Below are 56,788 nucleotides of genomic sequence, written 5' to 3'. Positions count from 1 at the left end.
GATTGGCGATGTCGGCCGGCGTCAGATCGGTCAGCAGGTTCTTGTCCTTGTCCAGCACGCCCGGCACATCGGTCAGCAGGAACAGGCGCGCCGCGCCCAAAGCGGCGGCAATGCTGCCCGCCATGGTGTCGGCGTTGATGTTATAGGTCTCGCCATCCGGGCCGACGGCGATGGGGGCGATCACCGGAATCAGCCCCGCCTGCGACAAAGTATCCAGCACGCTGGTGTCGATCACGTCCGGCTCACCCACGTAACCCAGATCGACGATCAGCGCCTCGCCGTCCTCGTCGGCAATCGCCTTGCCCACCTTTTGCGCGGCGACCTTGCGCGCGGTGACCATGGCGCCATCCTTGCCCGAAATGCCCACGGCCTTGCCGCCGGCCTTGCTGATCCAGCTGACCAGCTCCTTGTTGATGGCGCCCGACAGCACCATCTCGGCGACATCGGCGGTGGCCTTGTCGGTCACGCGCAGGCCGTTGACGAATTGCGATTCGATGCCCAGCGCCTTGAGCATGCGGCCGATCTGCGGGCCGCCGCCATGCACCACCACCGGGTTGATCCCCACCGCCTTCAGTAAAACGATGTCTTCGGCAAAATCCTGCGCCAATGCGGGGTCGCCCATGGCGTGGCCGCCATATTTGACGACAAAGGTGCGGCCCTCATATCGCTTGAGATAGGGCAGCGCCTCGATCAGCGTTTCGGCCTTCGCCAGCAGTTCGACGTTCGACGGGACGGGGGGAAGTGCGTTTGCCATACTTGCGCGCTTTACTAGGCTGGGCCGCGATGTGAAGAGGTTTTGTCACCGGGCGGTGTGCCCGGATGGCGCAGCGCCGCAAGTTCGGCACAGGTGAGAAAGGGGATATGGGGTGATCAAGACAATCTGCCGCATGGGTCTGGGACTGGGGCTGACGCTGGCGGCGGTGCCGGCGATGGCAGGCGGGGACGCGGCCGCTGGCGCGCGCAGCTTTTCCATGAAATGTGGCGTGTGCCACACGACCAACGGCGACAAACTCAAGATCGGCCCCACCATGGCGGGCATCATGGGCCGCAAGGCTGGCACAGTCGCTGCCACCACCACCCTGTCTGACGCATTGTTAAATGGGGGCATTACGTGGGATCAAGACATCATGCGTCGTTTCCTGGCCAACCCGCGACAGGCGCTGCCCGGCAACAAGATGGCCTTCACCGGCATCAAGGACCCGCAGGAGCTGGACAATCTGGTCGCCTATCTGATGACGCTGAAGTGATCTGAGGGCGCCCCCCTGTGCCGGGCGTGCCCCTTTACCGGGGCGCGTCCAGCCGGCGGCCCAGCGCCACAAAGACATAGATCAGCGGCGGCACCATGATGGTGGACAGCACCAGCTTGGCTATGATCTGCCCTTCCATCATGCTGCCCAGCGGATAGGCCTGACCCGAGGCGGCATCGACCACGCCGTAAAAGCTGATCGAGATGAACAGAATCGTGTCAACGATCTGTGACGCCATGCTGGCCACCCACGCGCGCAGCCACAACATCCGCCCGCCGTCCGCCCCCGCCGCCATGCGCGAAAACACCGCGACATTCAGCGTTTGCGACGTGCCATAGGAAATCAGCCCCGCCAATTGCATCCGCGCGCCCTGTCCCAGCAGGCGGGCAAAGGCCTCCTGATCGCCCCAGAAGGGCGCGGGCGGGACGACATGGATGACGCTGACCAGCAGCACCATCGAGACGATCAGCGGCACAAAGCCAAAGCGCACCAGCCGGTTGGCGGTGTCGCGCCCGTGCAGTTCGGCCACCGCGCTGGACAGCACCACCAGCAGCAGAAAGGCGAAGATCCCGCTTTCCACCGCCAGCCCGCCCAGCACCGGCCATGTGCCCAGACTGGCGATCTTGGTCCCCAGCACGCCCGCCAGCACGCATAGCCCGCCATACAACAGCGCGCAGGCAAAGAGCGAGAGCGGGATCTGGCGGGCGGTGGTGTCGGATGCGGTCATGGCGCAACCCTAACCCGCGCCACGCAGGACGCAAGGCGGGGCGATGGCCGCGACTGACAAAAATGTTCATGGCGGCCGATCACAGGCGCGCGGGCCGGCAATGTGTCAGGGGGCCTGTAAGCCGGGTTCTGTGAAGGCGCCTCGTATCGTTACCGACGCGGGCGCCAGCGGCAGCCATTCCTCTTGGCGGCGTGTTGCCACGCGCGCTCCAGCAACCAACCCGGGCGATCTCGGTCGAAACAACCTAGCTCTTGCGAGCGCGCCGCCCCTATTCGGTCTTGCTCCGGGTGGGGTTTACCATGCCGCTTCGGTTACCCGTCGCGCGGTGCGCTTTTACCGCACCCTTTCACCCTTACCTGCCTGTCGCGTTGCCGCGCAGGCGTCGGCGGTCTGCTCTCTGTGGCACTGTCCCTGGGGTCGCCCCCGGCGGGCGTTACCCGCCACCCTTGTTTCGTGGAGCCCGGACTTTCCTCGGCATAGCAAGCTATGACGCGGCTGCCCGGCCCCCTGACACGGGCTGCGCGATAGCAGTGATGGCGCGCCCGCGCAATCAGTACGGCCAACGCGCCTTCCGCGCGGGTCAGTATGGAAAATCAGGGTCGCCGCAGTCTTCGTCGATCTCGCCCTCACCCACGTCGCGCGCGATCAGCAATTCGAACAACAGCGCCCCGACCTCACCATCAATCTCACCATCGATGATGCGCGGGCGGAACCGGCGCTGAAACGCGGCAACAGCGGCGCGCCCATCGGCAATGTCATAGCCAAACCGTTCCAGCGACAGATAAAACGCCCCCGGATTTTCATGCAGCAGACGAATGCGCGGCTTGGGCGTGGGCAACGCCAGGCCATAGCGGGCCAGCACCTCCCATTCAAACAGCTCACCAGGGTCCTGTTTGCGTGCAGGCGCAATGTCGGAATGGCCCACCACATTGCCGGGCGGGATGTTGTGGCGCGCGACGATCCCGGACAACAGCGGGATCAGCGCTTCCATCTGCGCCTCGGTAAAGGGACGGTAGCCCCATTCGTGGCCGGGGTTGACCATCTCGATCCCGATGCTGGCCGAATTCACATCGGTGATACCGCGCCAATAGGACCGGCCCGCGTGCCACGCGCGCTGGTCCTCGGGCACCAGCGCGTAAACGGTGCCATCCTCATCGATCAGGTAATGGGCGGACACCTCGGCCGCCGGGTCGCACAGGCGGTCCAACGCCTCCTGTGCGGTTTGCATACCGGTGTAATGCAACACCACCATGCTGATCGGCAGCTTGCGCGCGTTATGGTTGGGGGATGGGTGATGGCGCTGAACCCATCCGGTCATGGGACACCCCCCGCCATATTCAGGCCGCCATCCTCACAGGCCCGGCAGCACCGCGCCCAGCACCAACGCCTCGTCCGAGAGCATATATTGCAAGCGCCCGCCCTGTGCGGCGGCCATTTGCGCCATCATCGCGGCAGGCGCGGTCTTGCTGGTCAGCTCGCCGAAACCGGCAGCGCCCTCCAGCGCCTGACCCACGGCGGGATCGAACGCGATGCGCGGGCCAGCCGCGCGCACGACGATTTCGGCCACGCCATCGCTGGCGCGCACCTCTGCCGCGATGTCCAGCGTGCCGCCGCGCACCAATGCCTCCATCGCGATCAGGGCAAAGTTGAGCAGCGTCTTGACCGCCGCCTTGGGCAGCGCGTCGCCGCCAATCGCCCAGCTGAGCTGAATACGGTCCTTGCCCGCCAGCAACGCCTCGATCAGCGCCTTGGGCTCGGCCACGGGGATGCGTTCGCCAAAACCGCCCGCCGCGCCAAAGGCCAGGCGAAAGAACTTCAGCTTGTCCGCGCTGGTCCGGGCCGATTGTTCCAGCAGTTCAAAGCAGCGTTCGCGCATGGCGGGGTCTTTCTCCTCCGCCAACAGCTCCAGCCCGTTCGACAGCGCCCCCACCGGGGAAAGCATGTCATGGCACAGGCGCGAGCACAGCAGGCTGGCCAGTTCCAGCGCCTGATTACGGGTAAGGGTATCGCTGCTCATTATGCGCTCATCCTGCGGCTTATCCTGCGGCGGGGCAAGCGTAATTCCGCCCATCCGCCTATGTCACACAAGCCCCATCCTTAGACCGCATCTTCGCGTGGGGAAAGGTGTTCGAAACCATTTCGGCTGCTTTGCCACCAGCCAATGCGCCAATCGGACGGTTGTTCTGTGGACAGGTGGCGCACGGCCCCGCAGGCAGGCGCCACAATCGCCCAGATCGCCCCATCCCCTGCCGCCGCCGCCACATCCCGCGCCGAGGGGAAAGCGCCCCCCACCGGATGCGAATGGAAACAGCCCACGACCCGCGCGCCCGTGCCTTCGCGCGCGGCGCGGTGGGCCGCGATCAGGGCGGCGGGGTCGATCTCGAACTTGCGGGCGGGATCGGAGGCGACATTGGCACAGGGCACCGCCGCCAGCACCCGCACGCAGCCCCCCTCCACCGCGCCCAGCAACAGGCCACAGGCCTCGTTCGGCCATGCGGCGGCGACATGCGCCTCCATTGCGGGCGCGACAGCCCTTGCAAGGTGAAAAACCAACCCCATCTGTACGATAATGGACCGGGGGGAATCATCAGGGCAAGAGGCCATTTCCGGCCATCTGACAATCGCGGGCCGGCTGGACCGGGCGCTGGCCGATGCCTGCCCGGCAGACGCCGCCCTCTCGCGCGAGCGGATCAAGGCGCTGATCGGCGAAGGGCGCGTGGCGATTGATGGCCGCGTGGTGACGCAGCCTTCGGCCAAGGTGGCGGCGGGGGCGGCTTTTGCCATCACCCTGCCCGCCCCCACCGCGCTGGAGGCGGTGGCGCAGGACATCCCGCTGTCCATCGCTTATGAGGATGAACACCTGATCGTGGTGGACAAGCCCGCCGGGCTGGTGGTGCATCCGGCGGCGGGCAATCTGGACGGGACGTTGGTCAACGCCCTGCTGCACCATTGCGCGGGGCAGCTATCGGGCATCGGCGGGGTCGAACGCCCCGGCATCGTCCACCGCATCGACAAGGATACCTCCGGCCTGCTGGTCGTGGCCAAAAGCGCGCAGGCGCATGAGGGGCTGGCAAGGCAGTTCGCCGACCACAGCATCGAGCGCGCCTATCTGTGCCTGACAGGCGGGGTGCCGGTGCCGCCGCAAGGGACGCTGCGCGGGGTGATCGCGCGGTCCGACGCCGACCGCAAAAAGATGGCGCTGTTGCCCGAATCGGCGCGCCAGCCTGCCGATGGCGGACGCGGCAAACATGCCGTCACCCATTACCGCGTGGTCGAATCGCTGCATGATGCCGGGGCGTCTGTCGCGGCGCTGGTCGAATGCCGGCTGGAAACGGGCCGCACCCATCAGGTGCGCGTGCATATGGCGTCTATCGGCCACGCGCTGCTGGGCGATCCGGTCTATGGCCGCCCGCCAAAGGCACTTCGCCCCATTCTTGCCCAAGAGGGCTTTGCCCGGCAGGCATTGCATGCCGCCGTTCTGGGGTTTATCCATCCTGTTTCTGGCAAGACTCTAAGGTTTGCCAGTTCGCTGCCGCAGGACATGCAGCAGCTTTTGGCCCTGCTGGGCGGTTGTCATGCCGCCAAGCCGGACCTTTATCTGCCCCAACCCATCGCGGAAGGGGCATCGTGGCCGCCACCGAAGGGTGCCTGTTAAGGGCCCGTCAATGTGCGTGCTGACACATGTGAAGGACGATGACTGCAATGAGCCGCGACACCAATCTGCCGTCTGTCCCTGCCGCCCCCGTGGGCGAGGCCGGACTGAACCGCTATCTGGCCGAAATCCGCAAGTTCCCCGTGCTGACGGCGGAGCAGGAATACATGCTGGCCAAGCGCTATGCCGAACATCAGGACCCCGAGGCCGCGCGCCGGCTGGTGACCAGCCACCTGCGTCTGGTGGCCAAGATCGCCATGGGCTATCGCGGCTATGGTCTGCCGGTCAGCGAGCTGATCAGCGAGGGCAACATCGGCCTGATGCAGGGCGTCAAGAAATTCGAGCCTGATCGCGGTTTTCGTCTGGCCACCTATGCGATGTGGTGGATCAAGGCCAGCATTCAGGAATTCATCCTGCGGTCGTGGAGCCTGGTGAAAATCGGCACCACCGCCGCCCAGAAAAAGCTGTTCTTCAACCTGCGCCGCATGAAGAAGAACATCGACGCGTTCGAGGACACCGACCTCCACCCCGATGACGTGCGCAAGATCGCCACCGATCTGGGCGTGTCCGAGGCCGAGGTGGTCAACATGAACCGCCGGATGATGATGGGGGGCGATGCCTCGCTCAACGTCAGCTTCAACGACGAGGGCGAGGGCCAGTGGCAGGACCTGTTGGCCGATGGCGGGCCGTTGCAGGACGAAACCGTTGCCGATGCCGAGGAAGCGATGTGGCGCCGCGCCATCCTGACCGACGCCATGTCCAGCCTGAACGAGCGTGAGCGCGCCATCCTGATCGAGCGCCGTCTGACCGACGATCCCAAGACGCTGGAGGAATTGTCGCAGACCTATAACGTCAGCCGCGAACGCGTCCGCCAGATCGAGGTTCGCGCTTTCGAGAAGCTGCAGAAAGCTATCCTTAAGAGCGCCATGGATAAGAAGCTGTTGCCCGCGGCCTGAGCCGCGCGGTCCGAATCGGTGGCCTGCCGGGGGGTATGGCTGCCGATAGACAAAGGTGCGACAGGTAACACAGATGGATCGGCCACCAGCGATATGGCTGCTTTCCGACGGGCGCAGCGGCAGTACGTGGCTGGCGCAGGTGATGAATCACGCCTGCCAATTCCATGTCGAGCATGAACCGATCCACGCCCGGCTAAACCCGCGTCTGACCAGTCTGCCGCTGTATCCGCTGCCGTCCGAACGGGCGGTGCGCACCCATTACATCCCGCTGTTTCAAGACATCCGTGCCGGGGCCTATCGCACCCACCGTTTCCCCACCGAGCCAGAGGCCGATGCCAGCCACGGGCTGATCATCCGCGACATCTTTGGCCTGATGGTGGCGCCCGAAATGCTGGCCGCACTGGACTGGTTGCACCCGGTCGTGGCCGCCCGCCACCCGGCCGATGTCGCCCGGTCCAAAATGGCGCTGGCCGATTGGAAATGGTTCACCGACATCGAATCCTTTCGCGCCGACACCGCGCTGATCACCGCGCTGCCCGATCTGGATACGGTGATCGACGAAACCGTCACCGGCCCGCTGGGTTCGCCGGGCAATGGCGTGCGCGATGACGCGGCCACCACCTATTCCATCGCGTTCCGGCGGCTGGTGCTGGAATGGATCGCGGGCCACGCGTGGTTTTTCGCGCGGGTGGACCGCAACACGGTGCCGGTGATCCGCTATCCCGCGCCACAGGACCGGCTGGCACGGCAAATGGGCGATATCCTGCGCATCGCCACGCCCGATGCCGATACCACCGCGCCCAGCTTTGCTGCGGCCTATCAGCGCCGCTCGGCCACGGACCGGCCGCCGGATGAACGCTCGCTGCTGCGGCGGCTGATGGACGGGCGGCGCCCCGCCCCAACACCCGCCGACCTGGCATGGACCGAGGCGATGATTGACCGTTTCGGTTTGCGTTGGCTGGTGTCCTGAACAGTCGCGCCCTTTTTCGGGCAATGCAACCCGGCACGTCCAAAGTCATTGCAAACTGCAAAGACCGCCATTAAATCGTTGTTATACAACGCAAACACAGCCTTAACCTTAAGGTTTGGGTAAAGCTTCATCGTCTTATTCGTAGGTTCACGTATCCACCGGCGTTCGGTGCAGGCCCTTCCCCCCTGCCGGCCTGCGCGTGCGCCCAACGATGATGAGGATTTTCCATGCCCGGCAAGACCGTATTGATTGTGGGCAACCTCTCTGCCCGGGCCGAGATATATGCCGCCCATCTGGAGCGCGCCGGCCATGTCATCTGCCACATCGCCTCTGGCGCGCAGGCGTTGGCGCGTCTGAGCGAAGGCGCGCAATTTGGCGCGGTGCTGTGGGGCATGAGGCTGGCCGATGGCGATGGGCTGGCGCTGCTGCGCGCGCATCCCGACCTGCTGCGCCGCCAGCGGGTGATCGTGGCAGTGCCCGCCGATGCCGCCGCCCGTGGCGCCGAAGCCATGCGTTTGGGCGCGTTTGACTTTCTGATCAAACCGATGGCCGCCAAACGGCTGATCACCTTGGTCGAGGCGGCCATTCAGGCAGGTCCCGCACCGCTCGACAACACCCTGCCCGCCTATGCCCTGCCGGCGATGTCGCTGGGCCAGTCGCCCGCGATGGTCGCGCTGCGCCGCCAGCTTGCCAATGTCGCCGCCAGCCGCGCAGGTGTGCTGATCACCGGCGAGGCAGGCAGCGGCAAAGAGCATTGCGCCAGCGAGATCCACCACGCCAGCGGGCGCGGCGACCGGCCTTTTGTGGCCGTGCATTGCGCCAGTCAGCCCGAGGCGCAACTGGACGCCGAACTGTTTGGCCACACCAGCGGCCACGGCATCGAGCGCCCCGGCGCGATCCAGAACGCGCATCTGGGCACGCTGTTCCTGAACGAGGTGTGTGACCTGCCGCCCAATCTGCAACTGCGCCTGCTGCGCTTTTTGCAGACCTATACGGTGGATCAGCCTTCGGCGTTGCGCACGATTGATGTGGATGTGCGGGTGCTGTGCTCAACCAGCCGCGATCCGGCGCAAATGGTCGCGCAGGGGCGGTTGCGCGCCGATCTGCTGGAACGGCTGGATGTGATCCGGCTGGCAATGCCCCCCTTGCGTCAGCGGCGCGAGGACGCCGCGATGCTGGCACAAACCTTTCTGGACCGTTTCGCAGCCGAGGAAGGCAAGCGTTTCGCGCCGCTGGGCCCACAGCATATCGCCGCGATCGAGGGCTATGACTGGCCGGGCAATCTGCGCGAATTGCGCAGCGTGCTGCGCCGGGCGGTGTTGATGCATGCGGGCGGGGAACTGCCGCTGCGCTGCCTGCCCGCGCGGCATGCCGAACGGCCCGATGGCGCGGCAGGCATGGGCGTTACAGGCATGGGCGGCGAGCCTTGCGGCGATCCAGAACGGCTGGCGCGCGCCATGGCCGGCATGACGCTGGACGAAATCGAGCGCATCGCCATCGAGGCCGCCATCGAGACCGCCGGTGGCAGCCTGCCCGCCGCCGCGCGCGCTCTGGGGGTCAGCCCCTCGACGCTGTACCGCAAACGCGACCGCTGGATCAATGAGGCGCTGACCGGATAAACAAAACCCCGCGACAGGTGATGCTGGCGCGGGGTTTGCTGTTTGTGGTCAGACCGGCCTTTTACCAGCCGCCATCATCGCCACCGCCGCTAGAATCATCCCAGCCGCCGCCATCGCTGATGCCGAAATCCGAACCACCCATATCGCTGTTATAGCTGGACGGATCAGGCGTGGCGGCATGGGCCGTGCCCGTAGCGCCGCTTTCGCCATGGCCGAACATGCCGTCGATGATACGCTCACCAGCGGCAAAGCCCACGCCCGCCGCCGCGCCCGTGGCCAGACCGCCCATGATGCTGGAGCCAAACCCGCCGCCCTGTTGGCCAAAGCCGCCCTGACCATAACCGCCCTGGCCATAGCCGGGCTGGCCGAAACCGCCTTGGCCCATGCCCTGACCGCCCATCGGCGCGGGCATCGCGTTGGACGAACGGCGGCGCAACAGTGCCAGCACGCCAAAGATGGCCGCGCCGATCACTATCGCCCAGATCCACGACGTGCTCTTCTTCTGCTCGGCCGGAGCGGGGGCCTGCGTGGTCGAGCCGGCGGGCGCCACAGCGCCACCCATGCCCAACTGCGCCTTGAGCGCGGCCACCGCCGCCGGCTTTACAAAGGGCAGGCCCGGCTTCAGGCTCTCGGCCTTGGCCAGTTCGGTGCGCGCGCCGGCCTTGTCACCCTTTTTGGCCAGCAATTCGGCCTGCACGAAATGGGCCTTGGCGCTGTCGGGATGCTCCTTGAGCACGCCCGCCATCATCTCCAGCGCCTTGTCCACCTGACCGGATTGCGCCGCGCTCGACACTTCGGCCAGCGTGGCGCTGGCGGCCGAGGCGGCAGAAGGAACCATCAGGGCCGACAGCGCCAGCGCGGCAGGGGCCAGCAACCACAGGCGAGACTTGGACATCGTGATACTCCATGCGAGAATTCGCGTGGAGGAGTTGGGGAACAGGCGGCCAAATTCAAGAGCCGCGGCCCGGGAATGCGACGAAGTGTTGCGATGCCCCGCCTGCGCAAAGCTACGCAGGCGCAAGATCAACGGACAGCAACCAAGTTCGCTTTACAAAGACAACGCACAAGGTTGGCTGGCTATTCCGTCCCCCAACAACAAACACCCGCAAAAGGTAGCTCCATGACGAACCCCTCTCATTCGGCTGGAACCCCTCATGGTGCTTTGGCACCCGTGACCGAAGCAAACTATGCGCGCTTTCCCAAGGTGCGTACAGCCGTCGCCAAATACGCCCCCGGCGCGCTGAACGAACTCTATGCCCGGATCGCGCGCGACCCGATCACCTCCAAGATGCTGCCGACGCAAGAAGCGCGTGAACATGCCGCGTCCAAGCAGTTGCGCCATTGGGACATCATGTTCTCCAGCCGGTTTGATCAGGCATCGCTGGACCGGTCGGAAAAAATCGGCCGAATTCATGCTGATATCGGCCTGACACCGGATTATTACATCAGCGGCTATGCCCTGATGCTCGAAGAGGTGATCGTCAACATGTGCTCGGGCACGCTGGGCGGCAAGGCGCGGGGCGAAACCATCGCCGCCATGGTCAAGGCCGCGTTGCACGACATGGCCGCCGCGCTCAACGCCTATTTCAAGGCCGAGGAAGCCTCGCGCGTGAAGGTGATCAACGAGTTGAACACCGGCCTATCGATGATGGCCGAAGGCGACTTGCGCTATAACCTCAAGGACTTGCCAGAGTCCTATGCGCAGACGGCCAAGGACTTCCACAATATGCGGTTTCAGATCAGCAACATGGTGATCCAGATGACCGATTCGGCCGAAAGCGTCGAGGTGGGCGCCCGCGAAATCAGCAGCGCCGCCAATGATCTGGCCAACCGCACCGAATCGCAGGCCGCCGCCATCGCCCGCACCGCCGAAATGATGCGCACCGTATCGGACGGCATCGCCACCACCGCCAACAGCGCCAAACAGGTCAACGCCAGCGTCTCGCAAGTGTATCAGCACGCCCACGAAGGCGGCCAGATCGTCGAAGCCGCCGTGGGAGCGATGGACAAGATCAAGCATTCCTCGGAAGAAATCGCCAGCATCACCGATGTGATCGAGGCCATCGCGTTCCAAACCAACCTGCTGGCGCTGAACGCCGGCGTCGAGGCGGCCCGCGCCGGGGACGCGGGCAAGGGCTTTGCCGTGGTCGCATCCGAAGTGCGCGCCCTGGCCCATCGCACCACCGAATCGGCCAAGACGATCAAGGACCTGATCACCAAATCCAGCGAAGACGTGCGCGAAGGCGTCGATCTGGTGGGCCAGACCGGCGAATCGCTGGAGCGCATCATCCAGATGATGTCGCAAACCACAGGGCAGGCTCAGGACATCGCCGGCTATGCCGAAACACAGGCCGAAAGCATGCGCTCGCTGACGGCAGAGATCCAGCAGATGGACATCAATACGCAACAAAACGCCGCCATGGTCGAGGAATCGAATGCGGCCGCGCGCGGGCTGAAGGATCAAGCCGGCCTGATGGCCCGCATCGTCGGCCAGTTCAAACTGGAACGCCGTGAAAAGCCTCGCACCGGCAGCGCCGCCGACCGGGGCATGCGCCGCGATCCGGCGCAGGTCGAGATGGAAACGCAGTTACGACGCGCCGCCAACTGGTAATTCACCATATGGCCCCGCACCCTAGCCCCGCTTGCCCTGATGGGTATGGCGGGGCTAAACCTTTGTGGATGACCGCCCAACCACCCCGGATCAAGATCACCCTGCGCCTGTATTGCGGCGAAGAAATCGCCATGGGGCCGGGCAAGGCCGACCTGCTGGACGCGATCATCGCCGAAGGCTCGATATCAGCGGCCGGGCGCGCGATGGGCATGAGCTATCGTCGGGCATGGCTGTTGGTGGACGCGATGAACCGCTGTTGGCAGGCCCCACTGGTCAGCGCCAGCCCCGGCACCACCGCGCGCGCCACCCCGGCAGAGCCCCGCCGCGGTGGCGGAGCGCATGTCACGCCCACCGGCCATCAGGTGCTGAACGCCTATCGCGCGATGCAGGCCCATGCCAATGCGGCCGTGGCGGGCCAGGACTGGGCCACTCTATCGGCACTGTTGCGCGATCAGCCGCTGATCCACCAGCCCCCCCGCGATTAAGCGGCGGCGGCCCGGCACCGGCTGCACGAAATCGGCGCAAATCCATGCCGTTTTTTAGGCGAATCCATGCGATAACCGGGCCAAGGGGGATTTTGCCGCCGCCACTCTTGCCAGTATGTAACAAAACTGACATGGCCCGGCGAATTCTGCCCGTTTTACGCCCTTTTCATCTGTGAGTCGCGCCATTCGCCAGATTGCTGCCCTGCCCTATCGCAAGACCGGCCCCGAACTGAACGCACCGATCGAGGTGTTGTTGGTGACATCACGGGGAACCGGGCGATGGGTGTTGCCCAAGGGTAACCGGATGAAAGGCGTGGTCAACCATGCCGCCGCCGAACTGGAGGCGCTGGAAGAAGGCGGCGTGGTGGGCTCGATCTGCCCCGCGCCGCTGGGGTCATACCAATACCGCAAGCAGTTGAATTCGGGCGCGTCCTTGCAGGTTGAGGTGGTGGTCTTCCCCTTGGCCGTGACGCAGGAACTGGACAGCTGGAAAGAGGAGGCACAGCGCACCCGCCGCTGGTTCTCGTTGCGTGAGGCTGCCGAAAATGTTGCCGAACCGGGCCTGCGCGATCTGATGCGCGGTTTCAGCCCGGCCGATTTTACCGCCGCCGCGTCCGGCTTGCCCCTGCCCGGCGGCTTTCGTTCTGTGAGGGAAGGTTTCAGAATGTTCCACTGGTTTCAGGCCTTGCTGCCCCGTCAGGGTCAGTTTTTCGACCTGTTCGAGGCCCATGCCCAGACCGTGACGGCGGGCGGTGACGCCCTTTCGCGCCTGTTCCAGGGCGGCGCTGGCATGGCCCAGCACGTCAAGGAAATCGTCGAGCGCGAGGAAGAGGCCGACACCATCACCCGCGAAGTGCTGGTGAGCGTGCGCAAGACCTTCCTGACGCCGTTTGACCGTGGCGCGATCATCAGCCTGATCGGCGCGATGGATGATGCCATCGACCAGATGCAGCAGACCGCCGGCGCCATCGACCTGTATGACGTGCGCGAATTCACGCAGGAAATGCGCGACATGACCGCGATCATCGTCGACGCCAGCCGCCTGATCGCCGAAGCGCTGCCGATGCTGCGCGACATCCACGGCAACGCTGCCCGCCTGCACGAGTTGACCGAGCGTCTGGTGCGCATGGAAGGCCAGGCCGACGACATCCACGCCAAGGGCCTGAAGAACGCGTTCAAGCAGTTCGGCAAGACCGACACGATGCGTTTCATCGTCGAGCGCGAGATCTACAGCCACCTGGAAAAGGTGGTCGACAAGTTCGAGGATGTCGCCAACGAGATCGACGGCCTCGTCATCGATCACGCCTGATAGGGGGCTGCCCTCATGGAACATGTGATCGTGGCGATGCCGCTGATCGTGGCGCTGGTGGTGCTTGCGCTGCTGTTCGATTTCATCAACGGGCTGCATGACGCGGCCAATTCGATTGCGACGGTCGTCTCGACCAAGCTGCTCTCGCCGGTGCAGGCGGTGATTTTCGCCGCCTTTTTCAACTTTGCCGCCTATTGGTTTTTCGGCCTGAAGGTCGCCGAAACCGTGGGCAAGGGCATGGTGAACAAGGACATCATCACCCCGCACGTCATCTTTGGCGCGCTGGTGGGGGCCATGGCGTGGAACGTGTTCACCTGGCTGCGCGGCATCCCCTCGTCCTCCAGCCACGCGCTGGTCGGCGGTCTGGTGGGCGCAGGCATTGCGCGCGGTGGTCTGGACGCGGTGGTCTGGGGCGGCGTCAGCAAAACCGCCAGCTTCATCGTGCTGGCCCCGCTGATTGGCATGGCGGCCTCGATGCTGCTGATGCTGCTGTCCTCGTGGCTGTTCGTCAAGGCGTCGGCCCGCGCGGCCGAGCGGTCATTCAAGGCGCTGCATCTGGCATCGGCTGCGGCCTATTCGCTGGGCCACGGCGCCAATGACGCGCAAAAGACGATGGGGATCATCACCGTCCTGCTCTATTCGCAGGGCATGCTGGGCGGTGAATTCCACGTGCCGGGCTGGGTGGTGCTGTCCTGCTATGTCGCGATGGGTCTGGGCACGCTGTCGGGCGGCTGGAAGATCATCGAGACGATGGGCAACAAGATCACCAAGCTGTCGCACCATCAGGGCTTTGCCGCCAGCATGGGCGGATCGATCATGCTGTTCGGCGCCAGCGCGATGGGCATTCCGGTGTCGACCACCCACACCATCACCGGCTCCATCATGGGCGTGGGCGCGGCCAAGCGTACCAGTGCGGTGCGGTGGAGCGTGGCAGGGCGTCTGGTGGTGGCATGGGTCATCACCATTCCGGCGGCGGCGGCCGTGGGTGCGGCGTTCTATTATATCGCCACGCTGATCGGCTGATCCCCCGTTTACCGGGCAAGCAAAAGGCCGGCAGGGCGCAAACCCTGCCGGCCTTTTTGTGTGGCCCTGATCGGCCGCGATCAGGTGTTGACCGGCCGCCGCGCATACAGGCCAAAGCCCGCAATCACCGCATAGCACAGCGCCGGCAGACCCAGCGCCAGCGACAGCGAGGTGCTGTCAGCCAGCGCGCCCACCAGCGGCGGGACAATCGCACCGCCCACGATGGCGACGTTGATGATGCCCGAACCATCGGCCGCCTTGGCGCCCAGCCCTTCGCAGGCAAGGCTGAAGATCGTCGGGAACATGATCGAGTTCATCAGGCCAATCGCCAGCAGCGTATAGGCCGCCAGATGCCCGCCCGAATTGGCCGAAATCGCGATCAGCGCCACAGCCCCCAGCGCGTTGCACGCCAGCAGCTTGCCCGGATGGATCACCCGCATCAGCGCCGAACCGGCAAAACGGCCCAGCATCGCGCCCAGCCAATAGACAAAGATCAGCTTGCCCGCGCCCGCTTCGTCCAGCGCCAACACATGGGGCTGACGCAGATAGTTGACGATCATCGAGCCTACGGCAACTTCGGCCCCGACATAGACAAAGATGCACAGCGCGCCAAAGGCAAAGCGCGGACGCGACAGCAGCGCAAAGCCGTCAAACAGCCCGCCCTGCGTGTGCTTTTCGCCCTGCAGGCGGTTGCGGTTGAACCACACCACCAGCGCCACCAGACCCAGCGCCAGCGCCAGACCGATATAGGTGCGCACCACCGTCGAGGTTTCGGCCACGCGATAGGCGTCCAGCTCCGGACCCGACAGCTTGGCCGGATCGACATGCGCCAGCCCGCCCAGAATCAGCGCCGAGCCAACGATGGGAAAGATCACCGTGCCCAGGCTGTTGAACGCCTGCGCAAAGGTCAGGCGGCTATGCGCGGTCTTGACCGGACCCAGCAGCGAAATCAGCGGATTGGTCACCACCTGCACGATCACCACGCCCGAGGCCAGCACGAACAGCGCGAACAGGAACACCGGGAAAGCCGCGCTTTGCGAGGCCGGGATGAACATCAGACAGCCGCCCACCATGAGTAACAGGCCGATGACCGCGCCGCGCATATAGCCGACCTTTTTGACCAGCGCCGCGCCCGGCAGGCCAATGATCGCATAGGCGGCGAAAAAGGCGGTGTTGACGAACATCGCCTGCATGTAATTCAGCGTGAACAGCTCTTTCAGCTTGGGAATGATCACGTCATTCAGGCTGGTGATCCCGCCAAAGGTAAAGAACAGCGCCATCACGAAAAGGCGCAGTTCCGGGGCATCGATATGGGTGCCCTCCTCTTCGATGGTGCTTGGATCGGTGCTGCTCGACAGGTCGGGCGCCAGCGCCATAGGTCGTCTCCCATATAGTGGCAGTTACATTCGGCCTGTTTTGCGGCCTGATGCCCCGCGTTAACAGAGCGCGTCCACGCGGTCATGCCATCCAGACTGACAACGCTGACACATGCCCGCAGGAATAGCTATTCACCCTGTGACGTCAAGCCCGCCCACCCATAGCCAAAGGGCGGCGCAAGGCCTCTGCCCCGCGCCGCCCCTGTGGTACTGGCCGCAATGGTCAGGCGGGCACAGCCTGCGCGGCGGCCTGCCCCCGGTCATAATCGGCCACCCGCGCGCGGATCAACGGGAACAGGTCGCGCCCGATGGTCTTGACGTCCTCGATCGGGTCAAACCCGCGCAGGATGAAGGCCGACACGCCCGCCTTGTAATAATCCATGATCGCATCGGCCAGCGTGTCCGGGCTGCCGACCAGCGCGCCCGAATTGCTCTGCCCGCCGCGCAACTGATTGATGCCGTTCCAGAAACACTTTTCCAGCCGGTCGCCGCGCGCGGCAATGTCGGCGGTGCGCTTGAACCCGTCGGCTTTGTTGGCGACGACATTGGCGTCCAGCTTGCCCATGTTGGCCATCACCTGATCCCGGATCGCATCGGCCCGCGCCCATGCGGCCTCGTCCGTCTCGGCAATGACGATGCGGATCGACATCAGGAAACGCGGGCTTCGGCCATGGGGCGCTGCGGCGGCGCGCACCTTGGCCACCACCTCGCTCATGCCCTCGACCGTGTCGGACAGGGTGGCAAACACGTCACAGCATTCCCCCGCCGTCTCCAGCGCGGCCGGGCTCATGCCGCCGAAATAGACCGGGATCTGCGGGTTCACCGGCTTTACCGCGCAAAAGCCGCCGGTGAACTTGAACCACGTGTCGTCATGGTCAATCGGCGCGGTGCTGGTCCACATCTGGCGCAGCACGCGGATATATTCGCGCGCGCGGTCATAACGCGCCACCTTGGTCTGATAGTCGCCATCGGCCTGCGTTTCCTCGTCGCTGGCGGCGGTGATGATGTGCACGCCCGCGCGCCCCGGCATCAGGTTGTCCAGCGTCGCCAGCATGCGCGCGGCCATCGTCGGCGGGATGAAACCGGGGCGATGCGCCAGCATCACGCCCAACCGCTGGGTATGCGCCGCGACATAGCCCGCCGTGGTGAAATTGTCGGGCATCGTCGCGGCATTGGCGATCAGCACCCGGTCATAGCCATAGGCCTCGTGCAGTTTGGCCATCTTGGCGATGCCGTCGGGGTCAAAGGTGGTGAAGGGCAGCGGGCTGATCTCGCTGGAGATATTGTGGTTGAGCAGGCCGTTCAGTTCTACCGGCATGGGGTCACTCCGATGGCTGTGAGAGGTTGGCGGGCAGGTCCACCCGGATCAGGCGGCCGGTGCGCGCGGCGATGTCTTTCTTGTCCAGATCGGGGCCATGGGCCTCCTCGGTCGCGGGGTCTTTGGCCCGCAGATCCGCCCCTGTCTGGCGCGACAGGATGACGATCAGATCGGTGTCGGGCTGCAACGCAAAGGGAAACTCGTGCCAAGTGCCGATATGCATCTGGAACCCCGCGCTGCCATTAAACAGAAAGGCCCGCGCCGCCGACAGATCGGGCAGATCGCCTTCGCCGGGCGGGGCCATCACCGCGACAAATGGCTTTCCCCCCAGCGGGATGAAGGCCTGCGTATGCTGGAAATGGCGCTCCATATAGCGGACCTCCAAAGGGCGCGGGTCCATCGCGGCCAATGTGATATCCACCGCGCTTTCGCTGACAAAGGGCGCAGGGACCGACACCCGCACCGCCCCGCGATAGTAATCGATGGGGATCTCGGGCGCACCCGATGCCCGGCCAATGATCGTGCCAAACGGCGCCAGCGCATCGGCGCAAGCGGGCGTCAGCGGCAGGATCAGCGCATCGGCCATGTCAGCCCCGCCACATCCGGCCAATCAGCCCATCGCGCAGCACGAATTGGTGCATCAGCGCCCCCGCGATATGCAGCGCCAGCGCGCAACCGCCGATGATCAGCGCCCAGCGGTGGATCGCGCCGAAAAAGCCGTATTTGAACAAGGTGTGCGCGTTCCATGGCACCGGTGGCACAATATGCGGGATCATGCCGCCGGGCCCAAAACCGTCATGGCCAAAGAACCAGATCGGCGGCGCGGGATAGCCCCCGCCCGACCCCAGCGAGGACAGCGCCGCCCAGCCCGACAGCGGCACGATCAGCATCCCCAGATAAAGCAGCCCCTGCAAGCCGCTGGCCAGCCGCGCCTGTGCCGGGCTGGTGCCATCGGGCGCGGGCGGGGCGGTGTTGCGCATCCGCAGCGTCAGTCGCCACAGCACCGCCGCCAGCAGCAACAACCCCAGCGTGTGGTGGATCTGACTGGACAGCAGATGTTTGGCCGCGCCCTGCGGCGTCTTGTCGGCATAGGTCCAGCCCATGATGAAACCCACCGGCACCTCGACCGCAATAGCCGCCGCCATCGTCCAGTGCAGCACCTTCTGCACCCCGCTCCATCCTGCTGCCTGCCCCATGCCTGTTCTCCCGCCCCCGGCCAAATGACCACCGGTGTCCGCACCCCGATCCTGCCAAGCGCGCGCGGCTTGCCTGCGGCCGTATGGCGATTGGCCGCAGCGCGGATAGTTCCCCATCGTGCGTCCGTTCAATGCGCCCCTTGCCTAAACCGGGCCAACTGGGACACATCGACAGGCGGGCATCGCGTGCCACCTTTCGGACACGCGCCCACATCCAACCAGACGAGACGAGAGCCCCATGACGGACACCGCAACCCTGAAGCAGCAGTTGGCAGCCGCCTTGCCCACTGGCAGCCTGACCGATGCCGCCGACCGGCTGGCCTATATGGCCAATGACGTTTACCGCACAGGCGGCGTGCCGCTGGCGGTGGCGCGCCCGGGCAGCGTGGCCGAATTGCAGGCGGTCGTGGCGCTGTGCAACGATGCGGGCGTGGCGATGGTGCCGCGCGGCGGCGGCGCGTCCTATACCGATGGCTATTTGTATGGACCGGGCGGCCATGTGCTGATCGACACCGGCGCGCTGACCGCGATGGAGATCGACGAGGAAAACGCGGTTGTCACCGTTGAGGCGGGCGTAACGTGGAAAGCGCTGAAGGAAGCGCTGGACGCGCGCGGGTTGCGCACGCCGTTCTGGGGGCCGTTTTCGGGCATTGCGGCGACGATTGGCGGCTCGGTCAGCCAGAACTCGGTCAGCCATGGCACCGCCGCCCACGGCATCTCGGCGCAAAGCGTGTTGAGCATTGATGTCGTGCTGGCCAATGGTGAACTGCTGTCCACCGACATGGCCACCGGCATGCGCCATTATGGTCCGGACATGGCCGCGCTGTTTACCGGCGATTGCGGCACGCTGGGGGTCAAGGCGCGCATCCGCCTGCCCCTGCTGCGCGCGATGCAGCATGCCGAAACGCTCTCCTTTGCCTTTGACGATTTTGCCCAATGCCATGCCGGTGTGCGTCAAGCGCAATTGGCGCGGCTGGATGATTCGCACTTTGGTCTGGATCTGGCGCTCTCGCAGGGGCAGATCGGCCGCAACGAGGGCATGGGCGCGCGGTTGAAGATCGCCGCTGCCATCTTCAAGAAGTCGCCATCCAAGATCCGCGCGATCAAGCAATTGCTGAAGATGGCGATTGCGGGCGAAAACCCGATGCGGTCGGGCGCCTATATGTGCCACTTCATCGTCGAAGGCTTTGACCCAGCGGACGCCCAGCACCGCGCCGCCCGCCTGCGCGCGATCATGGAACCCTATGGCCGCGAGATCGCCAATTCGATCCCCGAATTCGTCCGCTCGATGCCGTTTGCGCCGCTGGCCAATATCCTTGGCCCCAATGGCGAACGCTGGGTGCCGATCCATGGCGTGCTGGCGCACCGCAATGTGGTGCCCTTCCACAACGCCTATATGGCGCTGCTGGCCACGCGCAAGGCCGACATGGAACGGCTGGGCGTGTGGACCGGCACGATGTTCTCGCCCGTTGGCTCCAGCGGGTTCCTGTACGAGATCGCCCTGTATTGGCCGGACGCGCGCACGCCCTATCACCTGGAAACGCTGGGTCCGGACTGGATCGCCAGCCTCAAGGACTATCCCGCCAATGCGGAGGCCAAGGCCTATGCCAACGAACTGAAGGAAGCGGTCGTCGCGCTGATGCAGGAATATGGCTCGGGCCATTTCCAGCTGGGCCGCGCCTATCCCTATCAGCCGCGTTTGCAGGCGCAGGCCAGCAACCTGATCCACAAGATCAAGGCCGAGCTGGACCCCAAGGGGCTGATGAACCCCGGCGCGCTGGGCTTCTGATCGCGGCATAAAGCCAAAGGCACAAGGCCGGGCCAAAGGGCTGGGCCAAAAGGCCGGGGAGGTAACGCCCTTCCCGGCCTTTTTGCTGCGCGGCATTCGGGCGTCATCCGCGCGGGCGCCAAACGCGCCTCCCCAAACGCAAACGACCGGCCCCAGATATGCGGGACCGGTCGGGCGCGTTGGTCAGGTGACCAATCGGTTTAAAGCGCTGAGCCTTACGGCTTGGAGTTCAGCGGCGGACGGGGCGGGAACGGCCCCTTGGGCGCGGGCGGCTGCGGCACCGACCAACCGTTCGGGATCGGCGAGGGCTTTTGCTCGCGCGAGTAGTTTTCGAGGCTGGAGAGCGACGGGCCGTAGTCGGTTTCGGGCGCGTGCAGCCACTTTTCGTCCATGGCGCGGGCGGCGGCCACCAAATCGGCGGGCAAACCGGCAATGCCATTGGGAATGGTCGAGAAGTGGGTGAAATAGCTCATGTGGCCGGGCGCCTGACCCATCATCATCCACGGCAGCCACGGCGTGATGCGGCTCCACGAACCGGTGTGGGGGATATGCGTCAGGTTGGGGTTCTCGACGTCGGCCTTCTTGACCACATAGATGAACTGTTCCGACACGCGGTTCATCCAGCCCGAGCTTTCGCGCGGCCACACATCCGGGCGCAGCGCGTTGGGATAGATCATGTCGATGCCGGTGTTCAGGATCATCGTGCCTTCCGGGCCCCACTGCCAGTCCTGCAGGAAGGGCTTGGGCTCGCGCTTGACCACCTGCATGCCGCCATAGGAGGGCGGTTCGGGCACGAATTCGCTGATGGTAAAGTTGAACGGATCGTTGGCGATGGGCACGACCTTGACTCGCTCACCGGTGTACGGGTTGGTCCATTCCTTCAGGATCTCGTTGGTTTCCAGATCGCGATAGAACACGACCTCACGCAACAGGCGGCGCCAGCTGCCATCGGGCAGGCGGTTGATGCGCACAAAGGAGAAGCCTTCGACGTTCATCAGCGGGCGCACCGCCTCGTTGTCGCGCACGCCAAAGATCTTGCCACGGATCCAGCCGCATTTTTCCTTGCCGGGCTCGACGTCGGCGTCCAGGCGGGCATAGGTGTCGCGGGTCCACTTGGGGTCCTTGAAGTCGATCTTGGTGACAAAATCGATCTTCTTCTTGCGGCCCGTCGAGGCGGCCTGCGCGGTGGCGGGCGTCAATGCGGCGCCGGCCGCAGCGGTGGCGGCCACGCCGGCCAGACCGAACGCATCGCGCCGGGTCATCTTTGTGTCGTCCATGAAAGGCACTCCCTCTTGGAAATTTGCCCCAGGTCAATGGGGGGATCGGCTGGGCGTGTTCTCTTCCCTATCGGTGTCGGCGTACAGGGACCATGCGATTTGCTGTCCACCTGACGGATAACCCATCGGGGCAGTCCTTGCTCTTGGCGCTGACAATACACATCTGACAGACACGCGCCGTTTCACCAGGGAGTCGCCCGATGCTCAACACATTCCAGCAAGCGAGCCACCCAATGCTGCCTTCTGCCACCGCTGACGAGGCGGCGCGGCAAGAGTTTGCAAAAAGCTTCAAGGGGTTCATTCAGAGCACCCTGTTGCCGGGTCTCACCCCCATCTATAACACCCGCGTCGCCAAGGCGTTCGAAAAGGAACACAAGCGCACGCCGCAGAACCGCGCCGACATCCGCAAGGGCATGATCAAGGATGCCTATTTCCAGCATTATGCGGCCAACAACCGCATCGCGCAGGAATTGCTGTGGGAATCGGTCAACGTCTCGGTCGACCGCGAACTGCCCGAACTGATCGAGCGCGCCAAGGAACTGTCGGCCAAGTCCAAGGCCGAACTGCGCATCTCGCCCGATTTCGTGCCGCCCCGTTATGTCACGGCGGTCGACATCCACTGCATGCCCGGCGGCTATTGCAGCGAAGTGACGCGGGACGATGTGGCCGTGGGCGCGCTGTATGATCGCGGCGTGTTCCTGTATTCGATGGGCTATACCGGCCCCAACAACGACGACATGGGCCGCAGCGTGTGCAATTACCTGCGCCGCCACACCCCCGACTTCAAGCCCAAGCGCATTCTGGACATGGGCTGCACGGTGGGTCACTCGACCCTGCCGTACAAGGAATACTTCCCCGACGCCGAGGTGTGGGGCATCGACGTGGGCGCGCCCTGCGTGCGTTACGCCCATGCCCGCGCCGCCGGCATGGGTCTGGACGTCAACTTTGCCGCCATGAACGCCGAGGAAACCACCTTTGAGGACGGTTACTTCGATCTGGTCGTCAGCCACATCCTGCTGCACGAAACCAGCGGCAAGGCCATGCCCCGCGTGTTCGCCGAAGCGCACCGCGTGCTGGCCCCCGGCGGTCTGATGATCCACGCCGACTTGCCCCCGTTCGACCTGATGGACCCGTTCACCCAGTTCATTCTGGACAACGAGACCTGGTACAACAACGAGCCGTTCTGGGGCGCGATGCGTGATCTGGACCAGATCGCTCTGGCCGAGAAGGTCGGTTTTGAGCGGTCGGCGGTGCGCTTTGACACCGCGCCCATGGCGGTCATGGAATTTGCCGCACAGGCCGAAGGCTACAGCCAGAGCGCGGCCGAGGACGTGGCCGAGCGTGACTTTACCGCCGGTGAATTCGCGCCGGGCGGCGGCTGGGAAGTGCTGATCGCGCAAAAAAGCGCAGCCATGGCCGATGCGGCCTGACGGGGGATTACAGGAATGACCGATACCACCACTCGCCCCCACGTCATCAAGGACGCCAAGGGCAAGCGCCCCCAGTTCTATGACGCGCCCGGCATGGACACCGCCATGTCGATGATCATGGTGCTGGCCAGCGAATTGTCGACCCTGCGCGACCGTCTGGACAGCGCCGAGCGCGTGGCCAAGGCCAGCGGCATGGATCTGGCCGCCGGCATCGAGGCGCTGGAACTGGATCAGGCCGCGCTGGAAGAGCGTGAGGCCCGCCGTCAGAACTTCCTTGAGCGCCTGTTCTATCTGGCCCGCAAGGAAGCGCAGGAAGCCTCTGACGCCGAAACCACCGAGGGCTTCAACCAGATGATCGACGAGATCGCCGAAGGCTGACGCCCTGCTTCCATGGCCGCCATGCCTCCCTGCGGCGGCCACACAGACCCGGCCCCTGTCACGGGGGCCGGGTTTTTGTTTACCCGTCCCCCGGTGACCGCTTGCCCACACAGTGCGCCCACAAAAAAGGGGCGCCGCAGCACCCCTTTTCGCACCATTCGGACAGGCCGGTTACTTGGTCATCAACCGCACCGGCAGCGCATCGCTCACCGCCGCGTCCAGCGCCACACGGGCGCGCAGGGCGGCGGCACTGCGCAGCTTGTGGCCATAGGCCTTGAGGAACAGATGCGTGATGCGGTTGGCATCCGCCATGCGCGCCGGGACGGGCGGTCCGGGCTGGGTGAAATCACAAATCATCCCGCCAAAATAATGGTTCACCCCTTCCAGCACCAAACCATAGCGGTGCCCGCCCGGCGGCGCCGCGTCATAGCCGTCCAGATGGCTGCGCCATGCGTCGGGGGTGGCGCCGGTGATGCCCGGCACAATGTCGGTGGTGCCCGTTTGCACCAGCGCGGGCACGGCGATCTTGCCATAGCCTTCCCTGGTGATCAGCACAGGGATAGCGGCGGGCGGCGAGAAGGCGACCACCGCCAGCGCCTTGCCATCGGTGAACGGGCCGGTCAGGCCTTCGGGCCGCTGTGCCTCGGCCCCGCCCAGCACCAGCGCCGTCATCCCGCCATAGGAATGGCCCATCGCCACATAGGGCGCATGGCCGATATGGTCCTGCAACGCGCGGAAATCCTCCACCCGCGCCTTCCATGTGGTCAGGCCGGGGAATTTCTTGGTGTCGGGGTGTTCGCGCGAATCGACATGCAGCGGCCCCAGCACCCGCCATCCCGCCTGGACCAGCGGTAGAATGATCGGATCGTAATATTTGGGCGCCGATCCCGCGCCATGGCTGAACAGGATGATCCCCACCGGACGCCCACGCGGCACCCATTCGGTGATCTCGACCTGACGCCCCCCATCGGCGGTGATGAAAAATCGGCGCGGCTGGTTTACCGGCGCGGCGCTTGCCTGACCGCTCCACACGCCGCCCAGCACCGGCACAGCGGCCAGCGCCCCCAGCAAGGCACGGCGATCAGTGGCAAGGATGTCGTCAGTCATGGGGGCGCTCCTGTGGCGAAATACCACCGGCAAGTCTAACCCCGGCCAAGCCCCCGCGCCACGCCCCGCGCCAATCATCCGCCCATCAGATAGTCGCCGGCCATGACGGGCGGCCAAACGGCGAACGGGCCGGCCTCCGTGGCAAAAGGGGTGCCACGGCGACCGGCCCGCTGCAGGTTCGAAGGTGATCCCCCACGAACCGACGCTGGCAGTCTTAGAACTTGTAGCCCAGCGACACGCGCCAGGTGGCCGGATCGGCCATAAAGCGCGGCGCCACCACGCTGAAGGCAAAGCCGGTGGTCCAATAGGTCTGATCGGTCAGGTTCTTGCCCGAAACGCGCAGCGCCCAGCGGCCATAGTCATAGCCGACATAACCATTGAGGATATCGGTGCGCGGCACATGGCCGATCCACAGATTGTCGGGCGTGGCATAGTAATCGGCGCGGATCGAATAGTTCAGACCCGCCACGAAATTGCCCGGACCAAACGGGGCCACCAGATCACCGCCAAAGGTGTACTGGAACTTGGGCACGCTGGTCATCTGGTTGCCGACATAGCTGCCCGCGGCTGCCGACGTCTCGGCCGAACGCTTGTACTTGGCCTCGTTGAAGGCGGCATTGCCCCACAGCGTCAGGGCCGGGAACGGCTTGACGCTGGCCTCGATCTCGACACCCTTGTGCAGACCGGCATAGTTCTGCGTCAGGAAATTGCCCAGATTATCGACCGTCTGCTGTTGCAGGCGGGCATAATCGTTGATGAAGGCCGACACGTTCAGACGCGCCTTGTGGTCAAAGAATTCGGACTTGAAGCCGATTTCATAGGCCTTGACGTTCTGCGGGCCATAGGGGGTGGACAGCGCGGTCAGCGTGGTGGCCAGACCGTTGTAACCGCCCGCCTTGAAGCCTTCGGAATAGGAGGCATAAAGGAAGACATCGCGCGACAACTGATAATCCACGCCCACCTTGGGCAGGAAATTGCGCCAGGTATCGCGGCGATTGACCGGCGAGGCGCCCATCATCGCGTTGAAGGTCTTCTTGTCCTCGGTCCAGCGGCCACCGGCCGTAACCGTCAGGCCCGCCACCGGGTGCAGGCTGACCTGACCAAAGGCGGCATAGCTGTCGGTGGTGATCGCGTAATTGGTGGTCGAGGGGCCAAAGAAGATCGTCGAATAGACGTCCTGCGTGCCCTTTTCGTTAAAGTAATACAGGCCCGCCACATAGGTCAGCAGACCATCGGCCACACTGCCCTTGAGCTGCAATTCCTGCGTAAAGCTGCTGTCGCCCATATAGCTGGTGCGGTCAAACAGCGCCATGTAACCGGGCGCGGTGATGCCCAGCGCCGCCCACGGCACGCCGCCCGAGAATTCCTCGCGCCAGGCGTCATCCAGATGCGACCACGAGGTGATCGAGGTCAGCTTGGTGTTCGGGCCCAGATCGGCTTCGAGGTTGAGGTTCAGGCCATATTGCGTCGAATTGGTGAAGGACGGCGAGGGGCTGAGCACCGTGCGGTACGAACCGCTGGTCGGCGGCGCGGCCAGATAATTGCTGCCGGTGTAGAACGGGCTGATCGCCACGGCATACTGGCCATCGCTGGAATAGTGCGAGTAGAAGCCCTTAGCCTTGGCCTTGAAGCCCTCGGTCACATAGACCAGCTGGCCTTCGAAACCGGTGAAGTTTTCCGCGCCCACCGCCTTTTGCAACGTGGCGTTGTACTGGCGTCCGCCATCACGTTCGCGGTGCATGGCCGAAAAGCCCGCGCGCAGCTTGCCATCCTGCGTCACCGGACCGCTGGCGTTGCCCTTCAGGCTGAATTCGCCCCAGGTGCCCACGGCCGCCTCGGTCGACAGGCGGAAGGTGGCGCCCGGCTCACGGGTGATGATCTTCAACGCGCCCGCCGCGCTGTTGCGGCCATACAGCGTGCCCTGCGGCCCGCGCAGCACCTCGATACGCTCGATATCGATGGCTTCGATAAAGCTGGCGGCGGTGCGCGGCTGATACACATCGTCGATGTAGATGCCGACATCGGGTTCCGAGGTGATCAGCGACCCGTCCGTCACGCTGCCGCCACGGATATAGGGCGAGATCCCCGCCGAACCACCAGTCACCTGCGTGAACTTGACGTTGGGGGCGACCTGCCCCAGATCCTTGACGTTGGTGATCTGCAGGCGCTTGACCTCCTCGGCGCCCAGCGCGGTGACCGACACTGGCGTCTTCTGGATCGAGGAGGCCGAACGGGTGGCGGTGACGACGATGTCGCTCAGACCGCTGCCAGTATCAGCCGCCGGGGCCGTTTCGGCCAGCGCGGGCATGGCCATCGCGCTGAGCGCTGCGCCGCCCAGCAGCGCCACGGCCAGACGGCCGCGTGCGGGATTCAGTCTCATGGTGTACTCCCCGTTATGTTGCATTGCACTATGATGACAGACTGCCTCAGCGCCCGCCGCGCGCCACGTGTGGGGATGGTGTTATTCGCCCTGCGATCACTTATTTTTATATGTTATACCAAATGGACATAAGTGCAACGGATGGCAACTTTACCATGCCGCATTCATCCATGCGCGTTACTTTAACTGCCGGGCAACGTCCCGCAATCCACCGGCAAAGCCACCCCCGTGATCGCGCGTGACGCCGGATCGGCCAGCATCAGCACCGCATGGGCAATGTCGCCCGCGCTGGCCAGCCGGCCCATCGCGGCATAGGACGCCATCATGCCCAGCATGTCCGCCTCGGCCTGACCTTCGCGCAGATTGCCCATCAGCATGGGGGTGGGCACCGCGCCCGGCAGAACGGCGTTGACGGTGATGCCATCAGGCCCGGCCGCCCGCGCGGCGACGCGGGTGGTCATCAGCACCGCCGCCTTGGACGCGCAATAGGCGCCCGCCTGCGCCATGGCGGTGATGGCCATGCCGGACGCGACATTGACAATCGCCCCCTGCCCGGCCCCGCGCATGGCCAGAATGCCATGCTTGCACCCCAAAAACGTGCCATCGGCATTCACCGCCATATGCTGCCGCCACAGGTCCAGCGGCATGTCGGTAAACGGCACATTGGGGACAAAGATCCCGGCGTTGTTGACCAGCACATCCAGCCGCCCGGCCTGAGCCACAACGGCCGCAATGGCGGCCTGCCACTGCGCCTCGTCGGTGACATCCAGCGTCAAACCCACCGCCCCGCCGCCCAGTTCGCCTGCCAGCGCATCGGCGGCCGCGCCATCCAGATCGGCGGCAAACACCCGCGCGCCCTGTGCGGCAAAATCAGCACAGATCGCCCGGCCCAACCCGCCGCATGCACCCGTCACCAGCACCGAGTGCCCGGCAAACCGGCCGCTCATTCGGCCGCTGCCTGCGCGGTGCTGGCCACGCCAAACTGGGTGAATTCAGGCAGGCGATAACGGCTGAACACCACCAGCGCCAGCAACTGCCCCGCCGCCGGGATCAGGCTGTAGAGCAGCACGATGCCATGGATCGCGCTGGGCGACTGCTGGATCGCGCCCTCGGTCGAGGAGACAAAGCCGAAGGCGCTCATCACCAGACCGGCAATCACCGGCCCCATGGCAAAGGCCAGCTTTTCCATGGCGGAATACAGACCCGCGAACACGCCCTCGTTCGCCGATCCGGTCGAGCGGCGCTGATAATCCACCGTGTCGGTCATCATCGAAAGCGCCAGCAGGATGAAGCCGCCATTGACCATGCCGATCACCGCCGCGCGCGCCAGCACCAGCACATGCTGCGTGGCCAGCGCAAAACCGCCCGGCAGCGTGACCAGCACATCATCGCCCGGCTTGACCCAGAACCACGTCACCGTGATCGCCGCCCATACCAGCGAGGCCCCGACATAGGCGCGCGGCTTGCCGATCTTTTGCGGCAGCCACAGCCACAGCGGCTGCGCCAGCAGGGCAAAGGTGGACATCGTCAGGATGAACGGCAGGATCAGCCAGATCGCGTCAATCGCATACAGGAACATGAAGCTGATGACGGTGTACGAACTGGCCTGCGCCACGTTCGAGATGATCGTCGTCGAGAGCAGCGTCATATAGGGCTTGTTCGCGCGCACCGGCTGCAACTGCTTCCACAGGCCGCCGGGGACGGACCCCGCGCTGATCAATTGCACCTGCCGCATGCCGCTGGCCGTGATCAGCATCGAGCCAAGGCATACCGCCCCCAGCACCAGCGCCATGCCGTGCCAGCCGCTGGCTCCGCCGCCGAAATGGGCGATCAGCAATTGCGGCGCGCCCACCCCCAGCAACACGCCAAAGGTGGCAAAGAACATGCGCAGCACCATGATCCGGTTGCGCTGATGCGAGTCATGCGACAGTTCCGCCGCGATCGCCAGATAGGGCACCGAATAGATGCTGAAGGCCGTGGACGCGACAAAGAACAGCGCGCAAGTGGCCGCCGCCGCCACCCAATAGCTGGGATAATTGGTCATCATGAACAGCGCGACAAAGCCCAGCGAGGTGCCCAGCGCGCCTCCGATGAGGAAGGGCGTGCGCCCGAACAGCGGCTTTACCCGGTCCGACCACGCGCCCACCAGCGGATCGCAGACGATCAGCCACAGCTTGGGCACCAGCACCACCAGCCCCGCCAGCCACGCCGGAACCCCCAGCATGGTGGTCATGAACAGCGGCAACAGCACCGCGGGCGTATCGCGAAACACCTGTGCGCCCATCTGCCCCACGCCATAGCGCAGCACGATGTTCAACGGGACGGCATCGTCTTTGTGGCTCATGTCCTGTTCCTGTCCGGACCGGTTTTGCGACCCCCGGTCATGGGGTTGATGCTGGCGCAAGCGGGCCGCGATAGGCAAGCCCCCTTCGCAACTGCGGCATACGTTTGGATAATCGGGCTCACGCCCCCTCCTGCCCGGTCAGGTGCTGTTCGGCCGGGTCGGTTTCGACCAGGTTGATCAACACGCCATCGGGATCGCGCAGGCAGACCTCGGCCTGTGCGCGGTGGGCCATCACGAACAATTGCGGCGCGGGCGACCATGTGGCCCCCGCCGCCCGCAATGCGGCCAATGTGGCGGCCATGTCGGTGATGTAGAAAATCAGCGCCACCTCTCCCACGCGCGCCGGGCCGGTGGCGGGCGGCACAACATCGGGCGTCAATGCCGGATCGATCAGGAACAGCCCGATCATCCCGTAATTGGCGGCATGGGCGGCGGGTTTGACGATGCGCACGCTCAACGGGCCATGATCGGCAAAGCCCAATATCTGGCTGGCCGAGGGGTCATGCAGCGTCCCTTGATAATAGACGCTGTCAAACCCCAGCGCGGCATAGAACGCGGCCGAGCGATCCAGATCGCGCACGAACAAGGTCGCCCGGATCAGTGAGGAGACGCGGGGGGAAGGCTCAGCCATCAGCCATGCTCCTGCACTTGCGCCAGTTCGAACCACGCGGGCGTCAGCGCCCAGCGCATCAGCAGGAACACGCCATCGCTGGCCCGCACCCACAGATCGGCGGCGGGCCAGTCCGCCCGCCAGCGCAGGGCATAGCGCCGCGCGGCAAAGGTCCCTGCCGCCACCGTCACCAGCTCTGCCCCGACATAGGCGGCATCGATGGTGATCGCCTGCGCGCCCACCGCCTCGTCGCCATTGGGCGAGACGGAATTGGTGATCGCGGCAATCGGGCGGTATTCCCCCGGCGCGTCAACCCCGCGTTGCTGTACGATCAGCGCGTCCCCCATCAGCGGGTGCAGCCCCAGATAGGGCAGCGGGCCAGTGGTGGCGATCTCCTGCACCGGGGCTTCGCCCGAAGGGCCATGGGCATGCACGCGCACCGCATCAGCGCCCACATGAAACGTCATCACGCCGGGGTCCGCCGCGCGCAGCAACCGGCAATGGCCGTCCACCGGCCGCCATTGCCCGTCCATGGCAATCGTCACATCGCGGATCAGGCCCACGTCATCCATCACGCATAGCGCGCGCAACAGATGGCCGCCCGCACCGCCCGCGCCCCAATGGCACAGGTCGAACCATTCGCGCCCCGTTTCACCCCCATCTGCATCGCGATAGGCGATGCGCCCGCGCGTGATGCGGATCGGGAAAGCCTGCGTCTGGGAGGCCTCGCCTGCGCTCACCCCTGCGCGACCTTGCGGACGAAATCGACGATATGGCCGGCCCATGCGTCGGGCGCCTGATCGCAGATGTCGATCCCGCCACCCTCCACTGCGGCAAAGGCGAAATGCGGGAACATCTTGGCCGCCGTTTCGGCCCACGGGTGGGTCATGTCGCCGGTGTTGCTCAACAGCATGGTCGGCACCTTGATATCGCCCAAAGGCCCGGTGTGTTCATAGGCAAAGGCCGCCGCATGACCATAGGCATAGGCACCCATGCGGTACGCCTGCATCGCCTGCACCACGTAATCGGTGATGCGGTCGGGGCTGATTGTGCCCTCGGCATAGAATTCGCGGATCTTGGCCACGTTGACCAGATGCGCGCCCTCGGGCTCGGCGCGGAAGGCGCGTTCGCGGGTGCAGATCTCGGCGGTCCAGTGGGCGCGTTCCTCGTCCGACAGGATCATCGGCCCGTGGATCACCAGCGCCTCGACGCGTTCGGGATGGGCCAGCGCAAACTCGGTCGAGACCAGCGCGCCGGTGTGATGGCCAACCAGCGCCGTGCGCCCGATCCCCAGCGCGTCCAGCACCGGCGCGATGCAGGTGGCGTAATCCTCGATCGCGGGCTGTGTGGCAGGCGCGTCCGACAGGCCAAAGCCGGGCATGTCGATGGCGATGGGGCGCAACCCGCCCGCAATCAGCGGCGCAAAGACATAGTCAAACTGACCACTGGCCATGATCGCCTGATGCATCAGCACCACCGGGCGCGCATCGGGGGCGCACTGATCGGCCGGGGCGTACTGATAATGGATCTGGCCAAAGCGGCCATCGGCATAGGCGCGACGCATGCTGCAATGTCTCCCCAAGGCGGTAGGCCCGCCTGTATGCCCGCAACGATGGCATGACCGGGCAGGGTATATCCATAGGGCGGGCATTTTATCCGCCCAGCGGAGCGCGGGGGAGCCGCGCGTTGCGCCTTGCGCGGCATGGGCCACCACTGGCAGCTTGATCCGCATCCATCCCTATGGGGGGCCAATGACCACGCCTATGCCTGACACGATCACCCCGCCCCTCAGCGCAAAGGACGAATTCCGGCGGGGATGGGGCATCATCGCGGCCTCGGTGCTGGGAATCGGGCTGGGTCAGGCGGCGATGCCGACCTATTCGATGGGCCTGTTCGCGCCGCATCTGGCCAGCCAGTTCGGCTGGGGCGTGGGCCAGATCATGACCTGCATGACGATCATCATGCTGGTCACGCTGGTGGCGGGCCCCATGTCAGGCGCGCTGGCCGAACGCATCGGCGCGCGGCGCGTGGTGCTCTGGGCCATTCCGCTGTGGGGCGCGGGCTTTTGCACGCTGGCGCTGTCAGACGGATCGCTGACGCGCTATTACGTGACATGGGCGCTGATCGCGCTGGTGGGGTCGGCCACGCTGCCGATCACCTTTACCCGCGGCGTCAACCGCGCCTTTGACAAGGCCAAGGGGCTGGCGCTGGGCCTGTCGATGACGGGCACGGGGCTGTTCGGCATCTTTGGCAAACCGTTTGTGGCGGTGATGATCGCCAAATACGGCTGGCAGACCAGCTTTGTCGCGCTGGGCCTGTTGCCGATCGCGCTGGCCTGGCCGGCGGCCTGGTTCCTCTACCGCGAGGATGACACCGGATCGCACGGGGCCGAACACGCCCCGGCCGAACGCCCCGGCCTGACGCTGGCCGAGGCGCTGCGCGACTATCGGTTCTGGCTGATGGCGCTGGCGCTGGTGCCGGTGTCCTTTGCGCTGGGCGGGCCGGTGCCCAACATGGAACTGATCCTGAAAGACGGCGGGTTGACCCCGGTGCAGGTGATGGCGATCGCCCCGCTGATGGGGCTGGCCTCGATGACGGGGCGGCTGGTGGGCGGCTTCCTGCTGGACCGCATCTGGGCGCCGGCGGTGGCCTTTGTCGTGCTCTCGCTGCCGGCGATCTCGTTCCTGTATTTCGCCAGCGGCGCGCTGAGCCCCGGCATGGCGGCGGCGGCGGTGTTCACGCTCTCCTTTGCGCTGGGTATCGAATATGACGCGGTGGCCTTCTTTGTCGCGCGCTATTTCGGCCTGCGCCGCTATGGCGGGATCTATGGCCTGCTGTATATCTGCTTTGCGCTGGGCGCGGGCATTTCGCCGATGTTCTTTGGCCGCGATCATGATGCCTTTGGCAATTTCCACCACATCCTGACGCTGTCGGCCTATATTCTGGTGCCCAGCGCGGCGCTGTTCCTGCTGCTGGGCAAATACCGGCGGTTTGCCGATTGATCCTGAGGGGGAGGCGCCACCCAGGCCCTCCCCCGTTGCGCCTATGGCTTGGGCGCGGGCAGTGCGTCGATGAACTTGACCAGATCGGCCCCCGTCTCCTTGGGCAGTTCCAGCATCGGGTAATGCCCCACATCGGGGTAATGGATGATCTGCATCGGCGCGTTGGCAAACATCTTGCGCGCCTCGTCCGCGCGGTCGACCGGCAGAACGATGTCACGGTCGCCCCATTGCAACAGGATCGGCACATGCACCGCCGCCGCCTGTTTGTCCGCGCCGGTCTTCCACACGCCCTTGGTGTTGGCGGTGTAATAGGCCTTTACGCGGGCAAAGCCGCCGGGAATGTTGTTCGTCTCGTAATACCAGTCCACCGTTTCAGGCGTCAGCCGTTCGGGGCGGCCATACAGACTGGCCAGCGAGTGCTGATAGAAATAGCGCGCCTGATAGTTGGGCACGACATTTTCGTGCAGCCAGAACAGCCCGGCCACGACCGGCGGCATCGGGGTAGGCGGAGGCGCGCGCAGCGGCAGGGTGGAGAGTGCCAGCGCGCGCACCTGATCGGGATGGCGCGCGGTGTACAACGTGGCGATCGTCGCGCCTGATGAACTGGCGACGATGACAAACGGCGGCAGCTTTTCCTGCGCCACAAACTTTTCCAGCAAAGCGATCACCCCCGGCATGCCCTGCGCCGGATGGGGATCGACCGACAGGCCATAGGGCGGCCAGTCCAGCCGAATCACGCGATATTTGCCTTTGAATTGATCGGCCCAGCCGTCCCAGATCCGCAGATTGGACATGGACGAATGCAGCATCAGCACCACCGGCGCGTCGGCGGGGCCTTCGTCGCGGACGTGCAGTTTGACATCGCCGACCATGACGAATTTGGAAGGCGGGGTGAAATGTTTGGCCATGACAGCGTCATAGCTGGGGTTCCACAGCCCGGCGCGCTGCGTGCCGATGATCGCCGCGCCGGCCACCACCACGCCCCCCACACCCCATGCCAACCCATTGATCACGCGCCGTAATCCGCCCGCCCTTGGGCCGTCCTGCTGTGTCTGCGTCATCGCCAATCTCCACCCGGCCCGGTGCGTGATGCCACCGGTTCCCTTTGGCGACAGCTTGATAGCGGCATCGGGTGCGGCAATCGCGCCACCGCGCCCTCACCGCCAGTCGGTCAGGCATGCCCCCGATGACGCGCCGCCGCAACGCGGGCGCACACTGGAAAAATGCCGAATTTCCGCGCTGCAGCAACGATTTACTCTTGTGAGGGACAAATTGTCCGAGTATTACTGTCCATGGCGCAGACGAGAACGCCAGGCAGGCAAAAGCCGCCACTAAAACATTGGAGAGGATGCCCCCTTTCAGATGGTGGCGGCTATTGCCTGATACATGTCGGGCAAGAATTGGATGCGGACTTCGATCAATCGGGGCCGCTTACCTTTCTGCAAAGCGGACTACAGGCCGAAGACGCCGGTTCCGTCCCGACCCACACGCATTGCCCCGACCGGAGCGAGTACGGTCGTCAGGCAAAGCCGGTTTCGTCTGCCCTTGGACGGCGCGTCATGGACCCTTCTGGCGCCGTGCAACACTGGCTGGCCTGCTGCCCTGGGCCTGTCGGTTTCCCGATGGTCGAAGCCCGACCGCATGTGACGCCGGAATGTCCCCACGTTCCGGCGTCCTTTGACGTCTGGGGCATGGCGCAACCGGCCTGCCCCGCCCCTATTGCCCGATGATGCGAATGGCCATGGCGGCGGCGGCGGACCGCTTTTCCACGCCCAGCTTGACGTAAATCCGCTCCAGATGCTTTTGCACCGTCCGGGGCGAGATGTTCAGCACATCCGAGATGTCATTGCTCGCCTTGCCATAGCCGACCCACAGCAACACCTCGGCCTCGCGCTGGGTCAGCGCCAACTGGTCGCGCAGGCGGGCGATATTGTCCTCATGGCCCAGATCGTTCAGCCGCAGCAACACCTCGTTCTCGCGATAGGCGGCCACCACCGTCACCTCGATGATCATTTGGCCCTGCTCGACCCGCGTGGTCGCGCCCGGCTTGATCCCGCGCGCCAACAGCCGCTCGACCAGCGGGGCCATCGCGGCGGGCAGGCCGGCGCTCTCCTTGTCCCAGCCCGGCTCCAGCCGCGCGATCGAGGCCTCGGCGCGGGGGGTACACCACAACAGGCGGCCGGTCAGATCGGTGGCGATCATCAACCGCCCGGTGGCATCCAGACTGGCCTCGCTGGCGTGGGCGGCGCGGCTCTTGGCCAGATGCATCTTCACCCGCGCGATCAGTTCGGCCAGATCGACCGGCTTGCGCACATAGTCCGCCCCGCCCGATTCCAGCGCCTGCGCGACATGTTCGCCCTGCGTCAGGCCAGTCATGAAGATCACCGGCACATGGGCCAGTTCGGCGCGTTCCTTGATGCGGATGGTGGCCTCGAAACCGGTCATGCCGGGCATCATCGCGTCCATCAGGATCAGGTCGGGCAGGATGTGGTCCAGCAGGCCCAGCGCCGCCTCGCCGGACACGGCCACCAGCACCGACAGTTCCGCACCTTCCAATGCGTGGGTCAGCATGCGCAGCGCGTCGGGCTCATCGTCGACGATCAGCACCGTGCGCGCGTGTTCAGGTAAAGACACCGCGGTCATACGTGCTCCAGCAGCCGGGCCATGCCGGCAAGATCGAAACGGTCAAGACAGGCGAACAGACGATCTGTCAAGTTTTTGGCGTGAGGGGCCTTTTCGGCCAACAAGCGGATTTCCTGCTCGATTCCACGAACATATCCGATGCGCAACAATTCGCGCAGGCGGGTGACATGGGCCATCACCTCGGGCTCCAGCGTGATCGGGGCGGCGCTGTCGGCCTCGGGAACCGGCGGGACATCAAGGGTTTGCGTGGGGGCCTGCGCCGCGCGGCGGTGGTAATGCAGGCCCAGCGCCTGACCCAAAGTTTCGGACAGGACGGCATAGTCCACCGGTTTGACCAGAAAATGGTCATGCGCCGGATCGCCCCATTCCGGGCGGATCTCTGGCCGGTGAAACTCCTGCACATTGGCCGACAGCATGACGATGCGCATATCCGGGTGGTCGGCACGCAACCTTGCGGCCACTTCCCACCCCGACATGCCCGGCATCGATATATCGCAGATCGCCAGATCGGCCGCATGGTCGCGCGCATGGGCGATGGCGGCCGCGCCGTCGCCAAAATCGGCCACGGCAAAGCCGATCTGCCGCAAATAGGCGCCCAGCACGCCGCGCTGTGCATCGTCATCGTCGATCAACAGGACGTGCCGCACCGCCCCGTCATAGCCGGTGATCGCCTGCGCCGCGCTGTCAGGCGCAGCGGCGGTGTCGCCCTGCCCCAATACCTCGCCCAGCATCAGCGTCAGGCGGAACAGGCTGCCGCTGGCATCGCTTTCCACCAGTTCCAGCTGCCCGCCCAGAATATCAACGATGGCCCGGCTGATCGTCAGCCCCAGCCCCGCGCCGGGACGGGCCAGCGCATCGGCGTCCCCGCCGCGTTCATAGGGGCGGAAGATCTCGGCCTGGTCCTCTGGCCGGATGCCGGGGCCGGTGTCGCGCACGTCAAAATGGGCGATCTGCCCCGAATAGCGCACCGAGAGCGTCACGCCGCCGGTATCGGTAAACTTGATCGCGTTGAACAACAGGTTCAACAACACCTGCCGCACGCGCCCCGCGTCCATCCGCACCACCGGCGGCAGGCGGCCCTGCGTGGTCAGGGTAAAGTCCAGCCCCTTGGCCTGCGCGGCCGGGCGCACCATGCGCGCCAGTTGCTCCAGAAAGGGCGAGAGGCGCACCGGCTCGGTCTTGACCCGCAAGACGCCGTTTTCCACCTGCGAGATGTCCAGCAGCGTTTCGACCAGGCTGGTGATATGTTCGGCACAGCGGCGGATGACCTGCGCGGCCTCGTCCACGCTGACGCCATCGCCGCGCTCGATCATCTGGGCATAGCCATAGATCGCGTTCAACGGCGAGCGGATCTCGTGGCTGACATTGGCCAGATAGCGGCTCTTGGTCTCGCTGGCGGCCTGTGCGGCGTCGGTGGCGCGGCGCAGGCGGGCCAGTTCGGCGGCTGCCCGCGCCTCCCACCCGGCCAGCCGGCGCAACACGCCCCAGCCCAGCGCCACAACACAGCCCATCAGCCCCAGCGCCAGCGCCAGCGCCAGCCGCAACAGGCCAGTGCCCCCCGCGCGCAAATCGGCCACGATCAGCACATTGATCAGCCCGCCCCCGATCAGCACCGCCACCAGCACCAGCGCCATTTGCACCCGCCCGGCACGGCGCATCGCCACGCTCAGCGCCGCCTGCGCGCCCGTGTCGGTCTGACCTGATGCAGAACCAGCCTTGCGCTTCATGCCCACGCCTCGCTGTGGCCGGACGGCCATTGTGAAACAATCCCTGCCGGCGCAAAAGGCAACCGCCCGCCACCGACGTCGAAATGACTCATGCGACCCACTTTTTGATATTCGTTTACATTCGCCATTGCGACTGCGAACCTGCGCGGGTCAGATGCCTCGATTCCGCGCCACAGGCAATACCGCAGCGCCGAAATGCCGACCAAAGTGGGACATCCGTCCAAAGCCCCCGCAACGCCGCCCCATCGCCGCATCAATGGATGCCCATCGACGATATCGTTTTGATGTGGACCGCCCCCTCCCCTACCCCACAGATTGCAAAGACACGCCGGGCGTCAGACCCGGCCACCTGCGGGAGATTTCACTTGCGTGGAGACCACCACACGCCCGGCATGATGACCGGCCTATCGCTGCTGTTTCCGATCACGCTGTCGACCATGGCGATCGTGCTGCTGGCCCCGATCCTGCCCGCGCTGTTGCGCGATTTTGCCGATGTGCCGGGCCATGACTATTGGGTGCCGATGATCCTGACGGTGCCGGCGCTGTGCGTGGCGCTGTTCTCGCCGGTGGCGGGGGTGCTGGGCGACTGGTTCGGGCGGCGGCGGCTGTTGATGTGGTCGTTTGTCGCCTATGCGGTGGTGGGGATCGCGCCGGTGTTCCTGACCGATCTGACCGCCATCCTGATCAGCCGCATCGGCGTCGGGCTGGCCGAAGCGCTGATCATGGTGCTGACCACGACGATGATCGGCGACTATTTCACCGGCGCGGCGCGCGACAAATGGCTGGCGGGGCAAACGGCGATGGCCTCGATGTCGGCGCTGGTGTTTTTCAACGTGGGCGGGCAACTGGGCGCGTTTGGCTGGCGGGTGCCGTTCTGGGTCTATGCCAGCGCGCTGGTGATGCTGGCGCTGGTCTGGCGCTATACGTGGGAACCGGCCGAGAACGACACGGGCGATGAGGCCACCTGTGCCCCCCACCACGCCAGTTGGGCCGGATTCCCATGGGCGCGGATGGCGGGGACCTTGGCGATCTCGGTCTATGGCTCGGTGATGTTTTACACGGTGCAGATCCAGGCCGGGCGCGGTCTGGCTGAACTGGGCGTGGCCGATCCGGGGCGCATCGGCTTCCTCACCTCGATCGCCAGCATCGGCGTGCCGGTGGGGACGTGGATCTATTCGCGGGTGGGACAGATGCGCGTGGCGCTGTTGCTGCTGGGCGAATTCGCGCTGTTGACCGCAGGTTTCCTGCTGATGAGCCGCGCCAGCGGGACGACGCCTTTCCTGATCGGATGCTTCATCAATCAGCTGGGCGCGGGGCTGTTGCTGCCCACGCTGTTGGTCTGGGCGATGGATGGCCTGCCGTTTGAAACCCGCGCGCGCGGGGCGGGGATGTGGACGGGCGCGTTCTCGGTCGGGCAGTTCCTGTGCCCGGTGGTGGTGACCTATGCCAGCACGCACACGGGCGGGCTGATGGGGGCGTTTGGCGTGCTGTCGGCGGCAGCACTGCTGGGCGCGGCAGGGGCGCTGACCGGCGTCATCCGCCGCCCTCAGACAGCGCCCATCCCGGCATGATTGTGCGCGGGCGGGGCGTTACAGCCGCCCCAGCCCGTGCAGGCGGAACCGCGCCAGCATGTCGCGAAAGGTCAGCCCCGCATCGATTTGCGTATACACCCGCATCAACCGCCCATCGGGCCGCGCGACATAGCGGCCATCGGCCTGCAACAGCGGCTTTGGCATCACCACATAACGGCACGAGGTGGTGTCGGGCTGCATCGGCGGGACCAGAGCCGACAGCGTGACCAATGGGCTGTCCCCCAGCACATAGGCATCCGAGGCCGGCACCGGAGGCACACCCGGAATGCTGGCGAACATGGCGGGCACCGCGTCCACCTTGGCCTGCAAATAGGCCCCCAGCGGGCCGGACGCCCCCAATTCGGCCAGTTCCGCCGTCGAAAACAGCATCTGCGAATAGGCATTGGACGGCACTTGCCAGATCTCGATGTCGCTCTCGTTGAACAACACCTGCGCGGCCACCGGATCGATCGAAAAGTTGAACTCGGGCTCGGACGGGGTGGCGCCCGGATTGCCATGGCCGGGATGGGTATTGCCGCCGATCCACAACAGCTTGATCCGCCGCCCGATGCGCGGCTCGCTTAACCAGGCCAGCGCCAGATCGGTCAGACCCGCACCAGCGGCATAGAACAATGGCTCATGCACGTCCGCGCGCATGGCCTCTTGCACGATGGCCTTGCTGGCCTGACTGGGCGTCCAGGCCTGACGTGAGGCGATCGGCGCCTCGGCCCCGGCGATGGGCTGATGCACACGGTCCAGCCCCATGATGCGCAACAGCTCTTGCGCGCGATTGGCCGAATCCCTTGCGTCATGCCCGCTGGCAAAAGCCGCCGGCAAATGTGACCCGATGATCAGCGGGATCGACACCGCCCGGCACAAGACATGATGGGCCAATTGGAACAGACCATCGGGATCACCGGCAAAGTCATTGTCCAGAATGACCCGCGCCAACAGCGGTTGCCGCCCCAGCGCCGCCGCCGGGCCGGACAACATGCCCAACCCCGCCGCCGCCCCGGCCGCGCCGACAAAACCGCGCCTGTTCATCGATATGTGCAAGATCGCCTCTCCGCCTGAATTTTGCCGATGATCTCGGTCAAGGCGGGCGCAGCGTCAAATCGTCAATTCTGCATACCCCATAACACCGGATTATGGTGCGAGGCCCTAACTGCCATCGGTGATCAGCGTGCCGCCATCCACCACCAGATTGTGCCCGGTGACAAAGCCGCCCGCAGCGCTGGCCAGAAACACCGCCGCGCTCGCCACTTCGGCAGGCGTGCCGGGGCGGCGCAGCGGGGTCATGCCCATCCGCCGCGCCATGAACGCCGGATCGGCCAACAATGGCGCCGACAGTTCGGTGGCGATGAACCCGGGAGAGATCGCATTGGCGCGCATCCCCTGCGGCCCCCACTCCACCGCCAGATTGCGGGCCAGTTGCGCCACCCCCGCCTTGGCCAGCGCATAGGCGTTGATCGCGCCATTGCCGCGCAGGCCCGACAGGCTGGCGATCAGCACCGCATTGCCGCCCCGCCCGGCCGTGGCCGATGCCGCCAGATGGCCCCGCGCCAGATTGCACAGCACGACCTGGGAACGCAGGTTGATCGCCATGACGCGGGCGTAATCGTCCATGTCGATATCGGCAAAGCGGCCCGGACGCCCGGTGATCCCGGCATTGCACACCACAATGTCGATCTGTCCATGCGCCGCCACCGTACCATCGACCAGCGCGGCCAGCGCGGCGTCATCGCTGACATCACAGGCGATGCCGGTCTGCCCCATTTGCGCGGCGGCGGCGGCGGTGTCAGCTGCGTCCTCGCTGGAGATCACCACCTGTGCCCCTGCCTCCACCATCGCCTGCGCGATGGCGCGGCCAATGCCACGGGTGGAGCCGGTGACAATCGCCACCCGCCCCGACAGATCAAACAGACCGGCCATCCGCCTCAGTCCTTGTAGGCCGGGTGGACGTCTTCGGGCTTGGCCTCGTCCAGCGGGGCGCCATTGTGCAAATAGGCGGGCGCCTCGATCAGGATGAAGGCGATGCGGCAGACGGAATCGGTGGTGTTGCGCCACAGGTGGTTGGTGCCGCGCTGGATGATGATGCCGTTTTCACCGATGGTCTTCTTGCGCCCATCCTCCAGCTCCAGTTCGATCGCCCCCTTCAGCACGATGCCATAGTCGATGCTGTTGGTGCGGTGCATCGGGCTTTCCTTGCCCGGCAACATGTCGACGATGCGGATCACGCTGCCGCCTTCCAGCGTCAGCCCGGTGGGCAATTCGCGCCCGTCACGTTCGTCATTGTTGTCGGCAGGCACCGTTTGCGTCGCCCAGATCGACAGGAAACTGGCGTCCCCCGACGCGATCATGCGGGTGGGGGTGACATCCTCGGATTTGAAAAAGGCGCGGCCGTTTTCATCATGGCCGGTCACCACGCGCTGGATCGGCGGCAGGCCGGAATCGGACAGATTTTCCATCACATTCAATCCTTTTGCAGGGGAACAAAGACCAAGGGCGCGCTGCAGAGCGACAGCGCCGCGCCATGGGGGAATTGCCTGCGCGCCGCATCACGCAACGCATCGGCCAGCGCGGGCGGCACCGGGCCGTCCAGCGCGATTTCGTCAAAGATCAGGCCGGGCGGCGTGCCTTCGGCAACGCGGACCACGGTGTTGACACGCCATGCGGCGATGGCCTCGGCGGGGTGGCTGGCCAACACCTGCGCCACGCTGTCAGCCCAGCTTTGCGCCAAGGCCGGGTCGGCCTCCACGCCGGGGCGGAACACAAACAGCTTGCGCGCGGCGCTATCGCCCCCGGCCCGCACCACAGATTCGGCCAGCAGCATCGCGACAGATCCGTCCAGCTCGCGAAAGTTGTCCTCGTCCGGGCCGACGACATCGCGGTATCCCGCCGAGGCCTTGGACGCGATCATGTCCGCGATTTGGGCAAAGCGGATGATGGTCAGCGCGTCTCGCCCCTCCAGCGCGGGCGCGGCAAAGACCGGATCCGCCTCGTCCAATGCGTAATGGTGAACATAGGCGCGAAAGCCGCCCGACACATCGGCATGGGCCATCACCAGCGGCCCATGATGCTGCGACAGATAGCTGCGCAGCCCCGCCCGCCCCAGCCCGGTCAGCGTTTGGGGCAGGATCGCCAGCTTGACGCTCACGCCGGGACGACCCGCTGTTCGATGATGCCAAAGGGCAAACGGCCGTCGGGCAGATGGGCCTCCATCCGGACCGTGTCGCCATAGGCCATGAATTCGGTGCTGGGCGCGCCGTGGTCGACAATCTCGATCCCGCGCCGTTCGGCGATGCAGGAGGAGCCCACCTCGCGGTAGGTCTCGTTCGACACCGTGCCCGAGCCGATCACCGTGCCCGCCACCAGATGGCGGGTGCGCGCGGCGTGGGCCACCAGCTCGTGAAAGCCATAGGCCATCGGTTCGCCAAAGGCGTTGCCAAATTGCGTGCCATTCCAGATCACCCGCAGATGCATCGCCGGGCGGCAATTGCGCCAATATGCGCCCAATTCATCGGGCGTCACGGCAAATTGCGCCATGCCACAGGGCGGCTTGGCCTGGATCCAGCCAAAGCCGGTCTTCATCTCAGGCCCGGCCAGTTTGCGCAGCGACCAGTCGTTGATCTGGACGATCAGCGCGATGTACTTATGCGCCTGCGAGGCGGGAGTGCCCATCGGCACGGGTTTGGTGATGATGCCAAACTCGCCCTCGAAATCGATGCCCAGCGCCTCATCCGCCATCGGCACATCGCAAACGGGAGCGTAGAACGTGTCAGACACGCCCTGATACATCTGCGGGAAAGGCGGCTTTTCCGGGGCAACGCCCAACACCTTGTCCATCAACGCGCCGTGGCTGGGAAACACCGATCCGTCCAGCCATTGCCACGCCCGCGGCAAAGGCGCCAACAGGCGGGCGCTGTCCAGCTCATGCGGGAAAGCATCGGTCGCGGCCATCTGCGGGGCCAGCGCGTCCCAATCCTCCAGCGCGGCCTGCAAATTGGCCACAGGCGCGGGCGCGTAATGCGTGCCCCCGGCCGATACGATGATCAATTGTCCGTCTTTGGTGCCATTATCCAGCGTGGCCAAACGCATCGCGCAAATCTCCCCTTGTGCCTTATCGGTTGGTCATTGGCGCTACGCCCCGCCCGTGGCATGAACAACGGCATTCGGTCGATAGGCAGCCATCGATAACATGCGATGGTCGCACCGGGCGGTGCATGTCACAGGCGGCGAAAGCTGACAAAACAACGCAGATGGGGATGATACCATGGCCCAATGGCTCAAGCGTGGTGCGGCCGCCGAGGTAAAGGCGGAAACCGACCGTAAAGTTCGTGATATTGTCGAGGCCGCCCTGGCCGACATCGAAAAGCGCGGCGATGCGGCCTTGCGCGAGATGAGCATCAAGTTCGACGGCTGGGACCGCGAGGACTATCGCCTGTCACAGGCCGAAATCGACGCCGCCGTCGACAGCCTGACCCCGCAAGAGCGCAAGGACATCGAGTTCGCGCAGGCGCAAGTCCGCAACTTTGCCCAGATCCAGCGCGCCAGTATGCAGGATGTCGAGGTCGAGACGATGCCCGGCGTCATTCTGGGCCACAAGAACCTGCCGATCCAGAACGCGGGCTGCTATGTTCCGGGTGGCAAATATCCACTGTTGGCCAGCGCCCACATGAGCGTCATCACCGCCAAGGTGGCGGGCGTGCCGCGCGTCATCACCTGCGCCCCCCCGTTTCAGGGCAAGCCCGCCCGCGCCATCGTGGCCGCGCAGGCCATGGCCGGGGCCGATGCGATCTATGCGCTGGGTGGCATTCAGGCGATCGGCGCGATGGCCATCGGCACGCAGACGATCGACCCGGTCGACATTCTGGTCGGCCCCGGCAATGCCTTTGTCGCGGAGGCCAAGCGCCAGCTGTTTGGCCGCGTCGGCATCGACCTGTTCGCCGGCCCCACCGAAACGCTGATTATTGCTGATGAAATCGGCTGTGACCCCGAAATGGCCGCGACCGACATTCTGGGTCAGGTCGAACACGGCCCCGACAGCCCCGGCGTGCTGCTGACCAACAGCGAAAAGTTCGCCCGCGCCACCATGGCCGAGATCGACCGCTTGCTGGAAATCCTGCCCACGGCCGACCACGCGCGCAAGGCATGGGAGACCTTTGGCGAGGTGATCGTGGCCGACAGCTATGAGGAAATGGTGGCCATCGCCGACGAGATCGCCAGCGAACATGTGCAGGTGATGACCGCCGATCCCGAGTATTTCCTGCAAAACATGACCAATTACGGCGCGCTGTTCCTGGGCGCGCGCACCAACGTCTCGTTCGGGGACAAGGTGATTGGCACCAACCACACCCTGCCGACCAAGAAGGCGGCGCGCTATACTGGCGGCTTGTGGGTGGGCAAGTTCCTGAAAACCTGCACCTATCAGCGGGTGACCTCGGACGATGCATCGGCGCTGGTGGGCGAATATTGCTCGCGCCTGTGCGCGTTGGAAGGCTTTGCCGGGCATGGCGAACAGGCCAATATCCGCGTGCGCCGCTATGGCGGGCGCGACGTGCCCTATGCCGGGCAGGCCGAACCCAGCGCGCTGACCAAAGCATGAGCGATGGAGGCGAAAGCCGGTTGGCGCAAACGCCCAGTTTCCGGCTGGACGGGCAGCGGGCGCTGGTGACGGGGGCAGGCCGAGGGATCGGTCTGGCCGCCGCCGCCGCGCTGGCACAGGCGGGCGCGCATGTCACGCTGGTGGCGCGTTCCGCCGCCGAGATCGAGGCAGGCGCCGCCGCCATCCGCGAGAGTGGCGGGCAGGCCGAGGCGGCGGTGCTGGATGTCAGCGACATGGGCGCGGTGGAGGCTTTCTTTGCCGCGCTCCCTGCGTTCAACGTGCTGGTCAACAATGCCGGGACCAACCGCCCAAAACCGATGTGGGAGGTGAGCGAGGCGGATTATGACGCCGTGCTCGACCTTAACGTCAAATCGGCGTTCTTTGTCGCGCAGCATTGCGTGCGCGCGATGTTGCGCGATGGCGTGGGTGGATCGCTGATCCATATGGGTTCGCAAATGGGCCATGTTGGCGGCCCGCGCCGCAGCCTCTATTGCGCCAGCAAATGGGCGATGGAGGGTATGAACAAGGCCTTTGCGCTGGATCTGGCGCCCCATGGCATCCGGTCAAACACCATAGCCCCGACCTTTATCGAAACCCCGATGACCAAGCCGTTCTTTGAGGACAAGGCGTTTCTGGACAGCGTTCTGGCCAAGATCAAGCTGGGCCGGCTGGGTCAGGTGCAGGATCTGATGGGCAGCGTGGTGTTTCTGGCCTCGGACGCCTCGGCGCTGATGACGGGCACGTCACTGATCGTCGATGGCGGCTGGACGGCGGATTAAAAATTCAAGGAAAAGCAGATGTTTGAACCCTTCCCCGGAAATTACGTGTGGAATCTGGCGACCAATCTGGCGCTGGTGTGCGGCGGCAACCATGGCGAGATTGACGAGGCCTGCCGCCCGGTGCGCGAGGCATCGAAGGCCGGCGCGGACGCGGGCAGCGCGCTGTTGTTCGACAGCTGGATCGCGGTGGCCGATCAGGTGGCGGCCAATGCGCAGGCCGATCTGGCGCAAGGGTTCACCCTGTCGGCGGGCAGCAAATTCCTGCGCGCGTCGGGCTATTATCTGGCGGCCGAACGGATGCAGTCGCGCGACTATGCCCCGCGCTGGGCGGCCTATGCCAAGGGGCTGGAGCTGTACCATAAGGGTTCGCAGCTGCGCGGGCTGCATGTCGACAAGGTCGAGATCCCCTATGAAGGGACCAGCTATACCGCGATCTTTGTCCATGACGGCAGCGGCACGCCGCGTCCCACGCTGGTGTCGGTCAATGGCCTTGATTCCATGAAGGAACAGGTCAACATGGCAGGCCACGGCCTGTCCAACCTCGAACGCGGCATGAACACGCTGTTCCTGGACCAGCCCGGCACCGGTGAGGCGATCCGCCTGCGCAATCTGCCGGCCGTGTACGACGCCGAACGCTGGGGCAGCCCGGCGTTTGACTATCTGCTGACCCGCAGCGACGTGATCCATTCCAAGATCGGCATTTTTGGCCTGTCGTTCGGTGGCTATCACGCGCCGCGCATCGCCGCCAATGACCCGCGCTATGCGCTGTGCGCGGTGATGGGCGCCAACCACGTCTGGGGCGAGCGTCAGCGCCAACGTGTTGCCAACGAAGGCGAAAATCCCGTCCCCCATTACTGGGACCACGTCTTGTGGGTCTTCGGCTTTGACGACCGTGATGCCTTCCTGACCTATGCCGATCAGATCACGCTGAACGGTCAGGTGGAAAAAATCCGCGTCCCCTTCCTGATCACCCATGGCGAAAATGACCGCCAAATCCCGGCATTCAACGCCCATCTGTCCTATGATCAAGCCGTCAACAGCCCCAAACGCCACCTGCGCATGTTCACCAAGGCCGATTTCGAGGTCGAGCATTGCGGCGCCGACAATGGCACCGGCATGCGCGACTATATCGCCGACTGGTGCGCGCAAACCTTTGCCGAGATGGGCTGATCCGATGGCCGAATTCACCTTTCACCACGGCGGCGTGTCGGTGCCGGATCTGGATGCGGCGATCGACTGGTATGGCCGCGTGCTGGGCTTTGCGCTGGAGAAAAAATTCTACATCGCGGCCGCCCGCAGCCACACCGCCATGGTGAAAAAGGGGCCTTTGCGGTTTGAAATCTTTGCGGTGGAGGGCGCCGCCCCCCTGCCCGAAGACCGCCGCCACCCGCCGCGCGATGTCAAAACCCATGGCAACAAACATGTCGCCTTTCGCGTGGCCGACCTTGACGCCTTTCTGGTCGAGATGGGGGAAAAGGGCGCGGACATCGCCTTTGTCGTGCGCGAAAGCTTTGGCAAAGGCTGTTTCATCCGCGACTGCGCGGGCAATCTGATCGAATTTGTCGAGGAACCCGACGCGTGATCTTTGCCGATCCTGCCGTGGCCGCCGTCATGGCGGACTATGCCGCCCGCGCCGATGCCGACATGGCACGGATGCGCGAACTGGGCCCTGCGGGCTATGCCCTGCGCGATGAATTCCTGCTGCCCGTCGGCGCAGAGGTCGGCGCGTTCCTGCATGCGTTGGTGATGGGCCGCCGTCCGGCGCGCATTCTGGAATTGGGCACGTCCTATGGCTATTCCACGCTGTATCTGGCCGATGCGGCGCGCGCCGTGGGGGCACAGGTGGTGACGATGGAACTGGCCGATTACAAACAGGCCCACGCCCGCGCGGCGCTGACCCGCGCCGGGGTGGCCGATGTGGTCGATTGGCGCTGTGGCGATGCGGTGGCGATGATCGCGGCCGATGACGGGCCGTTCGATCTGGTGCTGCTGGACATCTGGAAAGAGCTGTATCTGCCCTGTTTCCAAGCCTTTGCGCCCAAATTGTCCGAAGAGGCCGTGGTGGTGGCCGACAATATGATCCACCCCGCGATCGACCGCGACCATGCCCGCGCCTATCGCGCGGCGGTGGCCGCTTCGGGGGCCTTCACCTCGACCCTGCTGCCCATCGGACAGGGGATCGAGGTGTCGGTCAAATGGAGCGCGGGCAACCCCGCGCTGTAACGCCTACTTCTGCACAATCCCCGCCCCGCGCTTGTACAGCGGGCGGGCGCTGTCGTCGGGCTGGGCCGGGTCCTGCTTGGCCACGGCGGCCATGCTGCTGGGCAGCTCGAACGGCAGACGCCCCTTGGCCTTGGCCTTGCCCAGCACAACGTCCAGCACTGCCGCGTCACTGGCCCCGAAATTGGCCAGAATCGCCGCCGCCTTGGGCCGGATGTTGGTCAGGATCGTCGGGCGGTCCAGAAACAGCGCGAACACCGCCGGCTTGTGCGCGGCCGAGGCGCGCTTCAGCGCATCATAGGCCGCATCGCCATCGCGGAAATCCAGGCGGCCTTCCTTTTGCCGGCTGCCAAAGAAATGGTGCGGGTGCAGCATTTCCGACGGGCTTTCGGCGCGGATGATGGCAAAATCGGCGGCCTCTGGCGTGTCGACCACGGTCAGGCCCGCTGCCTGCGCGGCCGCACGCTCCATGCCAAACAGCCACACCTTCTTGCCCGCGGGCGCCACCGGCAACAGGCCGGTGTTATGCAGCAACACCTGCGCGGCGCGCTGTGTTTGCGCGGCCAGCGCATGGGCACTTGCGTCGCGCAACACGGTTTCGGCCGCCTGCGGATCAACATAGGGGTTTTCAAACAAGCCCATGGCGAATTTGGTGATCAGCACGCGGCGGACGGAGTCATCCACCCGCGCCGGCGTGATCTTGCCATGCTTGACCGCCGCGATCAGCGCGTCAACCTCCTCGGTGCCGCCGAACTGGTCGATCCCGGCGTTGATGCCCAGCGCATAGCGGTCCTCGACCGACAGCTCCTGCACGCCCCAATTGGTGGCGATATCCATCGGCCGTTGCGGCGCAGCAGCGGTGGGATTGCTGCAACGTTCGTTGCAATCGCGGGTGATCGCCCAGTCCGACAGGATCACCCCGTCATAGCCCATCCGCCCGCGCAGCACATCGGTCAGCAACAGGCGCGAATAGCCCGCGCCCACCGGCTCCAGCGCCTTGCCATTGACGGTGGGGCCAACCAGAATGGGATAGGTGGGCATGATGCCCCCGCTGCGCGCCGCCAGCGCGCCCTTGAACGCGGTGATGTGCAGCTCCAACTGGGCATTGTTCAGCCGCGCCGTGCGGCCATAATAGTTATGGCTGTCAAAGCCTTGGGGCAGCGCGCCATAGCCCACCCAATGCTTGACCACGGTCATCACGCCCGCCGGCGTCAGCCCCTTGTCTGCGCCCTGAAAGCCCGCGACATAGGCCCCGCCCAGCACGCTGGACAATTGCGGATCAGAACCAAACGTGCCGGTGATGCGGCTCCACAGCGGCTCGCTGGCCAGATCGACCTGCGGGCTAAGCGCTTCGTGGATGCCCACGGCGCGGTATTCGGCCGCCGCGATCTGGCCAAAACGATGCACCAGATCGGCATCGCCCAACGCACCAAAGCCCAGCAACTCCGGCCACTGGCTGGCCCCATCCGCCATGCCGCTGGCACCCAGCACATAATGGAAATGGTTGCGCGGATCGGTGCTGATCGTCGCGGGAATGCCCAGCCGGGTGTTCTCGGCCAGCTCCTGCACCAGATTGGACTGCGCCGCCATCTTGGCCGGGGTCAGCGACAGGCGGGTGATGAAGCTGTTGATATGCTTGTCCTGCAACAGCGCGGCCACCGCCGTCAGGTCATAGCCGCTGGCCGACATGCCCAGCGCCCCGCCGGTCCCCGGCAGCGTGCCGTGCAGCATCAGGCCCAGCTTTTCCTCGATCGTCATGCGGGCGATCAGGTCATCGGCGCGGGCAGCGGGCGACAGGCGCCAGTCCTCATAGGGGGTCAACTGACCATCGCCATTCAAGTCGCGAAAGCGCAAGGCGCCCTGCCCGATCACCGGCTTGACCCGCGCGACCAGCGCCGGTTGCGGCGGAGCGGCGGCGGCGGGCGCCTGACCAAATGACGGCGTTGTCAAAACCGCGCACAGCGACACGGCCAAGGTGGAGACAGCAGCGATGCGCCGCAGCGAAGTGGGTTTGTATGGCATCCTCATGGGCGGGCATCCTAATGCCGATGCCGCAAAACAAAAGGGTGGTTACGATTGCGCTGGGACGTCCCGCGCGCGCGCATGCAAAAGGCGGGTTAGCCGCAGCCAACCCGCCTCCATAATGCTATCATGTACAACAAAATCAGATCGCGTGCTCGTCGTCCTCGGTCAGGTCGGCGCGGGGGCCGTCGATCGGCGCCTTGCCCGGCTTGGCCTTGCGATAGGGGGCAAAACTGGCGCGATCAGCGTCAAAAGCCATGTCCCACGGGATGTTGTCACCCCGGAAAATCGGCGGCGCATTATTGGCCCACAACAACGAGCCAAAACGGAAATCCCACGCGCGCGGCACCCAATTGTCGTCCAGATAATCGGTGTCAGCATGGTATTCAGCCTCGCCACCCTTACCCGGAATGTCACAATAATAGTAAATTGCGCTGGAAATGCGGTGACGTGAAATTCCGCCACTGGAATTCATGCTGGTGTTCTTCCACCCCTTGGCGTCCATTATGTTGGCACCCAACATCACTTCATCAATGTCATCCATGCCAAAGGCGATATGCATGAATTTAAACTGATCCGGCGCAAAAGGCAGATCGCAATTCACCCAAAAGATCGAGTGATGTTCAAACGTCCCCCCGGCCCGCGCGAAAATGCCCACGCCCTTGGAGTGGTCGGCATAGCGGAAACCCAGATGGCGCTCATAAAATTCAAAAGAACCAACGTAATCGGGCGAAAAGAACACCACATGGTTGATCGTTTTGGGGATCGCGCGCTGGCGCCAGATGCGGTGCTGATTGAACCGGGGATAGCTGCCGGGCGTGTTGACCGGACTGGTGTGCGACACCACGCTCGCCTTGTCCCACACCCGCAGCGCGATCGGCTGACCATCGGGACAAACGCAATGGACGGTGCCATCGCCGTCGCGCGTCACGGCCACTTCACCCGCCAGACTGACGGCAATTTTATCCAGATTTTCAGCGGTATCGACGCCCCACACTGTTTCCTTGACGCCGTTTCCGGCGAACGGATCGGGGGCTGGCAGGCGCGCGTCGCCATGCGCCAGAACGATCACCCGGCTGCCCGACGCCAGCCGGAACACCGCCTCGGTCGGGGTGATGCTTTCCACCGGCAGACCGAAATCGGTCCAGAACCGGGCGTGTTCGGCCACGTCATCGACGCCGAACAGCACGCTCTCCACGCCCAGAATGCTCATACAATTCTCCCCAGATTTGGCGCCTGTATGGGGGGCGCGGCGCGGGGAGAAAAACGCATAAAGTCGAAAGGTTGCTATCGGCGCGACCGATAAACGCGGCAAGGGGCGCGGAGGCCATGACCACCCCCGCGCCCGCAAGCGTCATCAATTTCGCAGGAAAATCAGACCGGTTCGGCCAATTTCTTGCGAATGCGGTCGGTCACTTCCACCGGATCGCCGGCACTTTCGGGATGCATTTCCCATTCACCCAACTGGATCGAGGACGTCCCCACCAGCTTGGCGCGTTCGAACCGGCGCTCCATGAACGCCACCAGCGCGGCGTCAATGTCCTTGGCCGCCAATTCATCAACCAAAACAACGGCATCCTCCACCGCCATGGCCGCGCCCTGACCCAGATGCGGCGTTGCCGAATGGGCGGCATCGCCGATCAGCACGATGCGGCCCTGATACCACGGATCGGGCATGATGCAGGCTTCCAGCGGGCGATAGACCACCAGCGCGGGATCGGTGATCGCCTTGGCCGCCTCGCCCAGAATGCCGCCATAACCGGCCAGACGGGCGCGCATTTCATCGGCCAGCGTTTCCGGGGCAAAGCGCGGATTGCCCTTTTCCTCAATCACGGCAAAGATATACATCTCTTCGGGCGTCAGCGGGCAATAGCCGGCCTTGCCGTTAAAGCCGTTGGGCGCGGCCAGATAGATGTCGCTCCATTCCAGATCGGCCGGGCGTGGCACGTTATAGCGCCACACGCCCTGCCCGGTGAACTGGGGCTTGGCCTCGGGCCACAGATGCTTGCGTACTTGGGAATAGTTGCCATCGGCGCCGATCACCAGATCATACGACCCGCTTGTGCCGTCCGAAAACACCACATCAACGCCGTCGCCCTTGTCCTGCATATCGGTAAAGGTGACGCCCAGACGCACCGGGATGCCCAGCTCTTTCACCTTGTCCGTCAACACCTTGTGCAGGGCTGGACGGGTCAGGCCCAGATCGGACGGCAGGCCATCGACCGCCGTTTCGCCCGGCAATTCGGCAATCACCTGACCCGAGGCATTGCAGAAACGCGCGCCCCGATAGGCATAGCCAGCCTTGGTCGCCGCCTCACCCACGCCCAAGGCGTTGAGCGCGCGGACGAAATTGGCCTGAACGATGATGCCCACGTGATAGACCTTCCAGTCCTTGTCACGCTCGACCACCTCGACCTTCAGGCCCTTGTTGTGCAGGCCAATGGCCACGGCCAAACCAGCCACGCCGCCGCCGATGATGCAGATATTCTGTGCTTTCGACATGATTTCAGGCTCCTTTTTATTATTCGGCAGGTTCGGCAACAGAGACCGGGCGCGGGTCGACGGGCAGGAATTTCAGTTGCGCGTCCGTGGCATAGGCCACGTCCCAAATGGGTTCGGCCTGCAACCAATGCGGCAGGTCGTGCATATAGATCAGCGTGCCAAAGGCGCCGTCCCACACGCGCACCTTCCAGCTGTCGTCGACGCAATCACAGTCCGCGCCATATTCCATGTCACCGCCCAATTGCGGCACGTTCAGATACAGGAATGCCGCGCTGGTCAGGCGGTGACGGCCAAGGCCCCAATTGCCTTCGAAATTATAGCCCTTGCGGTCCAGCACATTCTTGCCGACCATGATCTCGTCGATATCCTCCAGCTCGAAATTGGCGTGGTGGAATTTCAACGTGCCGTCGAACATCGGCATTTTGGCATGGGCATTGGCCAAAAAGATGTTGTGATGCTCATACGCGCCATCGCAGCGCATATAGACGCCAAAGCCCTTTTGCACGTCGGTCAGGCGGAAGCCCAAACGGTCGCGGTAATAGTCCAGCGCTTCCTGCACATCGGGGAAGGTCCAGACGCAGTGGTGGATCCGCTTGGGCGTGGCGCGGGCCAGCCATTTGCGTGGCTGGTTCAGGCGCCCGATGTGGCCCGGCGTGTTGCTGGGGCTGGGCGCGCCATAGACCGGGCGGGCGGTCCACACCTGCAACCCGATCGCCTGACCAAAGGGGGTGATGAAATGCACCACACCTTCGGCATCGCGGGTCAGTTCGTGGTCGCGCGACAGGTCGGCGCACAGGCGGTCCATCGACTCCTGCGTGTCCACCGCCCACACGCATTCATGCACGCCGATGCCGGTCTGGGCGCTGCCCTGCGGCAGATCGGCGTGACCTGTGGGCAGCAAACGCACCTGCGCGCCATTGGCGGTCTCGAACCGGGCGGCGGCGGCGTCAGCCTCCAGCGGGCGCAACCCGTAATCGGTGAAGAATTTCGTGGTGAAGGCAAGGTCCTCGACCTTGAACACAAGGCGGCGGATTCCGGTAATCGCCATGTCGGCATCTCCCTGAACGATCGATCCCGCCCTTTGCCGGAAGCCGCGCAGGCCCCCACACTGCGGCGGTTGATCATCAGATGCCGATTGGAACGGGTGTTTTTATTGATCCATCGCAATTCGATTGTATGGATTTAATCGCATCTTTGTATCGATATCGTGGATACGAAAACCGCCGCAGCCCCACAGAGCCACGGCGGTGATCATCAGCCATAAATGGCGTAAATGCGCGCTATTTGCGGAACAGGAAGGTCAGCAGGAACCAGATCGTGCGCGCGTCCAGCAATTTCAACGCCGCCCGTGCCTCGGCCGGGGTCAGTTTGGCCACCATCGGCATCGCGCCAAAGATCTTGCCACGGATGACCAGCGCATTGCCGTCCGGCTCGATCTTGCGGACGGTCATCAGCTCCTTGTCATTGGCGTCCAGCACGCGCATCTGCGGCGGCTTCTTGTGGGTGGTGTTGCTCATCAGATCGGCCCTCCGCACACCTTGTCATAATCCATCCCCAAATCGTCCATCATCTGGATCGCGGTGGCGCGCCCGGCGCCAAACACGCCGCCGCCCGGATGCATGAAGGGCCCAACCAGATACAGCCCTTCGATCTGCGGCACGCGCAGGCTGCCCAGATCAGGCGTCGGGCGGTGGGCCACCGACTGGTACATGAACGGCGCGCAGCCGTGGATGTCACCTTTCAGGAAGCTGGCCGGGCTGTCGCGTTCATGGTCGATGGGCGAGCGGATCAGGCGGCCGGTGATGTTGTCATCATCCAGATTGGCGTAGAATTTGCGGTATTGGTTCAATGCCTTGTCGGCGATCTCCTCCTTGCGGCTGTCCCACGAACCGGGGCCGTCGGGCCACAGGTCATAGGGGGCAAAGTTGACGCCATAGAACACGCCGGCCCCTTCGGGCGCGCGGCTGGGATCGAAAATGGTGTTGTCACCGCCCGCGATCAGCCGCTCCGACACCTCGCCCCGGCGCAGCTTGTCATATTCCAGCAGCATGTCGCGCATGGTGTAAAAGTCCATGAGCTCGGTCATCATGGCATTGGTTTCATTGCCCACCTTCAGGCGCAGCCGCTCCTTCAGCGTCAGATGCGTCAGGTTGATCGAGAAGGTCGATTGCGTCACCCGTTCGGCGCGTTGCAGCACGGGCTCAGGCGTTTCGGACACGAATTTGCGCAGCACATGCGGGTGGATCGCGCCGATCACCCCGTCACGCGCCATGAACTGCTCGCCATCGACCATCTCCAGCCCGATCGCCTTGCCGCCGGACACCAGCACGCGGGCGACCTCGGCGTTGCAGCGCACCTCGCCGCCAAAATGCTCGATCGCGCGGACCAGCGCCTTGGACAGCTGGCCCGAACCGCCCTTTGGCATCGAACAGCCATAGGCGTGGATGATCCCCGGCATCAGGAAGGCGCCCATGCCGGTGCCCAGTTCATCGGGCATTTGCAGGTTTTCGGTCACCATGCGCAGGATGTGGATGCGCAGACGGTCGCTTTCGAAATATTGGTTCACCACGTCCAGCGCGCTGCGGCTCATCACGTCCAGCAGAAAGCGGCCCTCGTCCGACTGGTCCATCATCGCGACAAACGCGCCCATCGGGAACGGCGGCATATACAGGCCCGACATGAACATCGGCAGCGCGGCCATGCTGGTCTGGGCAAATTTGCGATAGGCCTCGGCGTCGCGGGGGCTGAACTGCTCGATCTCGGCGCAGGTGCGGTCCAGATCGCGCCAAGAACGCACCATCGACCCATCGTCCCAGATGCTGGCGTGCGGCAGTTCGGGGTAGATATATTCCAGCCCGAATTTCGACAGCAGCCCCAGCTCGTCCTCGCGCAGCATGGGGTTGCCCTGGATCATGATGTGGACGTTGCTGTGTTCATCATGCCAGAAACCGGGCTGGATCAGTTCGCGCGTCGAGACGCCACCGCCAAAATGCGGCTTGCGCTCCAGCACCAGCACGCGCTTGCCTGCCTTGGCCATATAGGCGGCGGCCGTCAGGCCATTGTGGCCACCGCCCATGACGACGATATCATACTGGCTCATTGGCCTTCTCCTGCGAAAAAGTCCCGGAACAACGAGAGGCCGGGGACATGGCTGGCACAGCCGCCATCCGCCACCAGCACCTGCCCCGTGATGTTGCGCGCCGCGTCTGACGCCAGAAAAGCGGCTGCCTCGGCAATGTCCTGCGGCTCGCCCAGCTGATCGCGCAGGGTTTCGGCCTCGACCGCATGGCGCAGCTTGGGCGGGAAAGCCTCGAGCAGGGCAGGCGTCACCGTCATGCCCGGCGCCACCGCGTTGCAGCGCACGCCGTGGATGCCGTGGCTGGCGGCGATGGCGCGGGTCATCTGGATGATCGCGGCCTTGCTGCTGCTATAGGCGGCCTGAATCATGTGCCCCTGCAGCGCCAGATTGCTGACGGTGTTGACGATATTGCCCCGGACGGCCCGCAGATGCGGCAGCGCCGCGCGGCAGGCCACCATCGTGCCCCGCACATTCACCGCATAGGTCCGGTCCCATAGCGCGGTGTCCATATGCTCGATATCGCCATCATTTTGCGCAATATCGGGCCCCAACAGCGCGGCATTGTTGTGCAGCACGTCCAGCCGGCCATAATGGGCCACGGTCTGGTCGATCATGGCGATGATGCTGGCCTCGTCCTCCAGATCCAGATGGATGGCCAATGCGCCCGCCAGTTCGCCCGCCAGCGCCTGCGCGCGGTCATAGGCGATGTCGGCGATCACCACCTGACACCCTCGTGCGGTCATCAGCCGCGCCGTTGCCGCGCCAATGCCTCCGGCCCCGCCGGTGACAATCGCCACCTTGCCGTCCATGCGGATGGCGTCTGTTGCCATGGAAATGCTCTCCCGTGCTGTTTATGCGTCTGGGGTGATGATAAAGGCTGGCGCGGGCGGCGCGAAGACGGCACTTTTTTGTGCCTTGGTTGGCCCGCAAAGGTGAGGATGATGATCGACCCACAGGCGTTTCCGGCGGCATTGCGCGAGGGGCTGATGGCGCTGGCCGCCGATATGGCCACCCATGGCACACGGCGCGATGATCCGGCGCGTGAAGTCATGGGGATGCTGGGCGACCGCTGGACCAGCCTGATCCTGCAGGTGCTGATGATCGGCACATGGCGCCACGCCGATCTGAAACGCGCGCTTTCGCGCCTGTCGGCCGAACAGGCGATATCGCAACGGATGCTGACGCTGAAACTGCGCGCGCTGGAGCGTGACGGCTTTGTTGCGCGGCATGTGACAGGCGATGTGCCGCCGCGCGTGTCCTATGCATTGACCGATCTGGGGCTGGCGCTGGCACAACAGGGGCGCGCCATGATCGATTGGCTGAACGCCCACAGCGCGGTGATTCTGGCCGCCCGCGCCGGTTTTGACGCAAACAGCGATTAGCGGCCATCAGCCGCCACTGGCGCGCAGCACCAGTTCGCCCTTGATCCGGCGCGTGCCGCGCGCGGGGGGCGCGCCATCCATCTGGGCCTGCAACAGGTCGATCGTCGCCTCGACCATGGCCCGGATCGGCGTGGCATAGGTGGCCAGTTGATACGCCCCCCACCCCGCAATCGGCGCATCGTCAAAGCCGAACACCGCCACATCGCGCCCCGGCTCCAGCCCCAGATCGCGCACCGCGTGCAGCGCATGGAACGCCATGAAATCGGTAACGCAGAACAAGGCGTCGGCGCGGTCGGGCCGGTCCAGCAATTGCACCGCCGCGCGATAGGCGCCCTGCGCGGTGTAATGCCCACAGGCCGACAGCAATTGCGCGCCGGGAAATTCGGCCACCGCCCGCGTGAACGCGCGTGACCGCTCCACACTGGCCGAACTTTCGGCAAGGCCCGAGATCA

At 64.8% G+C, this 56,788-nt stretch carries 54 protein-coding genes and 1 other RNA gene (2 of these 55 only partly in view); 20 read left to right on the top strand and 35 right to left on the bottom strand.

Annotated elements, in window-relative coordinates; all coding sequences use genetic code 11:
- A protein-coding gene (gene argB, locus GTZ99_RS00490) for an acetylglutamate kinase (RefSeq protein WP_161716335.1) crosses the window boundary here: on the bottom strand, positions 1–754 show its 5' portion. Its footprint begins 173 nt before the window's first position; 754 of the gene's 927 nt are visible here — the first part of the coding sequence; its start codon is at positions 752–754; its stop codon lies off the left edge, out of view.
- Between the two features lie 112 nt (positions 755–866).
- Between argB and GTZ99_RS00485 the strand changes: the two genes are divergently transcribed.
- Entirely contained in the window at positions 867–1,247 is a 381-nt protein-coding gene (locus GTZ99_RS00485) for a c-type cytochrome (protein ID WP_161716334.1), read from the top strand.
- 34 nt (positions 1,248–1,281) lie between these two features.
- On the opposite strand, the gene GTZ99_RS00480 is transcribed toward GTZ99_RS00485, so the two are convergent.
- The 5 genes from GTZ99_RS00480 to GTZ99_RS00460 form a co-directional block, all read right to left on the bottom strand.
- On the bottom strand, positions 1,282–1,974 hold the full coding sequence (locus GTZ99_RS00480; protein WP_161716333.1) for a queuosine precursor transporter: 693 nt from the start codon (positions 1,972–1,974) through the stop codon (positions 1,282–1,284).
- 101 nt (positions 1,975–2,075) lie between these two features.
- Positions 2,076–2,485: RNase P RNA component class A (gene rnpB / locus GTZ99_RS00475), an RNA gene on the bottom strand.
- A gap of 69 nt (positions 2,486–2,554) precedes the next feature.
- Positions 2,555–3,292: an N-acetylmuramoyl-L-alanine amidase gene (locus tag GTZ99_RS00470; protein ID WP_161716332.1), complete on the bottom strand. Its 738-nt coding sequence runs from the start codon at positions 3,290–3,292 to the stop codon at positions 2,555–2,557.
- A gap of 33 nt (positions 3,293–3,325) precedes the next feature.
- Complete coding sequence (locus GTZ99_RS00465) at positions 3,326–3,991, bottom strand: histidine phosphotransferase family protein (protein WP_161716331.1); 666 nt, start codon at positions 3,989–3,991, stop codon at positions 3,326–3,328.
- 80 nt (positions 3,992–4,071) lie between these two features.
- A complete protein-coding gene (locus GTZ99_RS00460; RefSeq protein ID WP_201742326.1) occupies positions 4,072–4,533 on the bottom strand; it encodes a Mov34/MPN/PAD-1 family protein in 462 nt (153 codons plus the stop codon).
- Positions 4,534–4,543: 10 nt separating this feature from the next.
- Between GTZ99_RS00460 and GTZ99_RS00455 the strand changes: the two genes are divergently transcribed.
- From GTZ99_RS00455 to GTZ99_RS00440, 4 genes are all read left to right on the top strand, one after another.
- Positions 4,544–5,629, top strand: a complete 1,086-nt coding sequence (locus GTZ99_RS00455) for an RluA family pseudouridine synthase (RefSeq protein ID WP_161716329.1) — start codon at positions 4,544–4,546, stop codon at positions 5,627–5,629.
- Between the two features lie 47 nt (positions 5,630–5,676).
- Positions 5,677–6,582 carry an RNA polymerase sigma factor RpoH gene (rpoH, locus tag GTZ99_RS00450; protein WP_161716328.1) on the top strand — a complete coding sequence of 302 codons (906 nt, stop codon included), beginning with the start codon at positions 5,677–5,679 and terminating at the stop codon, positions 6,580–6,582.
- A gap of 73 nt (positions 6,583–6,655) precedes the next feature.
- Positions 6,656–7,552: a hypothetical protein gene (locus GTZ99_RS00445; RefSeq protein WP_161716327.1), complete on the top strand. Its 897-nt coding sequence runs from the start codon at positions 6,656–6,658 to the stop codon at positions 7,550–7,552.
- A gap of 227 nt (positions 7,553–7,779) precedes the next feature.
- Positions 7,780–9,171 carry a sigma-54-dependent transcriptional regulator gene (locus GTZ99_RS00440; RefSeq protein ID WP_161716326.1) on the top strand — a complete coding sequence of 464 codons (1,392 nt, stop codon included), beginning with the start codon at positions 7,780–7,782 and terminating at the stop codon, positions 9,169–9,171.
- 61 nt (positions 9,172–9,232) lie between these two features.
- Here the strand turns inward: GTZ99_RS00440 and GTZ99_RS00435 are convergent, their stop codons facing one another.
- A complete protein-coding gene (locus GTZ99_RS00435; RefSeq protein ID WP_161716325.1) occupies positions 9,233–10,066 on the bottom strand; it encodes a tetratricopeptide repeat protein in 834 nt (277 codons plus the stop codon).
- Between the two features lie 276 nt (positions 10,067–10,342).
- On the opposite strand from GTZ99_RS00435, the gene GTZ99_RS00430 reads away from it, so the two are divergent.
- The 4 genes from GTZ99_RS00430 (at position 10,343) to GTZ99_RS00415 (ending at position 14,599) form a co-directional block, all read left to right on the top strand.
- A complete protein-coding gene (locus GTZ99_RS00430; protein ID WP_161716324.1) occupies positions 10,343–11,782 on the top strand; it encodes a methyl-accepting chemotaxis protein in 1,440 nt (479 codons plus the stop codon).
- Between the two features lie 68 nt (positions 11,783–11,850).
- Positions 11,851–12,267: a winged helix-turn-helix domain-containing protein gene (locus GTZ99_RS00425; protein WP_161716323.1), complete on the top strand. Its 417-nt coding sequence runs from the start codon at positions 11,851–11,853 to the stop codon at positions 12,265–12,267.
- 184 nt (positions 12,268–12,451) lie between these two features.
- Positions 12,452–13,576 (top strand): DUF47 family protein, encoded by a 1,125-nt coding sequence (locus GTZ99_RS00420; protein WP_406818575.1) that lies wholly within the window; start codon positions 12,452–12,454, stop codon positions 13,574–13,576.
- A gap of 15 nt (positions 13,577–13,591) precedes the next feature.
- A complete protein-coding gene (locus GTZ99_RS00415) occupies positions 13,592–14,599 on the top strand; it encodes an inorganic phosphate transporter (RefSeq protein WP_161716322.1) in 1,008 nt (335 codons plus the stop codon).
- A gap of 80 nt (positions 14,600–14,679) precedes the next feature.
- On the opposite strand, the gene GTZ99_RS00410 is transcribed toward GTZ99_RS00415, so the two are convergent.
- The 4 genes from GTZ99_RS00410 to GTZ99_RS00395 all read right to left on the bottom strand — a co-directional run bounded on the left by GTZ99_RS00410 (position 14,680) and on the right by GTZ99_RS00395 (position 18,489).
- Entirely contained in the window at positions 14,680–15,975 is a 1,296-nt protein-coding gene (locus GTZ99_RS00410) for a sugar MFS transporter (protein WP_161716321.1), read from the bottom strand.
- Between the two features lie 223 nt (positions 15,976–16,198).
- Complete coding sequence (locus tag GTZ99_RS00405; RefSeq protein WP_161716320.1) at positions 16,199–17,293, bottom strand: LLM class flavin-dependent oxidoreductase; 1,095 nt, start codon at positions 17,291–17,293, stop codon at positions 16,199–16,201.
- 4 nt (positions 17,294–17,297) lie between these two features.
- On the bottom strand, positions 17,298–17,879 hold the full coding sequence (locus tag GTZ99_RS00400) for an ureidoglycolate lyase (protein WP_161716319.1): 582 nt from the start codon (positions 17,877–17,879) through the stop codon (positions 17,298–17,300).
- A 1-nt stretch (position 17,880) separates the two neighbouring features.
- Entirely contained in the window at positions 17,881–18,489 is a 609-nt protein-coding gene (locus GTZ99_RS00395; RefSeq protein ID WP_161716318.1) for a cytochrome b, read from the bottom strand.
- 238 nt (positions 18,490–18,727) lie between these two features.
- Here GTZ99_RS00395 and GTZ99_RS00390 point away from each other — a divergent pair, with 238 nt between their 5' ends.
- Positions 18,728–20,278, top strand: a complete 1,551-nt coding sequence (locus GTZ99_RS00390; protein WP_161716317.1) for an FAD-binding oxidoreductase — start codon at positions 18,728–18,730, stop codon at positions 20,276–20,278.
- Between the two features lie 215 nt (positions 20,279–20,493).
- Here GTZ99_RS00390 and GTZ99_RS00385 read toward each other — a convergent pair whose 3' ends face one another.
- Positions 20,494–21,555: a DUF1838 family protein gene (locus GTZ99_RS00385; RefSeq protein WP_161716316.1), complete on the bottom strand. Its 1,062-nt coding sequence runs from the start codon at positions 21,553–21,555 to the stop codon at positions 20,494–20,496.
- Positions 21,556–21,755: 200 nt separating this feature from the next.
- On the opposite strand from GTZ99_RS00385, the gene GTZ99_RS00380 reads away from it, so the two are divergent.
- Positions 21,756–22,985, top strand: a complete 1,230-nt coding sequence (locus tag GTZ99_RS00380) for a class I SAM-dependent methyltransferase (RefSeq protein ID WP_161716315.1) — start codon at positions 21,756–21,758, stop codon at positions 22,983–22,985.
- Between the two features lie 15 nt (positions 22,986–23,000).
- The gene (locus GTZ99_RS00375) at positions 23,001–23,363 is read left to right on the top strand and encodes a hypothetical protein (RefSeq protein ID WP_161716314.1); all 363 of its coding nucleotides are present in this window, start codon (positions 23,001–23,003) and stop codon (positions 23,361–23,363) included.
- Between the two features lie 171 nt (positions 23,364–23,534).
- Here GTZ99_RS00375 and GTZ99_RS00370 read toward each other — a convergent pair whose 3' ends face one another.
- The 7 genes from GTZ99_RS00370 to GTZ99_RS00340 all read right to left on the bottom strand — a co-directional run bounded on the left by GTZ99_RS00370 (position 23,535) and on the right by GTZ99_RS00340 (position 31,368).
- The gene (locus GTZ99_RS00370) at positions 23,535–24,470 is read right to left on the bottom strand and encodes an alpha/beta hydrolase family protein (RefSeq protein WP_161716313.1); all 936 of its coding nucleotides are present in this window, start codon (positions 24,468–24,470) and stop codon (positions 23,535–23,537) included.
- 214 nt (positions 24,471–24,684) lie between these two features.
- A complete protein-coding gene (locus tag GTZ99_RS00365; RefSeq protein WP_161716312.1) occupies positions 24,685–26,850 on the bottom strand; it encodes a TonB-dependent receptor in 2,166 nt (721 codons plus the stop codon).
- A 182-nt stretch (positions 26,851–27,032) separates the two neighbouring features.
- On the bottom strand, positions 27,033–27,797 hold the full coding sequence (locus GTZ99_RS00360; protein ID WP_161716311.1) for an SDR family NAD(P)-dependent oxidoreductase: 765 nt from the start codon (positions 27,795–27,797) through the stop codon (positions 27,033–27,035).
- Positions 27,794–29,194: an MFS transporter gene (locus GTZ99_RS00355; protein ID WP_161716310.1), complete on the bottom strand. Its 1,401-nt coding sequence runs from the start codon at positions 29,192–29,194 to the stop codon at positions 27,794–27,796. The genes GTZ99_RS00360 and GTZ99_RS00355 overlap by 4 nt, the downstream gene beginning before the upstream one ends.
- Positions 29,195–29,312: 118 nt before the next feature.
- The gene (locus GTZ99_RS00350) at positions 29,313–29,825 is read right to left on the bottom strand and encodes a VOC family protein (RefSeq protein ID WP_161716309.1); all 513 of its coding nucleotides are present in this window, start codon (positions 29,823–29,825) and stop codon (positions 29,313–29,315) included.
- On the bottom strand, positions 29,825–30,544 hold the full coding sequence (locus GTZ99_RS00345; protein WP_161716308.1) for a hypothetical protein: 720 nt from the start codon (positions 30,542–30,544) through the stop codon (positions 29,825–29,827). Before GTZ99_RS00345 ends, GTZ99_RS00350 begins: the two co-directional genes overlap by 1 nt.
- Positions 30,541–31,368 (bottom strand): alpha/beta fold hydrolase, encoded by an 828-nt coding sequence (locus tag GTZ99_RS00340; protein ID WP_161716307.1) that lies wholly within the window; start codon positions 31,366–31,368, stop codon positions 30,541–30,543. Before GTZ99_RS00340 ends, GTZ99_RS00345 begins: the two co-directional genes overlap by 4 nt.
- 187 nt (positions 31,369–31,555) lie before the next feature.
- On the opposite strand from GTZ99_RS00340, the gene GTZ99_RS00335 reads away from it, so the two are divergent.
- The gene (locus tag GTZ99_RS00335; RefSeq protein ID WP_161716306.1) at positions 31,556–32,806 is read left to right on the top strand and encodes an MFS transporter; all 1,251 of its coding nucleotides are present in this window, start codon (positions 31,556–31,558) and stop codon (positions 32,804–32,806) included.
- 41 nt (positions 32,807–32,847) lie between these two features.
- Here the strand turns inward: GTZ99_RS00335 and GTZ99_RS00330 are convergent, their stop codons facing one another.
- The 3 genes from GTZ99_RS00330 to GTZ99_RS00320 form a co-directional block, all read right to left on the bottom strand.
- On the bottom strand, positions 32,848–33,867 hold the full coding sequence (locus tag GTZ99_RS00330) for an alpha/beta fold hydrolase (protein WP_161716305.1): 1,020 nt from the start codon (positions 33,865–33,867) through the stop codon (positions 32,848–32,850).
- A gap of 655 nt (positions 33,868–34,522) precedes the next feature.
- On the bottom strand, positions 34,523–35,449 hold the full coding sequence (locus GTZ99_RS00325) for a response regulator (RefSeq protein WP_161716304.1): 927 nt from the start codon (positions 35,447–35,449) through the stop codon (positions 34,523–34,525).
- Positions 35,446–37,176: an ATP-binding response regulator gene (locus GTZ99_RS00320; RefSeq protein WP_161716303.1), complete on the bottom strand. Its 1,731-nt coding sequence runs from the start codon at positions 37,174–37,176 to the stop codon at positions 35,446–35,448. The genes GTZ99_RS00325 and GTZ99_RS00320 overlap by 4 nt, the downstream gene beginning before the upstream one ends.
- A 395-nt stretch (positions 37,177–37,571) precedes the next feature.
- On the opposite strand from GTZ99_RS00320, the gene GTZ99_RS00315 reads away from it, so the two are divergent.
- On the top strand, positions 37,572–38,747 hold the full coding sequence (locus GTZ99_RS00315) for an MFS transporter (protein WP_227711005.1): 1,176 nt from the start codon (positions 37,572–37,574) through the stop codon (positions 38,745–38,747).
- Between the two features lie 18 nt (positions 38,748–38,765).
- On the opposite strand, the gene GTZ99_RS00310 is transcribed toward GTZ99_RS00315, so the two are convergent.
- From GTZ99_RS00310 to GTZ99_RS00290, 5 genes are all read right to left on the bottom strand, one after another.
- Positions 38,766–39,791 (bottom strand): nucleoside hydrolase, encoded by a 1,026-nt coding sequence (locus GTZ99_RS00310; protein ID WP_161716302.1) that lies wholly within the window; start codon positions 39,789–39,791, stop codon positions 38,766–38,768.
- Between the two features lie 117 nt (positions 39,792–39,908).
- Positions 39,909–40,679: an SDR family NAD(P)-dependent oxidoreductase gene (locus GTZ99_RS00305; protein WP_161716301.1), complete on the bottom strand. Its 771-nt coding sequence runs from the start codon at positions 40,677–40,679 to the stop codon at positions 39,909–39,911.
- Between the two features lie 5 nt (positions 40,680–40,684).
- Positions 40,685–41,215, bottom strand: coding sequence for a cupin domain-containing protein (locus tag GTZ99_RS00300; protein ID WP_161716300.1), 531 nt, complete (start codon positions 41,213–41,215; stop codon positions 40,685–40,687).
- 5 nt (positions 41,216–41,220) lie between these two features.
- A complete protein-coding gene (locus tag GTZ99_RS00295; RefSeq protein ID WP_161716299.1) occupies positions 41,221–41,904 on the bottom strand; it encodes an EthD domain-containing protein in 684 nt (227 codons plus the stop codon).
- A complete protein-coding gene (locus tag GTZ99_RS00290) occupies positions 41,901–42,845 on the bottom strand; it encodes a fumarylacetoacetate hydrolase family protein (RefSeq protein WP_161716298.1) in 945 nt (314 codons plus the stop codon). Before GTZ99_RS00290 ends, GTZ99_RS00295 begins: the two co-directional genes overlap by 4 nt.
- A gap of 175 nt (positions 42,846–43,020) precedes the next feature.
- On the opposite strand from GTZ99_RS00290, the gene hisD reads away from it, so the two are divergent.
- The 5 genes from hisD to GTZ99_RS00265 are packed head-to-tail and all read left to right on the top strand — an operon-like array spanning position 43,021 to position 47,354.
- On the top strand, positions 43,021–44,352 hold the full coding sequence (gene hisD, locus GTZ99_RS00285) for a histidinol dehydrogenase (RefSeq protein WP_161716297.1): 1,332 nt from the start codon (positions 43,021–43,023) through the stop codon (positions 44,350–44,352).
- Entirely contained in the window at positions 44,349–45,131 is a 783-nt protein-coding gene (locus GTZ99_RS00280; protein WP_161716296.1) for an SDR family NAD(P)-dependent oxidoreductase, read from the top strand. The genes hisD and GTZ99_RS00280 overlap by 4 nt, the downstream gene beginning before the upstream one ends.
- 18 nt (positions 45,132–45,149) lie before the next feature.
- Positions 45,150–46,301 (top strand): alpha/beta hydrolase, encoded by a 1,152-nt coding sequence (locus GTZ99_RS00275; protein ID WP_161716295.1) that lies wholly within the window; start codon positions 45,150–45,152, stop codon positions 46,299–46,301.
- A gap of 4 nt (positions 46,302–46,305) precedes the next feature.
- Positions 46,306–46,713 carry a VOC family protein gene (locus tag GTZ99_RS00270; protein ID WP_161716294.1) on the top strand — a complete coding sequence of 136 codons (408 nt, stop codon included), beginning with the start codon at positions 46,306–46,308 and terminating at the stop codon, positions 46,711–46,713.
- Positions 46,710–47,354 carry an O-methyltransferase gene (locus GTZ99_RS00265; RefSeq protein ID WP_161716293.1) on the top strand — a complete coding sequence of 215 codons (645 nt, stop codon included), beginning with the start codon at positions 46,710–46,712 and terminating at the stop codon, positions 47,352–47,354. Before GTZ99_RS00270 ends, GTZ99_RS00265 begins: the two co-directional genes overlap by 4 nt.
- 3 nt (positions 47,355–47,357) lie before the next feature.
- Here GTZ99_RS00265 and GTZ99_RS00260 read toward each other — a convergent pair whose 3' ends face one another.
- The 7 genes from GTZ99_RS00260 to GTZ99_RS00230 all read right to left on the bottom strand — a co-directional run bounded on the left by GTZ99_RS00260 (position 47,358) and on the right by GTZ99_RS00230 (position 55,784).
- The gene (locus GTZ99_RS00260; RefSeq protein ID WP_227711004.1) at positions 47,358–49,379 is read right to left on the bottom strand and encodes a glycoside hydrolase family 3 protein; all 2,022 of its coding nucleotides are present in this window, start codon (positions 49,377–49,379) and stop codon (positions 47,358–47,360) included.
- Positions 49,380–49,515: 136 nt separating this feature from the next.
- A complete protein-coding gene (locus GTZ99_RS00255; RefSeq protein WP_161716292.1) occupies positions 49,516–50,586 on the bottom strand; it encodes a VOC family protein in 1,071 nt (356 codons plus the stop codon).
- 161 nt (positions 50,587–50,747) lie between these two features.
- Positions 50,748–51,875, bottom strand: coding sequence for an FAD-dependent oxidoreductase (locus GTZ99_RS00250; RefSeq protein ID WP_161716291.1), 1,128 nt, complete (start codon positions 51,873–51,875; stop codon positions 50,748–50,750).
- 19 nt (positions 51,876–51,894) lie between these two features.
- Positions 51,895–52,923 (bottom strand): VOC family protein, encoded by a 1,029-nt coding sequence (locus GTZ99_RS00245; RefSeq protein WP_161716290.1) that lies wholly within the window; start codon positions 52,921–52,923, stop codon positions 51,895–51,897.
- A gap of 232 nt (positions 52,924–53,155) precedes the next feature.
- The gene (locus GTZ99_RS00240) at positions 53,156–53,392 is read right to left on the bottom strand and encodes a hypothetical protein (RefSeq protein WP_161716289.1); all 237 of its coding nucleotides are present in this window, start codon (positions 53,390–53,392) and stop codon (positions 53,156–53,158) included.
- The gene (locus GTZ99_RS00235) at positions 53,392–54,975 is read right to left on the bottom strand and encodes a phytoene desaturase family protein (protein ID WP_161716288.1); all 1,584 of its coding nucleotides are present in this window, start codon (positions 54,973–54,975) and stop codon (positions 53,392–53,394) included. Before GTZ99_RS00235 ends, GTZ99_RS00240 begins: the two co-directional genes overlap by 1 nt.
- Complete coding sequence (locus tag GTZ99_RS00230; RefSeq protein ID WP_161716287.1) at positions 54,972–55,784, bottom strand: SDR family NAD(P)-dependent oxidoreductase; 813 nt, start codon at positions 55,782–55,784, stop codon at positions 54,972–54,974. Before GTZ99_RS00230 ends, GTZ99_RS00235 begins: the two co-directional genes overlap by 4 nt.
- Positions 55,785–55,895: 111 nt before the next feature.
- Between GTZ99_RS00230 and GTZ99_RS00225 the strand changes: the two genes are divergently transcribed.
- Positions 55,896–56,336 (top strand): winged helix-turn-helix transcriptional regulator, encoded by a 441-nt coding sequence (locus tag GTZ99_RS00225; RefSeq protein WP_201742325.1) that lies wholly within the window; start codon positions 55,896–55,898, stop codon positions 56,334–56,336.
- Positions 56,337–56,342: 6 nt separating this feature from the next.
- Here GTZ99_RS00225 and GTZ99_RS00220 read toward each other — a convergent pair whose 3' ends face one another.
- On the bottom strand, positions 56,343–56,788 hold the final stretch of the coding sequence (locus GTZ99_RS00220; protein WP_161716285.1) for a LacI family DNA-binding transcriptional regulator. The gene runs 547 nt beyond the window's last position; 446 of the gene's 993 nt are visible here — the last part of the coding sequence; its start codon lies beyond the right edge, outside the window — the gene reads right to left on this strand; it ends in the stop codon at positions 56,343–56,345.

This window comes from Novosphingobium ovatum (assembly GCF_009909235.1).
In the GTDB taxonomy this organism is placed as follows: Bacteria; Pseudomonadota; Alphaproteobacteria; order Sphingomonadales; family Sphingomonadaceae; genus Novosphingobium; species Novosphingobium ovatum.
Note: the sequence above shows the minus strand (reverse complement) of the source record. Positions and strands in the feature narration are given on the sequence as shown.

Coding starts and splice junctions, on each gene's coding strand:
- GTZ99_RS00410 (WP_161716321.1), bottom strand. CDS start 15,975: ATGGCGCTGGCGCCCGACCTGTCGAGCAGCACCGATCCAAGCACCATC.
- rpoH (WP_161716328.1), top strand. CDS start 5,677: ATGAGCCGCGACACCAATCTGCCGTCTGTCCCTGCCGCCCCCGTGGGC.
- hisD (WP_161716297.1), top strand. CDS start 43,021: ATGGCCCAATGGCTCAAGCGTGGTGCGGCCGCCGAGGTAAAGGCGGAA.
- GTZ99_RS00405 (WP_161716320.1), bottom strand. CDS start 17,293: ATGCCGGTAGAACTGAACGGCCTGCTCAACCACAATATCTCCAGCGAG.
- GTZ99_RS00320 (WP_161716303.1), bottom strand. CDS start 37,176: ATGAAGCGCAAGGCTGGTTCTGCATCAGGTCAGACCGACACGGGCGCG.
- GTZ99_RS00305 (WP_161716301.1), bottom strand. CDS start 40,679: ATGGCCGGTCTGTTTGATCTGTCGGGGCGGGTGGCGATTGTCACCGGC.
- GTZ99_RS00275 (WP_161716295.1), top strand. CDS start 45,150: ATGTTTGAACCCTTCCCCGGAAATTACGTGTGGAATCTGGCGACCAAT.
- GTZ99_RS00390 (WP_161716317.1), top strand. CDS start 18,728: ATGACGGACACCGCAACCCTGAAGCAGCAGTTGGCAGCCGCCTTGCCC.
- GTZ99_RS00350 (WP_161716309.1), bottom strand. CDS start 29,825: ATGGCTGAGCCTTCCCCCCGCGTCTCCTCACTGATCCGGGCGACCTTG.
- GTZ99_RS00445 (WP_161716327.1), top strand. CDS start 6,656: ATGGATCGGCCACCAGCGATATGGCTGCTTTCCGACGGGCGCAGCGGC.
- GTZ99_RS00425 (WP_161716323.1), top strand. CDS start 11,851: ATGACCGCCCAACCACCCCGGATCAAGATCACCCTGCGCCTGTATTGC.
- GTZ99_RS00310 (WP_161716302.1), bottom strand. CDS start 39,791: ATGAACAGGCGCGGTTTTGTCGGCGCGGCCGGGGCGGCGGCGGGGTTG.
- GTZ99_RS00330 (WP_161716305.1), bottom strand. CDS start 33,867: ATGACGCAGACACAGCAGGACGGCCCAAGGGCGGGCGGATTACGGCGC.
- GTZ99_RS00250 (WP_161716291.1), bottom strand. CDS start 51,875: ATGTCGAAAGCACAGAATATCTGCATCATCGGCGGCGGCGTGGCTGGT.
- GTZ99_RS00235 (WP_161716288.1), bottom strand. CDS start 54,975: ATGAGCCAGTATGATATCGTCGTCATGGGCGGTGGCCACAATGGCCTG.
- GTZ99_RS00480 (WP_161716333.1), bottom strand. CDS start 1,974: ATGACCGCATCCGACACCACCGCCCGCCAGATCCCGCTCTCGCTCTTT.
- GTZ99_RS00300 (WP_161716300.1), bottom strand. CDS start 41,215: ATGGAAAATCTGTCCGATTCCGGCCTGCCGCCGATCCAGCGCGTGGTG.
- GTZ99_RS00335 (WP_161716306.1), top strand. CDS start 31,556: ATGACCACGCCTATGCCTGACACGATCACCCCGCCCCTCAGCGCAAAG.
- GTZ99_RS00355 (WP_161716310.1), bottom strand. CDS start 29,194: ATGAGCCACAAAGACGATGCCGTCCCGTTGAACATCGTGCTGCGCTAT.
- GTZ99_RS00470 (WP_161716332.1), bottom strand. CDS start 3,292: ATGACCGGATGGGTTCAGCGCCATCACCCATCCCCCAACCATAACGCG.
- GTZ99_RS00290 (WP_161716298.1), bottom strand. CDS start 42,845: ATGCGTTTGGCCACGCTGGATAATGGCACCAAAGACGGACAATTGATC.
- GTZ99_RS00245 (WP_161716290.1), bottom strand. CDS start 52,923: ATGGCGATTACCGGAATCCGCCGCCTTGTGTTCAAGGTCGAGGACCTT.
- GTZ99_RS00455 (WP_161716329.1), top strand. CDS start 4,544: ATGGACCGGGGGGAATCATCAGGGCAAGAGGCCATTTCCGGCCATCTG.
- GTZ99_RS00225 (WP_201742325.1), top strand. CDS start 55,896: ATGATCGACCCACAGGCGTTTCCGGCGGCATTGCGCGAGGGGCTGATG.
- GTZ99_RS00395 (WP_161716318.1), bottom strand. CDS start 18,489: ATGGGGCAGGCAGCAGGATGGAGCGGGGTGCAGAAGGTGCTGCACTGG.
- GTZ99_RS00240 (WP_161716289.1), bottom strand. CDS start 53,392: ATGAGCAACACCACCCACAAGAAGCCGCCGCAGATGCGCGTGCTGGAC.
- GTZ99_RS00440 (WP_161716326.1), top strand. CDS start 7,780: ATGCCCGGCAAGACCGTATTGATTGTGGGCAACCTCTCTGCCCGGGCC.
- GTZ99_RS00400 (WP_161716319.1), bottom strand. CDS start 17,879: ATGGCCGATGCGCTGATCCTGCCGCTGACGCCCGCTTGCGCCGATGCG.
- GTZ99_RS00365 (WP_161716312.1), bottom strand. CDS start 26,850: ATGAGACTGAATCCCGCACGCGGCCGTCTGGCCGTGGCGCTGCTGGGC.
- GTZ99_RS00255 (WP_161716292.1), bottom strand. CDS start 50,586: ATGAGCATTCTGGGCGTGGAGAGCGTGCTGTTCGGCGTCGATGACGTG.
- GTZ99_RS00435 (WP_161716325.1), bottom strand. CDS start 10,066: ATGTCCAAGTCTCGCCTGTGGTTGCTGGCCCCTGCCGCGCTGGCGCTG.
- GTZ99_RS00385 (WP_161716316.1), bottom strand. CDS start 21,555: ATGGACGACACAAAGATGACCCGGCGCGATGCGTTCGGTCTGGCCGGC.
- GTZ99_RS00340 (WP_161716307.1), bottom strand. CDS start 31,368: ATGCGTCGCGCCTATGCCGATGGCCGCTTTGGCCAGATCCATTATCAG.
- GTZ99_RS00415 (WP_161716322.1), top strand. CDS start 13,592: ATGGAACATGTGATCGTGGCGATGCCGCTGATCGTGGCGCTGGTGGTG.
- GTZ99_RS00325 (WP_161716304.1), bottom strand. CDS start 35,449: ATGACCGCGGTGTCTTTACCTGAACACGCGCGCACGGTGCTGATCGTC.
- GTZ99_RS00380 (WP_161716315.1), top strand. CDS start 21,756: ATGCTCAACACATTCCAGCAAGCGAGCCACCCAATGCTGCCTTCTGCC.
- GTZ99_RS00360 (WP_161716311.1), bottom strand. CDS start 27,797: ATGAGCGGCCGGTTTGCCGGGCACTCGGTGCTGGTGACGGGTGCATGC.
- GTZ99_RS00230 (WP_161716287.1), bottom strand. CDS start 55,784: ATGGCAACAGACGCCATCCGCATGGACGGCAAGGTGGCGATTGTCACC.
- GTZ99_RS00260 (WP_227711004.1), bottom strand. CDS start 49,379: ATGAGGATGCCATACAAACCCACTTCGCTGCGGCGCATCGCTGCTGTC.
- GTZ99_RS00280 (WP_161716296.1), top strand. CDS start 44,349: ATGAGCGATGGAGGCGAAAGCCGGTTGGCGCAAACGCCCAGTTTCCGG.
- GTZ99_RS00375 (WP_161716314.1), top strand. CDS start 23,001: ATGACCGATACCACCACTCGCCCCCACGTCATCAAGGACGCCAAGGGC.
- GTZ99_RS00465 (WP_161716331.1), bottom strand. CDS start 3,991: ATGAGCAGCGATACCCTTACCCGTAATCAGGCGCTGGAACTGGCCAGC.
- GTZ99_RS00370 (WP_161716313.1), bottom strand. CDS start 24,470: ATGACTGACGACATCCTTGCCACTGATCGCCGTGCCTTGCTGGGGGCG.
- GTZ99_RS00460 (WP_201742326.1), bottom strand. CDS start 4,533: ATGGGGTTGGTTTTTCACCTTGCAAGGGCTGTCGCGCCCGCAATGGAG.
- GTZ99_RS00270 (WP_161716294.1), top strand. CDS start 46,306: ATGGCCGAATTCACCTTTCACCACGGCGGCGTGTCGGTGCCGGATCTG.
- GTZ99_RS00315 (WP_227711005.1), top strand. CDS start 37,572: ATGACCGGCCTATCGCTGCTGTTTCCGATCACGCTGTCGACCATGGCG.